The sequence below is a fragment of the Shewanella sp. 10B genome, assembly GCF_023475885.1.
GTDB classification, from domain to species: domain Bacteria; phylum Pseudomonadota; class Gammaproteobacteria; order Enterobacterales; family Shewanellaceae; genus Shewanella; species Shewanella mangrovisoli.
In genome coordinates, this window is the sequence record NZ_JAMDJO010000002.1 from 865,071 (window position 1) to 922,741 (window position 57,671).

General features: G+C 49.1%; 56 protein-coding genes (2 of these 56 cut by a window edge). 22 read left to right on the plus strand and 34 right to left on the minus strand.

What is annotated here, in order from left to right:
- Positions 1-53, minus strand: the start of a protein-coding gene (locus M0415_RS11365; protein ID WP_088211808.1) for a hypothetical protein. It extends 277 nt beyond the left edge of the window; only the first 53 of its 330 coding nucleotides appear in the window; the start codon lies at positions 51-53; the stop codon falls past the left edge of the window.
- A gap of 221 nt (positions 54-274) precedes the next feature.
- On the opposite strand from M0415_RS11365, the gene M0415_RS11370 reads away from it, so the two are divergent.
- Entirely contained in the window at positions 275-1,927 is a 1,653-nt protein-coding gene (locus tag M0415_RS11370) for a mechanosensitive ion channel family protein (protein ID WP_249553564.1), read from the plus strand.
- 79 nt (positions 1,928-2,006) lie between these two features.
- Here M0415_RS11370 and M0415_RS11375 read toward each other — a convergent pair whose 3' ends face one another.
- Positions 2,007-3,719 (minus strand): formate--tetrahydrofolate ligase, encoded by a 1,713-nt coding sequence (locus M0415_RS11375; RefSeq protein WP_249553562.1) that lies wholly within the window; start codon positions 3,717-3,719, stop codon positions 2,007-2,009.
- A 241-nt stretch (positions 3,720-3,960) separates the two neighbouring features.
- On the opposite strand from M0415_RS11375, the gene M0415_RS11380 reads away from it, so the two are divergent.
- Positions 3,961-4,851, plus strand: coding sequence for an aldo/keto reductase (locus M0415_RS11380; protein ID WP_249553560.1), 891 nt, complete (start codon positions 3,961-3,963; stop codon positions 4,849-4,851).
- A 53-nt stretch (positions 4,852-4,904) separates the two neighbouring features.
- Here the strand turns inward: M0415_RS11380 and M0415_RS11385 are convergent, their stop codons facing one another.
- Positions 4,905-5,735, minus strand: a complete 831-nt coding sequence (locus M0415_RS11385; protein WP_249556572.1) for a MaoC/PaaZ C-terminal domain-containing protein — start codon at positions 5,733-5,735, stop codon at positions 4,905-4,907.
- A gap of 397 nt (positions 5,736-6,132) precedes the next feature.
- Between M0415_RS11385 and M0415_RS11390 the strand changes: the two genes are divergently transcribed.
- Positions 6,133-6,921, plus strand: a complete 789-nt coding sequence (locus tag M0415_RS11390; RefSeq protein ID WP_249553558.1) for a methyltransferase domain-containing protein — start codon at positions 6,133-6,135, stop codon at positions 6,919-6,921.
- Positions 6,922-7,051: 130 nt separating this feature from the next.
- Here the strand turns inward: M0415_RS11390 and M0415_RS11395 are convergent, their stop codons facing one another.
- Positions 7,052-7,948, minus strand: coding sequence for a TraB/GumN family protein (locus tag M0415_RS11395; protein WP_249553556.1), 897 nt, complete (start codon positions 7,946-7,948; stop codon positions 7,052-7,054).
- A 48-nt stretch (positions 7,949-7,996) separates the two neighbouring features.
- On the opposite strand from M0415_RS11395, the gene M0415_RS11400 reads away from it, so the two are divergent.
- Together M0415_RS11400 and M0415_RS11405 are read left to right on the plus strand one after the other, a co-directional pair.
- Positions 7,997-8,305 carry a prephenate dehydrogenase gene (locus M0415_RS11400; RefSeq protein ID WP_249553554.1) on the plus strand — a complete coding sequence of 103 codons (309 nt, stop codon included), beginning with the start codon at positions 7,997-7,999 and terminating at the stop codon, positions 8,303-8,305.
- A 138-nt stretch (positions 8,306-8,443) separates the two neighbouring features.
- Positions 8,444-10,198, plus strand: a complete 1,755-nt coding sequence (locus M0415_RS11405; RefSeq protein WP_249553552.1) for a GGDEF domain-containing protein — start codon at positions 8,444-8,446, stop codon at positions 10,196-10,198.
- 15 nt (positions 10,199-10,213) lie between these two features.
- Here M0415_RS11405 and M0415_RS11410 read toward each other — a convergent pair whose 3' ends face one another.
- Positions 10,214-10,738, minus strand: coding sequence for a DUF3016 domain-containing protein (locus M0415_RS11410; RefSeq protein ID WP_088211816.1), 525 nt, complete (start codon positions 10,736-10,738; stop codon positions 10,214-10,216).
- A gap of 272 nt (positions 10,739-11,010) precedes the next feature.
- Between M0415_RS11410 and M0415_RS11415 the strand changes: the two genes are divergently transcribed.
- Together M0415_RS11415 and M0415_RS11420 are read left to right on the plus strand one after the other, a co-directional pair.
- On the plus strand, positions 11,011-11,319 hold the full coding sequence (locus M0415_RS11415; protein WP_011715752.1) for a hypothetical protein: 309 nt from the start codon (positions 11,011-11,013) through the stop codon (positions 11,317-11,319).
- A 149-nt stretch (positions 11,320-11,468) separates the two neighbouring features.
- Positions 11,469-11,783 carry a hypothetical protein gene (locus M0415_RS11420; RefSeq protein WP_249553550.1) on the plus strand — a complete coding sequence of 105 codons (315 nt, stop codon included), beginning with the start codon at positions 11,469-11,471 and terminating at the stop codon, positions 11,781-11,783.
- 6 nt (positions 11,784-11,789) lie between these two features.
- Here the strand turns inward: M0415_RS11420 and M0415_RS11425 are convergent, their stop codons facing one another.
- A complete protein-coding gene (locus tag M0415_RS11425; RefSeq protein ID WP_249553548.1) occupies positions 11,790-12,299 on the minus strand; it encodes a DUF4240 domain-containing protein in 510 nt (169 codons plus the stop codon).
- A 124-nt stretch (positions 12,300-12,423) separates the two neighbouring features.
- Here M0415_RS11425 and M0415_RS11430 point away from each other — a divergent pair, with 124 nt between their 5' ends.
- The 4 genes from M0415_RS11430 (at position 12,424) to M0415_RS11445 (ending at position 15,080) form a co-directional block, all read left to right on the plus strand.
- Positions 12,424-12,807 (plus strand): hypothetical protein, encoded by a 384-nt coding sequence (locus tag M0415_RS11430; RefSeq protein ID WP_249553546.1) that lies wholly within the window; start codon positions 12,424-12,426, stop codon positions 12,805-12,807.
- A gap of 74 nt (positions 12,808-12,881) precedes the next feature.
- Positions 12,882-13,679, plus strand: coding sequence for a response regulator (locus M0415_RS11435; protein WP_220057237.1), 798 nt, complete (start codon positions 12,882-12,884; stop codon positions 13,677-13,679).
- Positions 13,680-13,825: 146 nt separating this feature from the next.
- A complete protein-coding gene (locus M0415_RS11440; RefSeq protein ID WP_011715748.1) occupies positions 13,826-14,098 on the plus strand; it encodes an HU family DNA-binding protein in 273 nt (90 codons plus the stop codon).
- Positions 14,099-14,387: 289 nt separating this feature from the next.
- Complete coding sequence (locus tag M0415_RS11445; protein WP_249553544.1) at positions 14,388-15,080, plus strand: TorF family putative porin; 693 nt, start codon at positions 14,388-14,390, stop codon at positions 15,078-15,080.
- 62 nt (positions 15,081-15,142) lie between these two features.
- Here the strand turns inward: M0415_RS11445 and rimK are convergent, their stop codons facing one another.
- From rimK to M0415_RS11465, 4 genes are all read right to left on the minus strand, one after another.
- Entirely contained in the window at positions 15,143-16,048 is a 906-nt protein-coding gene (gene rimK, locus M0415_RS11450) for a 30S ribosomal protein S6--L-glutamate ligase (RefSeq protein WP_011715746.1), read from the minus strand.
- A gap of 166 nt (positions 16,049-16,214) precedes the next feature.
- On the minus strand, positions 16,215-17,933 hold the full coding sequence (locus M0415_RS11455; protein WP_249553542.1) for a putative bifunctional diguanylate cyclase/phosphodiesterase: 1,719 nt from the start codon (positions 17,931-17,933) through the stop codon (positions 16,215-16,217).
- Positions 17,934-17,942: 9 nt separating this feature from the next.
- Positions 17,943-18,377, minus strand: a complete 435-nt coding sequence (locus tag M0415_RS11460) for a response regulator (protein WP_249553540.1) — start codon at positions 18,375-18,377, stop codon at positions 17,943-17,945.
- Entirely contained in the window at positions 18,374-20,533 is a 2,160-nt protein-coding gene (locus tag M0415_RS11465) for a CHASE domain-containing sensor histidine kinase (protein WP_249556571.1), read from the minus strand. The genes M0415_RS11460 and M0415_RS11465 overlap by 4 nt, the downstream gene beginning before the upstream one ends.
- A 315-nt stretch (positions 20,534-20,848) precedes the next feature.
- Between M0415_RS11465 and M0415_RS11470 the strand changes: the two genes are divergently transcribed.
- On the plus strand, positions 20,849-21,025 hold the full coding sequence (locus M0415_RS11470) for a PA3496 family putative envelope integrity protein (RefSeq protein ID WP_011070882.1): 177 nt from the start codon (positions 20,849-20,851) through the stop codon (positions 21,023-21,025).
- Between the two features lie 103 nt (positions 21,026-21,128).
- Here M0415_RS11470 and M0415_RS11475 read toward each other — a convergent pair whose 3' ends face one another.
- Positions 21,129-22,091 (minus strand): PDC sensor domain-containing protein, encoded by a 963-nt coding sequence (locus M0415_RS11475; RefSeq protein WP_011715742.1) that lies wholly within the window; start codon positions 22,089-22,091, stop codon positions 21,129-21,131.
- Positions 22,092-22,371: 280 nt separating this feature from the next.
- Here M0415_RS11475 and M0415_RS11480 point away from each other — a divergent pair, with 280 nt between their 5' ends.
- A complete protein-coding gene (locus M0415_RS11480; protein WP_011715741.1) occupies positions 22,372-23,727 on the plus strand; it encodes a flavohemoglobin expression-modulating QEGLA motif protein in 1,356 nt (451 codons plus the stop codon).
- Positions 23,728-23,794: 67 nt separating this feature from the next.
- Here the strand turns inward: M0415_RS11480 and M0415_RS11485 are convergent, their stop codons facing one another.
- The 7 genes from M0415_RS11485 to M0415_RS11515 all read right to left on the minus strand — a co-directional run bounded on the left by M0415_RS11485 (position 23,795) and on the right by M0415_RS11515 (position 30,476).
- Positions 23,795-24,166 carry a hypothetical protein gene (locus M0415_RS11485; RefSeq protein ID WP_249553538.1) on the minus strand — a complete coding sequence of 124 codons (372 nt, stop codon included), beginning with the start codon at positions 24,164-24,166 and terminating at the stop codon, positions 23,795-23,797.
- Positions 24,167-24,285: 119 nt separating this feature from the next.
- Entirely contained in the window at positions 24,286-25,728 is a 1,443-nt protein-coding gene (locus tag M0415_RS11490) for an MBL fold metallo-hydrolase RNA specificity domain-containing protein (protein WP_249553537.1), read from the minus strand.
- A gap of 118 nt (positions 25,729-25,846) precedes the next feature.
- Positions 25,847-26,710: a DUF2927 domain-containing protein gene (locus M0415_RS11495; protein WP_249553535.1), complete on the minus strand. Its 864-nt coding sequence runs from the start codon at positions 26,708-26,710 to the stop codon at positions 25,847-25,849.
- A 4-nt stretch (positions 26,711-26,714) separates the two neighbouring features.
- A complete protein-coding gene (gene arsJ / locus M0415_RS11500; protein WP_249553524.1) occupies positions 26,715-27,983 on the minus strand; it encodes an organoarsenical effux MFS transporter ArsJ in 1,269 nt (422 codons plus the stop codon).
- Positions 27,984-27,992: 9 nt separating this feature from the next.
- Positions 27,993-29,006, minus strand: a complete 1,014-nt coding sequence (locus tag M0415_RS11505; RefSeq protein ID WP_249553522.1) for an ArsJ-associated glyceraldehyde-3-phosphate dehydrogenase — start codon at positions 29,004-29,006, stop codon at positions 27,993-27,995.
- Between the two features lie 65 nt (positions 29,007-29,071).
- Positions 29,072-30,091, minus strand: coding sequence for an ACR3 family arsenite efflux transporter (arsB, locus tag M0415_RS11510; protein WP_249553520.1), 1,020 nt, complete (start codon positions 30,089-30,091; stop codon positions 29,072-29,074).
- Between the two features lie 40 nt (positions 30,092-30,131).
- Positions 30,132-30,476, minus strand: coding sequence for a metalloregulator ArsR/SmtB family transcription factor (locus tag M0415_RS11515; RefSeq protein WP_011715734.1), 345 nt, complete (start codon positions 30,474-30,476; stop codon positions 30,132-30,134).
- Between the two features lie 974 nt (positions 30,477-31,450).
- Here M0415_RS11515 and M0415_RS11520 point away from each other — a divergent pair.
- Entirely contained in the window at positions 31,451-33,412 is a 1,962-nt protein-coding gene (locus M0415_RS11520; protein WP_249553517.1) for an Ig-like domain-containing protein, read from the plus strand.
- Positions 33,413-33,472: 60 nt separating this feature from the next.
- On the opposite strand, the gene M0415_RS11525 is transcribed toward M0415_RS11520, so the two are convergent.
- The 6 genes from M0415_RS11525 to M0415_RS11550 all read right to left on the minus strand — a co-directional run bounded on the left by M0415_RS11525 (position 33,473) and on the right by M0415_RS11550 (position 40,780).
- Positions 33,473-35,188 (minus strand): hypothetical protein, encoded by a 1,716-nt coding sequence (locus tag M0415_RS11525; protein ID WP_249553515.1) that lies wholly within the window; start codon positions 35,186-35,188, stop codon positions 33,473-33,475.
- 199 nt (positions 35,189-35,387) lie between these two features.
- A complete protein-coding gene (locus M0415_RS11530; protein ID WP_249553513.1) occupies positions 35,388-36,701 on the minus strand; it encodes a sigma-54-dependent transcriptional regulator in 1,314 nt (437 codons plus the stop codon).
- Between the two features lie 431 nt (positions 36,702-37,132).
- On the minus strand, positions 37,133-37,459 hold the full coding sequence (locus M0415_RS11535) for a putative quinol monooxygenase (RefSeq protein WP_088211834.1): 327 nt from the start codon (positions 37,457-37,459) through the stop codon (positions 37,133-37,135).
- A 43-nt stretch (positions 37,460-37,502) separates the two neighbouring features.
- Positions 37,503-37,976 carry a GNAT family N-acetyltransferase gene (locus M0415_RS11540; RefSeq protein WP_249553510.1) on the minus strand — a complete coding sequence of 158 codons (474 nt, stop codon included), beginning with the start codon at positions 37,974-37,976 and terminating at the stop codon, positions 37,503-37,505.
- Positions 37,977-38,103: 127 nt separating this feature from the next.
- Positions 38,104-39,711 (minus strand): DHA2 family efflux MFS transporter permease subunit, encoded by a 1,608-nt coding sequence (locus M0415_RS11545; protein WP_249553508.1) that lies wholly within the window; start codon positions 39,709-39,711, stop codon positions 38,104-38,106.
- A 13-nt stretch (positions 39,712-39,724) separates the two neighbouring features.
- Positions 39,725-40,780, minus strand: a complete 1,056-nt coding sequence (locus M0415_RS11550; RefSeq protein ID WP_249553506.1) for an HlyD family secretion protein — start codon at positions 40,778-40,780, stop codon at positions 39,725-39,727.
- A gap of 97 nt (positions 40,781-40,877) precedes the next feature.
- Between M0415_RS11550 and M0415_RS11555 the strand changes: the two genes are divergently transcribed.
- Positions 40,878-41,831 (plus strand): LysR family transcriptional regulator, encoded by a 954-nt coding sequence (locus M0415_RS11555; protein ID WP_011715723.1) that lies wholly within the window; start codon positions 40,878-40,880, stop codon positions 41,829-41,831.
- A gap of 184 nt (positions 41,832-42,015) precedes the next feature.
- On the plus strand, positions 42,016-42,426 hold the full coding sequence (mscL, locus tag M0415_RS11560; RefSeq protein WP_011621323.1) for a large-conductance mechanosensitive channel protein MscL: 411 nt from the start codon (positions 42,016-42,018) through the stop codon (positions 42,424-42,426).
- An 83-nt stretch (positions 42,427-42,509) separates the two neighbouring features.
- Here mscL and M0415_RS11565 read toward each other — a convergent pair whose 3' ends face one another.
- The 7 genes from M0415_RS11565 to M0415_RS11595 form a co-directional block, all read right to left on the minus strand.
- Positions 42,510-42,833 (minus strand): antibiotic biosynthesis monooxygenase family protein, encoded by a 324-nt coding sequence (locus M0415_RS11565; RefSeq protein ID WP_011627310.1) that lies wholly within the window; start codon positions 42,831-42,833, stop codon positions 42,510-42,512.
- Positions 42,834-42,962: 129 nt separating this feature from the next.
- The gene (locus M0415_RS11570) at positions 42,963-46,175 is read right to left on the minus strand and encodes an efflux RND transporter permease subunit (RefSeq protein WP_249553504.1); all 3,213 of its coding nucleotides are present in this window, start codon (positions 46,173-46,175) and stop codon (positions 42,963-42,965) included.
- A gap of 77 nt (positions 46,176-46,252) precedes the next feature.
- Positions 46,253-47,536, minus strand: a complete 1,284-nt coding sequence (locus M0415_RS11575; protein ID WP_249553502.1) for an efflux RND transporter periplasmic adaptor subunit — start codon at positions 47,534-47,536, stop codon at positions 46,253-46,255.
- Between the two features lie 15 nt (positions 47,537-47,551).
- Positions 47,552-48,922: a TolC family protein gene (locus M0415_RS11580; RefSeq protein ID WP_249553499.1), complete on the minus strand. Its 1,371-nt coding sequence runs from the start codon at positions 48,920-48,922 to the stop codon at positions 47,552-47,554.
- A 208-nt stretch (positions 48,923-49,130) separates the two neighbouring features.
- Positions 49,131-49,580, minus strand: a complete 450-nt coding sequence (locus M0415_RS11585; RefSeq protein WP_249556570.1) for a hypothetical protein — start codon at positions 49,578-49,580, stop codon at positions 49,131-49,133.
- 164 nt (positions 49,581-49,744) lie between these two features.
- A complete protein-coding gene (locus tag M0415_RS11590) occupies positions 49,745-49,948 on the minus strand; it encodes a DUF3012 domain-containing protein (RefSeq protein ID WP_011715717.1) in 204 nt (67 codons plus the stop codon).
- Between the two features lie 36 nt (positions 49,949-49,984).
- On the minus strand, positions 49,985-50,350 hold the full coding sequence (locus tag M0415_RS11595) for a SpoIIAA family protein (protein WP_011621315.1): 366 nt from the start codon (positions 50,348-50,350) through the stop codon (positions 49,985-49,987).
- 148 nt (positions 50,351-50,498) lie between these two features.
- Here M0415_RS11595 and arfB point away from each other — a divergent pair, with 148 nt between their 5' ends.
- The 4 genes from arfB (at position 50,499) to M0415_RS11615 (ending at position 52,643) form a co-directional block, all read left to right on the plus strand.
- The gene (gene arfB, locus M0415_RS11600) at positions 50,499-50,912 is read left to right on the plus strand and encodes an alternative ribosome rescue aminoacyl-tRNA hydrolase ArfB (RefSeq protein ID WP_011621314.1); all 414 of its coding nucleotides are present in this window, start codon (positions 50,499-50,501) and stop codon (positions 50,910-50,912) included.
- 101 nt (positions 50,913-51,013) lie between these two features.
- Positions 51,014-51,448: a type II 3-dehydroquinate dehydratase gene (gene aroQ, locus M0415_RS11605; protein WP_037428701.1), complete on the plus strand. Its 435-nt coding sequence runs from the start codon at positions 51,014-51,016 to the stop codon at positions 51,446-51,448.
- A gap of 34 nt (positions 51,449-51,482) precedes the next feature.
- On the plus strand, positions 51,483-51,938 hold the full coding sequence (gene accB, locus M0415_RS11610) for an acetyl-CoA carboxylase biotin carboxyl carrier protein (RefSeq protein ID WP_249553497.1): 456 nt from the start codon (positions 51,483-51,485) through the stop codon (positions 51,936-51,938).
- A 27-nt stretch (positions 51,939-51,965) separates the two neighbouring features.
- Complete coding sequence (locus M0415_RS11615) at positions 51,966-52,643, plus strand: SDR family NAD(P)-dependent oxidoreductase (RefSeq protein ID WP_249553495.1); 678 nt, start codon at positions 51,966-51,968, stop codon at positions 52,641-52,643.
- Positions 52,644-52,729: 86 nt separating this feature from the next.
- Here the strand turns inward: M0415_RS11615 and M0415_RS11620 are convergent, their stop codons facing one another.
- Positions 52,730-53,941, minus strand: a complete 1,212-nt coding sequence (locus M0415_RS11620; protein WP_249553494.1) for an MFS transporter — start codon at positions 53,939-53,941, stop codon at positions 52,730-52,732.
- A 91-nt stretch (positions 53,942-54,032) separates the two neighbouring features.
- The gene (locus M0415_RS11625) at positions 54,033-54,803 is read right to left on the minus strand and encodes a hypothetical protein (RefSeq protein WP_249553492.1); all 771 of its coding nucleotides are present in this window, start codon (positions 54,801-54,803) and stop codon (positions 54,033-54,035) included.
- A 158-nt stretch (positions 54,804-54,961) separates the two neighbouring features.
- Here M0415_RS11625 and ubiD point away from each other — a divergent pair, with 158 nt between their 5' ends.
- Both ubiD and fre read left to right on the plus strand, forming a co-directional pair.
- Positions 54,962-56,443 (plus strand): 4-hydroxy-3-polyprenylbenzoate decarboxylase, encoded by a 1,482-nt coding sequence (gene ubiD, locus M0415_RS11630; protein WP_011627318.1) that lies wholly within the window; start codon positions 54,962-54,964, stop codon positions 56,441-56,443.
- 110 nt (positions 56,444-56,553) lie between these two features.
- Complete coding sequence (fre, locus tag M0415_RS11635; protein WP_249553490.1) at positions 56,554-57,252, plus strand: NAD(P)H-flavin reductase; 699 nt, start codon at positions 56,554-56,556, stop codon at positions 57,250-57,252.
- Positions 57,253-57,553: 301 nt separating this feature from the next.
- On the opposite strand, the gene M0415_RS11640 is transcribed toward fre, so the two are convergent.
- Positions 57,554-57,671 carry the end of an SMI1/KNR4 family protein gene (locus M0415_RS11640; RefSeq protein ID WP_249553488.1) on the minus strand. It continues 275 nt past the right edge of the window, so only the last 118 of its 393 coding nucleotides appear in the window; the start codon falls outside the window, past its right edge — the gene reads right to left on this strand; its stop codon occupies positions 57,554-57,556.

Sequence of the window (57,671 nt, forward strand, 5' to 3'; positions counted from 1 at the left end):
TGTTGGGTAATTTGAGCAATTTTAATTGACTGATGGCAATGGGAGCACAGCATTTACGGTACATTCCTAACTATGGGGCGCTAAGTTTATCAGATCCTCATCCCATTCAGTCGAACTAATTAGCCCTCAAGTTTCAAAACCTCCCTCAAGAGCTTAAAGCTGCCAAGCAGCGCACAATTTTTGTACTCAAGCAGCATTTTATGCTGTTGCGATTTTACAGTGTTTCGCGCACCTCCTATTATGTACCTACCTATTTTTATTGAAGATAACGCCTATGCGCCGCTCACTCATATTAATACTTGCCCTAAGCTTTCCCCTGCTATTGAGTACCGAAGTTTTCGCGACGGATGCAGAACCAGTCGCCGCCACGCAAACTGCGCCAATCCCGAATGAAGCTCAAGTTGAGCTCACAACATTACAGGCAGCCATTAAAGAAGATATTGCGCGCTTAGCTCAGTCCCAGGGTGAATTGCGTACGATTGTTGAATATCGCATTCAAAATAAGACCTTACAGTTACGCAATAAAATTAAATTACTGCTCGAAGATGGTAACTACGACAAAGCCTTTATGTTGGCATTGGTGCAAGAGCAGCTTAAGTTTAATGAAAAAATCAACGACTACTTCAATGATAATGTGACCAAGTTGTCCCACAAACTCGGCACGGCGGATGATGAGTCGACCCTGCTCGAGATCTCAAAGCGCGAGCTCGATAAGGACAATAACTACAAGCAACGACTGGAGACCTTAAACTGGCTCAGCCAAATGGGCGAAGATGTCGCAGCGCAAAAAAACGAGCTGACCCAAATCCTCTTAGGCCGCGCCGATAACTTCGATAGTTTTGTTACCTTCACTCAGCAACAGTTACAAAATGCAGTCAACGCTGCCACCAATGCGGGTAAAGACGTGACTGCAGCGCAAACCAGTCGCGTTATGCAACTGAAGGACAGATTGGCGCTCAACAGCCAGAGCCTTAGCATAGATATCGACTTACTCGATGCGCTAGAGCAAAACACCGCCTCACTGAAAAAGACCCTGTTCAGTATCTCAGGTGATATCACCCAGGATGTCTTAAGCATCGATGTGGCCTCAAGCTTAGTCGAGCAATGGCTACATACCGCTAAAGAGCAGGCCATTAACCATGGCCCCACCTTAGTCTTTAAGTTATTTATCTTCTGTCTGATCCTGTTTGTCGCAAGCCTTGCGGGCAAGCTGGCGAAGAAGATTGTCCGTAATACCGTCAGTAACTCTAAGTTAAATTTCAGTAAGTTACTGCAAGATTTCTTTACCTCGCTCTCGGGCAAAGCGGTCTTTACTATCGGCGTGCTGATTGCCCTGTCCCAGCTTGGCATAGAGTTAGGCCCGTTATTGGCAGGCTTTGGTATCGCCGGTGTGATTATCGGTTTCGCCCTGCAGGATTCACTCTCGAACTTTGCTTCGGGCATGATGATTTTGATCTATCGCCCCTACGATGTGGGCGATCTGATTAACGCCGCAGGTGTTACGGGGCGCGTAAGCCATATGAGCCTAGTTTCCACCACAATTAAAACGCTAGATAATCAAAGGCTTATCATTCCAAACAATAAGATTTGGGGCGATACCATTAACAATATTACAGCCGAGCACCAACGCCGCGTCGACATGACCTTCGGCATTGGCTATGGCGACAATATTGAGCAGGCCGAAGCCGTGCTCAAGTCGATTGTTGAGGCGCATCCTAAGGTGCAAAAAATCCCTGCACCAACCATTAGACTGCATGTGTTAGGGGAATCCTCGGTCGACTTTATCGTCCGTCCTTGGGCCAAACCCGAAGATTATTGGGATGTATATTGGGATATTACCCGCGAAGTGAAAATGCGCTTCGATGCCGAGGGCATTAGCATTCCTTTCCCGCAGCGCGATGTGCATATTTACCAAACCAATAAATAACGCATAGCCAACGCGAAAACGAAACAAAAGGCGCAATCCTAGATTGCGCCTTTTTCATTATATTCAAACTATTAACAGGTTAACCTAGGCCAATAATCTCGCCATCGGCGGCGATATCAATCTTTAAATAGCCGGGAACTAATCCAAGCCCAGGCATAGTCATCACATTCCCAACCAGCGCGGTAATAAATCCTGCCCCCGCATTTAACACTAACTCGCGCACAGGCACGGTAAAACCTTGCGGCACGCCTTTAAGTTGCGGGTCATGGCTAATGGATAAGGGTGTTTTCGCCATACAAACGGGTAAATGGGCGTAACCGAGGACACTGAGTTCCTGTAATTGCAGCTTAGCCGCCTCGGATAAACTCACCCCAGCAGCGCCATAGCCGACTTCGGCCAAGGTCGATAATTTCGCCTCAAGCGCCATGTCATCGGGATATAGCAGAGTAAATTCGTTTGGCTGCTCACAGGCGCGCATGACGGTTTGCGCCAAGACCAACGCCCCCGCTTCACCTTGGCTGAACGCCTCGCTAAGTTCGCAGCCAAAGGCAGCAGTGCCCGCAACGGCTTCCATTAACCAATTAAGCTCGGCATCCGTATCGGTTGCAAAGCGATTGATGGCCACCACAACGGGAATGCCGTAACGCGCCACATTGTTGATATGCCAGTTTAAATTGGCAAATCCCGCCTCGAGACGGGCTTGGTCGGGCGCATTGATATCTGCATCTGAAGTTAAGCCGCTATTGGCCTTCAGCGCCTTTAAGGTGGTGACTAATACCGCGGCGCTTGGAGTTAACCCCGACTGGCGCGCCTTGATATTACAAAACTTCTCAAACCCCATATCGGAGCCAAAACCGCCTTCCGTCACTACAAAATCGGCCAATTTTAAGGCGATATCATCGGCAATCACCGACGAGTTACCGTGGGCGATATTGGCAAAGGGCCCTGCGTGGATAAGACAAGGCGCACCGTTTAAAGTCTGCATCAAGGTAGGTTTTACCGCATCCGCCATGATCGCCGTCATCGCGCCGGCAACTCCAAGGTCTTCCGCGCTAATAGCCGCACCTTGGCGATTTACTGCCAGCACGAGCTTGCCAATACGCGCGCGCATATCTGCCAGATTACGGCTGAGCGCCAGAATAGCCATTAACTCAGAGGCGGCCGTAATATCAAAGCCAGAGGTGTAAGCGGGACCATTATTTTCACCCAGCCCGACTTCAATCTCACGTAAACAGCGATCGTTATGATCGAGCACTCGGTGCCAGCGGATGCCGTTAGGCGCTATATCTAGGTAATTCTGCCCGGACTGCTGCTCAAATTCGGCCTTGCCTAACCGCGTTTCATGGTACAGCCGAGAGGCTATCGCCGCCGCGCCCAGATTATGGGCACTGCTGACAGCATGAATGTCACCCGTTAAATGCAGATTCAGCTCCTGCATGGGCACCACTTGGGCGTAACCACCACCAGCGGCGCCGCCTTTCACTCCAAATACCGGGCCCATACTGGGCTGGCGAATACAGGCGCACACCTTGTTACCTAGCGCTTTGAGGGATTGGGTTAAACCAATGGTGGTGACGGTTTTGCCTTCGCCGTGGGGCGTTGGCGTCACGGCGGTGACAATGATCAGTTTACCCTGTTGCTGCTCAACTAAACGCTGCTGCACACGCAAATCGACCTTGGCTTTGGTCGTGCCAAATAGCTGCATCTCATCGGGTAATAACCCAAATTCGACGCCAAGCGCGGCAATATCTTTTAGGTGCGCGCGGCGCGAAATATCCATATCGGTTAGCATGGGGTCATCTCTCCCTTGGGTATTTTGGTATCCACGCTAGGCATGCAAGCTGGGAATACAAAATAGGTATGCAAAATCGGTAAGTATCAGCAACGGCTGATTGAATATGGCGGATATTAGGTGATTAGCTTTAAGATATATAGCCATCGAAAGGGTTAATGAGCGATTCCTTAATCTGCATCAAATAAATCGACTCGGGTCCTTTCCCCTACAAAATACAGATTCCCAAAAGAGAAACAACATGAGCGGATCCCCTTTTAGTTTTTCAGAGTTTGTTGCCGGCTTTTGGCGAATGCACAGTTGGCAAATATCACCTACCGAGCGGCTTAACCTGATAGAACAATATCTCGACCTAGGTGTGACCACTATGGATCACGCCGATATTTACGGCCAATACCAGTGCGAAACCTTGTTCGGCGAGGCGTTAGCGCTAAAACCCAGCTTAAGGCAGCAGATGCAATTGGTGAGCAAATGCGGCATTAAGCCCGCCTTCGATTGTCGTCCCGAGCGCTATGTAAACCATTACGACACCTCCAAGGCGCATATTATTGCCAGTGTTGAGCAATCACTAAAGCAGCTGAAAACCGATTATTTAGATCTGCTGCTGCTCCACAGACCCGATCCTTTAATGGACGCCGAGCAAGTGGCCGACGCCTTTGCTGACTTAAAACAAGCCGGCAAGGTACGATACTTTGGCGTATCTAACTTCACCAACGCGCAGTTTTCATTATTGCAGTCGAGATTAACTGACCCCTTAGTAACCAATCAAATCGAAATCTCACCGCTAACAATGGCGAGTTTGCACGATGGTACTCTCGATTTATGTCAGGAGCTGCGCATTCGGCCTATGGCTTGGTCGTGTTTGGGCGCCGGTAAGATCTTTGACAATAACCATCCGCAGGCCATTCGCCTGCAACAAACCTTAGCAATCATCGCCGATGAGATTGGCGCCCAAGATATCAGCCAAGTGATTTATGCCTGGGTGCGGATGTTACCGAGTCGGCCCGTACCGATTATCGGCAGTGGCAATATCGCGAGGATAAAAACGGCGGTGGCCGCGCAGTCACAGACCCTAGACAGACAGCAATGGTTTAGTATCTGGCAAGCATCAACCGGACACAGCGTGCCTTAGCACTGTAAACAACACCAACAAAAACGGCGCCTAAGGCGCCGTTTTCATCATGCTTAAAGTTGTACTTCACCACTGAGGTGCGGTCTGCGACCTTTACTGTCGCGTAGCTCAAATACCCACTTGTCTTGTGATTTTTCGTAACCAAATCCCACTTCGGCGGGCATCAGCAGCGGTAACTTAAATGCCACATCGACTACGAAGGGGCGCTCACCAATCTCAGGCATTAATTCCGCTAGGCAGCGCGCTTTAGACCACATACCGTGGGCTAACACACGGTCAAAACCAAAACGTTTCGACAGCACGGGATGCAGGTGGATCAGGTTATAGTCGCCTGATGCTTTGGCATAACGGCGGCCTAAATCTTCACTTAACTCCCAAGATTGGGGCGAGTCCCAAGCCATCTCGAGCGCCTTAGGTGGACGAACGCGGCGGCCAGCGGTCTCGATACGATAGAGGTAAGTCGACAGCGATTCCCACACCAGCTCTTCGCCCACAAAGGCCTTAGAGACAAATTCAAACTCTAAGCCTGAATCGGTTTCACGGCAGGTAGTTAACGCGCATTCGAGGGAGAACACTTCATCGACTGTCGTCGGACGATAGACTTGAATACGGTTCTTTAAATGGATCATCCCCAGCAGCGGGAAGGTAATACCATCGTGGGTAAAAATCACCGCGTGCAGGCGAAATGCCATCACATACAAATAGGTTGGCGGTAATATTTTACCGTTGAAATCAAAGCCACACACTTGGGCATATTGGCTAACTTTGGCCTCGGACACTTGCACATTGGGCGCCGACACCTTGATATAAGGTAAGGGCTGTTGATCCCAACCGGGTTTACGACCAAAGAAAATCTTGCGATAAAGAGAAAACAGCGAGGGCATCGCGTTCAATTCAACACAATATGCATTATTCAAGTCTGAGTACCTTTTAATTAACTATCCCTACGCACGAATAACCAGAAATACCCCGTACAGATGCATAACATCTGAAAAATCAAAAAGCTCACGAGTGTAAAACAGGCAAAACTGTGTCTAAAAAGGGCTGATGCTGACTCACCGAATGGACAGCTAAAGAGTCAGGTTTATCGAAAACGGCGAGATTATACCCCAGCGGATAGAGTTCTGGATATCCCCCACTTTACTGTGATTTTTTATCCCATTAAAAATCAATACATTATAAAAACATGGCTCTGCATGACTTTGCCTTATCCACACTGCGAGTGCGAAAATATTACGCCTGTGCCACACTATCGCCCCCAGTCTTTAACTTAGTTAACCCGTGCAAGATAAGAATTTCGATAAACTCGCGCAAAAGTTCGCGAAGAACATTTATGGCACCCCTAAAGGTGAAATCCGTGCCGCCGTGTTATGGCGCGATCTCGCTCCCGCCTTGGCGCAATTTGGCGATAAAAAACTGCGGATTTTAGATGCGGGCGGCGGCTTTGGTTATTTCAGCCAAAAGCTGGCACGTCTGGGCCATGAAGTGGTGCTGTGCGATATTTCCGCTGAAATGCTTGCCCAAGCGAAAACACAAATCGATGCTAGCGACACGCCATTGGCTATCCGTTTAGTGCACGCGCCGATTCAGGCCCTCTCGGTCGAGGTACATGGCAAGTTCGATCTTATCCTCTGCCATGCCGTAGTCGAATGGCTCGCCGATGCGAAAACCACCATGGAAGGCTTGCTGACCATACTTAAGCCTAATGGGCTGTTTTCGCTGATGTTTTACAATAAAGAGGCGATGCGTTTCCATGCATTAGTGTCAGGTAATTTCGACTATGTTGCCGCCGATCTTAAGGTGAAGAAGAAGGTGCGCCTCACGCCGACGCACCCGCTTTATATTCATGATGTTAAACAATGGTTTGCCGAATGGAACATGGATCTGCTGCGCGAGTCGGGCGTGCGAGTCATTCACGACTATTTGAAGAAACATCAGCCTGCGGATTTTGACTATCAAAAGCTGCTGACGATGGAGCTCGAATATTCCCAACGCGAGCCCTATATTTCGCTCGGCCGATATGTGCATTTTCTGGGGCAAAGCGCCGCAACTCTAGATGCATCCAACTAATGTCGCGAAACAATAAAGGACGCCAAGGCGTCCTTTATTGTTTCATCACCAGATGATTCGACCCTAGTTCTGTGCACTAAGTGCGTTCAAATCCAGAGTGCCAACCCCAATCATCCGTTACACAACGATATCAGTCACATTGCTCACGCCAACAGGCGGTTACGGTTACGCCCTTCTGTTTAAGCAGTTGCACCACGCTTTTATCACCTACCACATGGCCGGCGCCCACCACCACAAATAGCGGTTCACTGGCGGCTTTTGCGGTCATTAATCTCATCATGCCATCGGCCATGACTTTATTGCGCTGCCAGAGAATTTTATCCAGCATCAGGGTGTCGCCCTCCCCGCCAAGCTGCTCCTGCATCAAAGTATCCAACGCTGTTTCATCACCGGAGCGCCACGCCTCAACCAGTGAGAGTAGTTCGGCATCTGAGGCATTAATGGCTTCGCGCACCATAGACCACTGGGCCTGGCTATCGAAGGAGGACAGTAATTGGAACTGCGACTCAGCCGTCTCTAGCTGATACACAGGCTTACCCGCACGGCCAAGCAGCTGCATATCGACACCATAGTCGGTGCTAAAACCTAAGCCATTGTAACGTAATAGATTAAGTTGAGATGCCTGCAACCAAGGCGCAAAGGCTTGAATCGACTGGCATAGGCTGGCTTTGTCTTCACAATAGTGACGCATCACCTCTATCGTTTGTTTGTCCCGGCTCTGCCAATCGAGCCCCTGTGCATTAGTCGCCATACCATACTTTTGCAATAGGGCACGACTGTCGATTTTATTGGTATCGATTTCAACCACCAATCCCTTGGACTTGGTAAATGCCGCTTCCACTTGCGCCGGCATCGGATAAAAATCGGCACGGCCAATATGAATCGAGCCCAACAGGTAAGCGGATTTCCCCTGCCATTGCACCTGATAAAACGGCGGTTTATCCGTCTGTGCCGCCCAACTCGACCCACTGGTAAACATTGCGACGCCGCACAGCGCCAGTAATAGTCGCCACCGACTTGTTGCCATATCCTTTGCCCCTTATAATTCCTGCAAATTTTGCAATGAGACGCTGTTATGCCACACACTAAGGTTATAGAGCAACTGAAAGAAAATCTTCAAATCGCCTATCGCCAAGCCATAGACGCTGACGCTAAGTTAGATGAATTGAAAAAAGCGGGCCATGGGAAATTCACTAGCATCTTCACCGCCGAACAGGGCTTTATGGTGTCGAGCAACCGCTTTTTGCCCTATGTGCAAGAATTGGTGGACGACCTCACTAAGCTGCAACAACAGAGCAGCCTAGATCCCGCCGCACTGGAAACCTTAGTGCGCCAACTGGCCACCCTTCTCAAAACCCTGCACGCCTTCAAAAAGCAGAGCTAATTCAATAAACGCTGAAATATCATCAATTTCAGCGTTTGCTCTCATTTCCAGTACACGGATTTTCAGCAAACAAAATTGTCATCATTTTGTCATTTCTAAGTCATAGACTCCGCAAACATTGTCGTGGGGACTGAAGTAATGACGAGTTTAGATCTGGCAAAAGAGCTTGATAAGATTATCGCAAAGGGGGCTATCAGCCCACTTTTTCAGCCCATTTTCAATATCTTGGAACACAAGATCCACGGATTTGAAGCCCTGAGTCGTGGGCCGGAGCATAGCCCGCTATACTCACCCATTCCGCTGTTTAAAACCGCGGAACATCAGGGCAAACTGAGCGAACTCGAGACACTCTGCCGCCGCATTTCACTGGAGCAATTCAAACTGCGCCAGTTCCAAGGCCGTTTGTTTATCAATATTTCCCCTAAGGCCCTACTCGATCCCACTCATCCAAAGGGCATGACGCTGCAACTGCTACAGCAGTTAGGAATTTCACCGTCACAGGTGGTAATTGAGTTATCGGAGCAATATCCCGCCGACGATATCGACTTACTGAAATCTTGCCTGAATCACTATCGCAGCCAAGGCTTTATGACGGCTATTGATGACTTGGGTGCAGGTTATTCGGGTTTACGGCTCTGGTCTGAGTTATCGCCCGACTATGTGAAAATCGATCGCCACTTTATCCACCAAATTGATTCAACCCCGGTGAAACAAGAATTTGTGCGCTCGATTGTCGAACTGTGTCAAAGCCTCACCTGCAAAGTGATTGCCGAAGGGATTGAAACCCAAGAGGAACTCGCCGTACTCAAACAGCTAGGCATAGTTTATTGCCAAGGCTATTTACTCGGACGCCCGGAGGCGCTGCCGAGCCGCGTGATGAAAGCGATCTTAGTGCCGAATAATACCCAAGTTCAGCCCAGATACAGTGAATCCGCCGAAAGTCTCTGCACCAGCGCCATTACAGTGGTGCCGACACTCAAGCTTAAGCACCTAAGCGATACCTTTAGCTCTCAACCCGCCTTACAGGCCGTGGTTGTGGTGCAAGATCAACTGCCGCTGGGGATTATTAGCAGAGCGACTTTGCTGGAGCTCTTTAGCACGCCCTATGGCCGAGCCCTGCATGAAAACCACGCCGTCAGTGAAGTGATGGACCCGCAAGTGTTGCAGATTGAAGCCAACGAGCCCCTGTCGATTGTGAGTCAATTACTGACCTCGGAGAGCGCCAATACTGTAGCCCAGCAATTTATCATTCTGCGTCGGGGCAAATTGCTTGGCATTGGTCACACCAAAGATTTGCTACAGCGGATCACCGAGCACAGGATCAAGATGGCAAGGCATGCCAATCCGTTAACGGATTTACCCGGTAATGTGCCCATTCAGGAAGAACTCAAACGCCTCAGAAACCAACAAAAGCCCTTCTACTTGGCCTATTTTGATCTCTGTCAGTTCAAGCCTTACAACGATATTTACGGTTTCTGCCGCGGCGATGAGGTGATCTGTGAGGTAGCCAATCTGTTAGTGAAATACAAGACGGACAACTGTTTTATCGGCCATGTCGGTGGCGATGACTTTGTGGTGATCAGCACCTGCGAGCAACTCATCGAGCGCTGCCAACGGATATTGACCGAGTTTGAGGCCAACAAGTCGCTCTTTTATAGTGCAGAGCATTGGCAAGCCCAAGAAATGCTCGCCGATGACAGGCAAGGACAAGCCTGTTATCACAAGTTAATCAGCCTGTGTGTCGGCGTCCTTACTCCCGCCCATACCTATAACTGCAATGAACATAGCTTATCGACCTTAAGTGCCAAGGCAAAAAAACAGGCAAAATCCGCGAGTAACGGATTTTGCCTGTTAGAAGAAAGAGACATGAGCCCCCAAGCATTGAGTGCTTAAGCTGGTTTAATCAGCCTAGAGTTTCGGTGCAACGGTCTTTTTTAACCAATCACTTAGCATTTTGGTTTCATAGTTAAATGGTTTGTCATTTAACGGCTGAATACCCGTCATAAAACCCATATCGGAGAGCTTTTCATCCCCGGCGATGATCACTTTGTCATTTTCAAGTACTTGATAACTAAAAGTCATACGCGGCGGATAGATCTCTTTGATCACCCGTAAATCATCGGCGGTTGCCCCAAAGGTTGGGCGCATATCCCCGGCGAGGTCGACATCGGTCACCGTCAGCTCTAACTTTTGATTCGGTTTTAAGACTTTTGCCGCTTCTTTATTGATATTCGTAGTTAAAGTATCGAATAAACGCTGTTCATAACGGGACTGAATTTCGCCCGATGACTTAATATCACGGAAATCTTTTGGGTTTTGCCAAACAATCTTAACCACCCCATCTTCTGTCACAGGATCGGTTTTCGCCTCGTCTGCGGCCCATACAGCACTGCAACTCAACACACTGGCGAGTAATAGGAACTGAACTTTCATCTTTGCCTCCTAGGCCTCATTGTTTCTGCCATATACCGTACAAAATCTAACCTGAACTTCAGCTTAATGCAAAATCGTATTTATGACAGCATAGACTAAGTAAGCTTTTGTATAGATTAGTAAATAATTTAAGCTAATCGCTATCAATCCGTATCTTTTTGTATCTTAACGCACCAAACGAGTGCAAAGTTATTAATTTGTGATCATTTAACGCGCATCTTACTTAAAAAAGTATTATCCTTCGCTCAATCTTTTATGACCACGACTCAAAAATGAAATTCCCCGTTGTACCCGTGTTTGTGTTAATCCTCTTTACATGCTTTGCCAGCGCCATTTGGTTTATCTCTTCGGGAGAGAAAGACACGCGCCCCGAAACCTGGTCATCCTTTATTTATACCCATGGTTATGATTCTGGGAAGTATAAGAAAATGGATAATTTCGACAGTTATGAAGCCTGTCGTGACTATGCCAAGGAGCAATCTTCCTTTTACGATAATGTGCCTTGGGAGTGTGGTCTAAAGTGCGGCTTCGATTCCCGTAAACAGGGTTTTCAATGCCAAGAGATGCGAAACGAGCAGTAAGATAGCGGTTCAGCCAAGGTTCAAGATCCCTCCAGTATGCTTAATTTCTCAGCAATACCTTTGGTTTTGTTTGTCATGGATGCACGATGAAAGCCAAACGACGATTTAAAGACTAACCGATTATCGGTAATTTAAATTTGGAGTGTTCTATGAAACTAACAACCGCAAAGCTACAACAACCTATGATGGCAAAGCTTGCCTTACTGACACTGCTCACCCTAGGCACACTCATCAGTTTACCTAGCCATGCCACCACCCTCAGCGCTGCGCAGCAGCAAGTGGTGAAATCGCACTTTGATAAACTGGCTCAGTCACAACAGCAGGCAGAAGAGCGCATGACTGAGCAGCTCGACCAAGACTTTAGCCGCGAATTAGCGGAGCAAGAGCATCAACTGATGCGCCAAACTTGCCCTCGCTACGGCATGACCTTCGATATCAGCCGCAATGCCTGCTTACGCTCGTAAGCCAAATTAAAACGGAAAACGCGCACTAAGCTCAGGATATTGCTGCTTTAAATCTTTGGGCTTAGTGCTAAATTTTTTACCCGCAGGTGTCGCCTTACCCGAAGGCATAAAAGGCAACTCCTTACCCGTTCTGTCTTCAAATAGTTGACCCGCGATCAAGTCGTAATCTTCGATAAAAGGATAGGCGTAGCCGTCTTTCTCAGGCCATGCTGATAACTGCGCCAAAGTGTCAGGATTGGCAATCACCGCCTCATAACGGACCTGCCCAAGTGAGATCAGAAACGCGCGAAACTCAGCAAAGGCATAATCGGAATCACAGCCCGTGATGATATAAGCCGCTCCCCATACCGACCATAAGTAGCTTCGGCGCATCTGTTGGCCAAACAGCTTATCGAAGGCTTTTAGCTCGTCGTCACTCAGCTCTGCCAACTTTTGCTTTAATGCCTGCGCTAAAGACTCCTGGGATTGCGCTGGCTCACTGCGGGTCACTAAGTCCCAAAATTCTACTTCTGTCATCACTTAACCTAATATTGAATGCCCAAGCAAAGGCGTATTCTACATGATAATACGGTTATGCTGGACTCAGTTCGGGGCTTTTCCTACACTTGCTCCACTTAAAATAACCAATAAACCCAAGTCAATGCCTAAACGCCTTATTCTACTGATTGCCCTTTACACCCTCTTTGCCGTAGTCGCGCTACTGCGTGCCGTTGCTACTGGTTCGTTCGATCTCTTTAGCTTAGGTGTTTTGCCTGTTTTGTTTGGCATACTCACTCAGGCGCCTTGGTCTAGCTTAGTGCTGAAAATTTATATTGGATTACAAACCTTAGGCCTGTCTGCACTGGGGATTACAGCGATTATCGCCTATCAAATTACCCCGCAGGACGTCAAAGTGGTGGTTGAAGGCCACAACATCCCTATGTTGCCCTTAGTCTTAAGCATCATCGCCCTGTTATCTCTGCAGTATTGGATAGCCTTTTCCCGCGTCAGCCATAATTATTTAACTGCAAAGGTAAAAGCATAAGCGTGTTTATTGCTAAGCCCTTGTTTATAGCCTAAGTTAACGGCTCCCTAAAAGACCTGATAAAGCCAGCCACTATGACTCATTTATCGCCCAGCGAACTCTCGATTCTCATTGTTGAGCCATCGGAAACCCAGCGCCGGATTATCATCAAGCGCTTACAGCAAGAAGGCATTATCAGCATTCAAAATGCGGCTGATTTGGCTCAAGCGAAAGAACTGATAGCCCGTCACAAACCGGATCTCATCGCCAGCGCCATGTATTTTGAAGATGGCACCGCGACCGAGTTTTTAAGCTACCTGCGCACCAACAGTGAATACAAAGACATTCAATTTATGTTGGTTTCGAGCGAATGCCGCCGCGAGCAATTGGAGATTTTCCGTCAGTCTGGCGTGGTCGCGATTCTGCCAAAGCCCTTTAATGCCGAACACTTAGGCAAGGCGTTGAATGCAACTATCGATTTACTCAGCCATGATGAGCTCGACCTCAGCCACTTCGATGTGCATGACGTGCGTGTGCTCGTGGTTGATGACAGCCGCATGGCCCGCAATGTGATTAAACGTACCATTGGCAACCTTGGGATCAAGCAGATCACCGAAGCGGAAGACGGCGCTCAAGCCATTGAGTTAATGCGTAATAATATGTTTGACCTGATCATTACCGATTACAATATGCCCAGTGTCGATGGTCTGGCACTCACCCAATTTATCCGTAATGAAAGCCAGCAATCCCATGTGCCTATCCTCATGGTGTCTTCCGAGGCAAATGATGCTCACTTGAGCAACGTCTCGCAGGCGGGCGTCAATGCACTGTGTGATAAACCCTTCGAACCCAAATTGGTGAAGCAGCTCCTATATCAGCTGCTCGAAGAATAAAACCTAAGTCACGAACGGGGCAAATATTCTGCATTTTTGTTACTTATAGGACACAAGCCCGCAGCAAAGGGCTTTCCAACGGCTAAACCTTGTGGCATGTTAGGCACGCTGACTTAATAAATCTACGGAAAGAAGAGACAATAAAGATGAACAAAACTGAACTTATTGCCAAGATTGCAGAAAATGCCGATATCACTAAAGCTGAAGCAGCACGTGCATTGAAATCTTTCGAAGCAGCTATTACTGAATCAATGAAAAACGGTGACAAGATCTCTATCGTTGGATTTGGCTCTTTTGAAACCACGACTCGCGCAGCTCGTACTGGCCGTAACCCACAGACAGGTAAAGAAATCCAGATCGCTGAAGCCACTGTGCCTAAGTTTAAAGCGGGTAAAACCTTGCGTGATAGTGTGAACTAATTCGCTCGACATCATTCTATAAAACGCCTCCTTTGTGGGGCGTTTTTTTTGCCCTGCGAAAAGCATGAAAGATGATTTTTTGCACAAATACAGTGCGCACACCGCTCCATTTTTGATCATTTTAAAACATTTTATTAACAACGCTTTTGTAACCATTTGTTTTTAATGATGTTCAAATAATGGCATGTGATTAGCAATTCCCTTATCAGAAAAAACCATGATGCACCAATGTCACCCGCTCGGTGGTGACATGAGTGAATCGATAAATAAGTCAATCGAGGGGATGAGAATGAGAAAATCACTGTACAGCGTTTTGGCATTATCGACGGGATTGTTACTAACCACCAACGCCTTGGCGGCGGTGTCCGGCAATATTGGCGGCACGTCTAACTATCTATGGCGCGGGGTCACTCAAACCAATGATGCGGTCGCTATCCAAGGAGGCATAGACTACAGCCATGACTCCGGATTCTATGCCGGCACTTGGGCATCCAATGTCGACTTTGGCGACGATACCAGCTATGAGTTGGATCTCTACGCAGGCTACGGCGGCAACATCACCGAAGACCTCAGCTACGATATTGGTTACCTCTACTACGCTTATCCCGATGCCGAAGGCAGCATCGATTTTGGTGAACTGCACGGCGCTATCACCTGGAAATGGTTTGAACTCAGTTACTCACAGGTGATCAATGCGGGTGATGATGTCGCAGCCGAGCCATTAGATAACAAGGATATGAGTTACCTTGCGGCCACAGCATCTTTCCCGCTGACGGATAAACTCAGCCTGTCTTTGCACTACGGCTACTCCAGTGGCGATGTGGTTGAATCTTGGTTTGGCGAAGATAACTACGCAGATTACAACGTTACTCTGAGTGCCGATACCAGCATGGGAACCGTGTCATTTATGGTGTCAGATACAGATCTGCAGGGTGATGATGCCAAGGTAGTTTTAGGCTATTCCTACGGCTTTGATTTATAAGATTAAGCACTAAATTAAGCGCTAGTAAAACAAAAACGCCGCAATAATCGCGGCGTTTTTTATTAGGCAATCACGGCACGATTCGATTTACGTGCCGATACCATCTTCTCAATGTACTCTACGATGGGTTCAGTGACCGAGATCCCCGTGGTCTGTTCAATCCCTTCAATACCGGGCGCCGAGTTCACCTCAAGGATCAAGGGACCGCGATTCGAACGTAAAATATCGACCCCTGCCACCACTAAGCCCATGGCTTTCACTGCAGCGACCGCCATCTTGCGCTCCGCAGGGGTGATTTTCACTTTCTCACCACAGCCACCTAAGTGCAGGTTAGAGCGAAAATCTCCCTCAGGCCCTTGGCGCTTCATCGAAGCCACCACTTTATCGCCGACCACAAAACAGCGAATATCGCTGCCGTTGGACTCCTTAATATATTCCTGCACCATAATATTGGCTTTCAGCCCTAAAAAGGCTTCGATCACGCTCTCGGCGGCGGTTTTGGTCTCGGCCAACACCACGCCAATCCCTTGTGTGCCTTCCAGCAACTTAATCACTAAGGGCGCGCCGCCCACCATGTTAATCAAATCGGGAATATCATTGGGTTTATTGGCAAATCCAGTAATAGGCATGCCAATACCTTTGCGAGAAAGCAATTGCAGCGCGCGTAACTTGTCCCGTGAACGCGCGATTGAAATAGAGTCATTGGCGGCAAATACCCCCATCATTTCGAACTGGCGCACTACCGCGCAGCCATAAAAGGTCACGCTGGCGTGAATGCGCGGGATAATGGCATCGAACCCCGTTAATTCTTGGCCTTGGTAATGAATGCTCGGCTTGATGGAGTTGATATTCATGTAGCAATTCAAGGTATTAATAACCACAGCCTCATGACCACGGCTCTCGCAGGCCGCCACTAGGCGTCGGGTGGAATACAACTCAGGGAACTGGGATAAGATACCTATTTTCATTGCCAAATGACCAAATTAAACACTGTGATTGAAGCTCTGTGCACACTGCATCAGAAAGGGGCGCTGATATTTGTCTATTGCTGAGTGTAAAGCAAGAAAATATTCCTCACCAGACGAAAACCTCAGCCTTAGCCAAACGTAAGATAATCTTCACAATTTAGGGTCATTATTTTGTAAGTAGTGGAGTAATGTACTTGGCCTCAAATTCGCTCGCTTCTAAGGGCCGCGAAAATAAATACCCTTGGAGCACATTGCAATTTCGTGCGGTGCAAAACTCGGCTTGTTCAGCCGTTTCAATGCCTTCGGCAACCGATGTCACGTTAAAACCATAGGCGAAATTGAGTAATGCCGCGAGTAACCGCGTATCTTTGTCATCCTTATCGTAGGAGGCAATAAAGCTCTTATCAATTTTTAATACACTGATTGGAAAGAGTTTTATATGTTCTAGGGATGAAAAGCCTGTACCGAAGTCATCGAGTGCGAATCGCACTCCAAGTTGCGCAATTCTATCGAGCACCTTGGCATGTTCATGGGGTTCTTCAATTAAGCTGTTTTCGGTAATCTCAAGCTCTAGCGCTTTCGCATCTAATCCGGTCACCTCGAGGGCATGGACAATTTTTTCATATAGATCAATGTGTCCAATTTGCGACGCCGACAGATTCACCGCAGTGGTAAAGCTATGTCCAACGGGGGTTAGCTGCGTGAGCCATTCCTGCGCTTGACGACAGGCTTCGATAAGCACCCAGTCACCGATTTCTTCCATCAGACCAATTTCCTCTGCAATAGATAGGAATTGATCCGGTGCAATCAAACCATCTTGCGGATGCAGCCAACGGATTAACGCCTCCATCCCTATCATTTGATGGGTTTGAGAATCTACTTGTGCCTGATAATAAACCTTGAATTCATTCTGCTTTAGCGCCATGCGCAAGCTGGACTCGATATGATTACGGTAACGGACTTCTTTATCTAAGGCCTCAGAATAAAACTGAATTTGGTTGCGCCCCATTTTTTTGGCGCGATACATGGCAATATCGGCGCATTTCATCAACTCAGAGCTATCGGAGGCGGCCTCATTATAAAAAGCCACGCCGATACTGGCGCCAATCATCACATCGTTTTCACCCAGGCAGAAAACCTCCTCAAAGGCCTTAAGCAGGCGATTGGCGACTATCATAGGGAAATATTTGTAGTCATTGTCGGTCACGAGTACCACAAACTCATCGCCACCTAAGCGGGCGATCACATCACCATCTCGCAGTACTGAACTTAATCGCGAGGCGACTTTGACGAGTAAGATATCGCCAGTTTGATGACCTAAAGTATCGTTAATTGCTTTAAAATCATCTAGATCGAGCAAGATAACGGCGAGAAAGTCATTGCTGCGTTTTGCCCTTGCTATAGCGCGGTTCAAACACAGTTCAAACCCGTAGCGATTCACTAATTTGGTTAGAGAATCATGCTCAGCCAACTCTTTGAGTTTTTGATGGCTATTTCTTAGGGCTAAGACCATGGAGGAACGTTGTTTGGCGTAACGAATCGCACGGCTTAAGATCCGTGAATTGACTTCATCTTTTAACAGAAAATCCTGCGCGCCCAGCTCGATACAGCGCTGCGCCAGTTTCTCATCCTCATAACGACTCAGCATCACCACCACAGTTTGGTCTTGAGTCATCGAATTGAGTTTGATCAGCACCTCTAAACCATTGGCATCAGGTAATAGATAATCCAACAAAATACCGTCGAAATGCCTTTCAAGAGCCAAGTTAAGGCCATCGAAAGCACAATTAGCCTCAACCACATTGAAAGCTAATTTGGACTGTCGCAGTGCCCGAATAATCGCAGTTCTATCGACTTCATCATCATCGATCAGTAGTAAATCCATATACACACCCTATACGGTTGGAAGCTCCACTATGCGCCAGTAGCCTTCCAACATATTGAAAATGTTGTTGAAACCATCCTTAATATCCGTTTTCACCATATAGCCTGCGACATGGTGACTATAAGCCTTCATCCGATCCTCATCGGTACTCGAAGTCGTGAGCATAAATACCACGGAGGAAGACAGGGTTGGGTCGGAGCGAATATGTTCTAGGAATTCAAACCCATTCATTCTGGGCATATTAAGATCGAGCAAAATAAGGTAGGAACCTTTTATCGCTTTGCTGTGGGTCAAAATACTTAATGCTTCTAGGCCATCTCGTGCTCGTACTAAGGGGTTGAGCAATCTCAGTTGCTTCATCGCCCGCTGCACCGCCATATAATCCACATCATCGTCATCGACCAATAAAATAGTCACTTGTTTATAGTTATTGGTGCTGCTCATATCCCCTCCTTGTTGACTATGCGCATCGGCCAGCTAAATCGAAAACAACAACCGCGTCCCTCTGATTCTAGTTGAATTTTTCCACCAAGACTTTCTACTGTCTTTTTGACTAGCGACAAACCTAAACCGCTCCCCTCCACTTCATCCCTCGGCCTAAGCGTTTGGAACATCTCAAATACCTTGCCATGGTATTTAGTGGATATGCCCGGACCATCATCGATGACACTAAACCAGTAATGGGTGTTGGAGGCACCACACACCACTTTAATCACACCTTCAGCCTGATCATGGTGTTTAATCGCATTACTGAATAAATTCCTTATCACTAATTCGAGCAGAGTTTTTACGGTTTTAAATTGTGGGAAATTTCCTTCGAGCTCTAGGGAAAAGCCCTGCGGCGGTGCGACTAAGGCGAACATATCCTCAATCAGTTGCCGTGAATCAACATCAACAATCTCCGCATCGACTCGCCCAATACGCGAAAACATCAGCAAACCATCGAGTAGCAACACCATACGTTGGATACGACTTTGGATTAACCCTAAGTATTTTTGGACGTTTTCGTCCATGTTCTCCGACAAATCTTCACTTAACCAACTCGTTAGCTGTTCAATGCCCCGCAGTGGCGACTTAAGATCGTGGGAAGCGATATAAGCAAACTGGTCGAGTTCCTTGTTGATGCGCTCAAGTTCAGCTGTATGCTCAATCCTTTGCGCTTCGATCCGTTTACGCTCCGACACATTGTTTATCGTTGCCAATATCGACACGCCATTACTGAAGTGAATGGGGGTCAGCCCCACTTCAATCGCCAAGCGAGTCCCATCTTTGCAACAACCGAACAAGTCGTCTCGTAGTGACATGTTTTTCGCAATCGGCTGAGCCAGATAACTGCCCATATGCCGCTGATGTATTTCCCTTAACCCCTCGGGTAATAACATATTGATTGAACGCCCGAGTAACTCATCCCGTGCGTAACCAAAGAGGCGTTCGGCATGGGTATTGACTAAGGTGATAATTCCTTTTCTATCCACCATAAAGAGCGCGCTAGGTGAAGCTTCAATCACGAGGCGGAAGCGTTTTTCATTGGCAATTAACTCTGCGGTTAACCTCGACTCTTGATAACGATTTCGCGCCATCGTCAGCACCGAGTAAAACAAGGCTAAGATAAACGCACTCCCAATCACCTGAAGCCACACACTTTGGGTTTGTTCCGCGCTTGAGATAAAGCGTGATTCAGAGGACACCTCTAAACGCCAGACTTGACCTTCCATGGTTTCTAGCTGGGATTGATAAAACACATCATTTGTAGAGGGCAAGGCTTTATGGCTGCTAAACATCAGGCTCTCGTTGTTGGCCTCCATACCATCGTAAATCGCCAGTTTTAATCCCGAAAAACGTTTCCCCATAATGCCTTGCATCAGATCATTCATACGGAATGGGGCGTACACCACGCCGATGGCCTGGTGCTTACGTTCTTCCTCCGTCATCGGCTGACCGTGGTATAACGGGACATACATTAAAATACCGGCCTGAGCATCGTCTGGGGTTTCTTGTACTAAGGTGACCTTACCCGATGCGGTGGGGAGCCCTGTGGCAATGGCGTGTAAGATGGCAGCCCTGCGGGTTGATTCGGAGCACATATCGAAGCCAAATGCCCGTTGATTGCGCCAGTCAAATGGCTCTAAGTACTTAATCGCACAATAGAGATCTCTGTCCCCAACAGGGGTCACTCTATAATCATCGAATCCTTCCTCTTGCACTTCTTGAGTAAAGGTTTCCACTGTTGCAGGCGTTAAGAGTTGCGCAAAGCCTAAGCCTTGAATTCCAGGGTAATATTCGGATAAACGAGCATTAGAAACATAGAGTTGCCATTCACGGCGAGTCACCCCATCCGAGGCGAGAAATAGTCCTACGCCACCGCGCAATACCTGCTCATAGGCAGTCATACGACTGCTGACGGCACCAATAAGATCTTGAACATTATTGTTAAAACGCTCTTCACCCCGATCTCGTAAATATTCTTCAAGCACATACCAAGAGAGTCCCATAAAAAAGACGGCGGCGAGTAACATCAACCAACTGGAGCTGATCACACTGGCATAAAAGCTTTTAGAGCTGTTGAAGTTGAAAGAATCAGGGAAACTATCCTTGTCCATACCCGCTAAATCCCTAGCATTGAAGAAGATCAAACACTGATCCAAGTGTTGTTGGTGTTTTAGGCAAATTCAAGTCTATCCTACTATTTAAGTAGGAATTAACTTAGAAAATAAAAATAATGAGTTATGCGCTAAATCACAAAATTAAGCGGTTGCTGAATGAGCACCAAAATAGCGTGACAATATGACAAGCTTACAGGGTCAATACCCCGCTTTACGGGAAGAAAATTTTACGTTCAGTCGTAAAATTTTTTGCTTTTCTGCCACACTCTTTTTAGATAGAAAGGCGTTAGGAACAACAATGAGGAATTCGTTATGGCTCATATTACTGAAGTCGTGCCCAACGATACTGAAATTGAGGCAATGACCACCCCAAGAAACAGCAAAGCAGCCGAGGCAATGCAACATAAGCGTGAGATCAAGAAACGCTTAGAAGATTACCTCGAACGCGCCGAGTTAAGACGTGCATTAGGAGATGACGACTTATTCTAAGCTTCCCGTTCCCTTAAGGCGTTAGGTTACTCAAAACCTGCGCTTTTCTAAAAGCCTCACCCAGCTCCTAGGGCTGGGTGTACAATTTACTATTATTTTGATATTACTTTTTGCCACTCTTATAGGCTTGAGTTTTGATCAGTAGCCATTCCGCTTTTGCCCCAAGATACACATAAGCCCCTAATCCAACTAATAAACCCACTACAGCAAGCATCATCCAAATCGCCGGCTCGATATATTGTTTCTCCCCCAGTGACGCCTTAAACATGGTCAATAAGGCCTCAATTGAAATGGCGATCAAAATCGTTGATACAAAGCGAGTGATGGTTCGGCGGGTGGAGCTATGACGAAAAATATCCTTATGCATTAATACTTCTTCCTCAAGAATTGTTTTCCCGAGGTCGAAGATCGCTAATGCTAAGGTCATAAAGATAATGATCCCAAAGGGTTGCAATGGGTCTTGCCCGACTTGCTCCACCACAAATAACCCATAAATATCCCTGAGCGCTGTCCATAGTAGCACCATCACCAGCACAAAAAGTCCCGCGACTATCACGCCATACACGGCTTTAAAGGCTGGCGTGACCCGCCGACGAGCACTGTCGCCCATCATAAATTCAATCATTCGCGTCAAATCCACATCGACGACTAGATAGCCCAGCTTTTGCTCCTGCTGCACAATCGCTAAGGAGGCCGATAAACATAAGTTCCCGCTGGCATTGGATAAATAAGGGCGAGTGATATTAACCCCATCAGACTCATCCCTATTGGTAAAATAGGGCCGCTGACTACGATCGCGATTACCTCCAAGGGGCACTAACTTGATCTGCTGATCGACCACTGCGATATTTTGGCTAATTTGCACCCCTTGGGTATCGAGCAAATACATTAGCTCGACAAAGGGATAACTGCCCGCAATGCCTTTCATGGCCTTGATATCGACTTTTGGTTGGTGAAATAAGTCCGCATCGGCAATGCCCGTTAAAATAGACTCCATCAGCTCATGCACTGTGGCCTCATACTCGTGATAACGCTCAATCACACTCAAATAGCTCATTGCAGCCATAATTCTCTCCCATCGACGTTATCCGATTGCTCACACACGCAAAGCAGCTTTGATGCCAGCAAAATAAGTTAATGTTTAACAGTGAGTTATGAGATTAAGCCCGCGCAGTCTCGCGCCAAAATAAGCCGCATTGCACCAAAATGATTCATTAAACCGATAACTTGTCAGTAATTTAATCGACAATATTCAATTGCTTGAAGGGAGAAACCTATAAATGCAGCGGCTTTACCGCTATGATTAAGCTAATTTTTATCATCCAAGTCGCAACAGGATTACGGGAATGTCAGAGTCGTTAGCCCAGTATCAAGAAGATTTACGCCGCCTTTCCGATGAGCTTATCCGCATCCAAACGCCGATTAAAATTTTAGATGCCATCAAATGGCCACGGGAAATGGAAGAGCGTTTTCTCTCCAGTAAAGGCACGGTTCTGCCAGCGATTAGCCAAGATTTTTATCAAAAAATTGCCTTGCCCTTCGATCCCGTTAAAACTCAAGCCGAGCTGCTTGACCTAAAACAAGAAATCCATCGCCGTTTAGGTAAAAAAGACAAGCTGGGTAAGATCTTAGTTGCTAACGTCGATCAATATCGCCTGGTTGTCGATATGCTGGGCCATCGAGGAACACCCGTCTTTGGTCAGCTGAGCCAAGAACTCTACGGCAGCGCCAGCCACAGACTACATGGCGATCGCCACACCCTACGCCAATTGGGCGATAAACTCAGCTATATCTTCTCCCTGCCCGCCGCAAGGCATATGAATAAGCATCATCCCAAAATCATTAGCGCCCCCGAAGCCGTGAATGTGCTGAGCCAGCGATTGGAAAAGTACTTCCACAGTGATGATATGCGGGTGCGCTTGAGTGACGGGATTGTGTCCGATGCCGCAGTGGGTGGCGATACGGTCAAACTCAACAGCAAGGCCATGTTCAGCGAGTCAGATCTCAATGTGTACGAAGTCCATGAAGGCTGGGTGCATGTGGGCACTACCCTCAATGGCCGTGCTCAGCCCCATGCTACTTGGCTTAGCGTCGGGTCTCCCCGTGTCGCAGCCACCCAAGAAGGGCTTGCCGTGTTACTCGAAATGCTCACCCTGAGTTCAAACCCAGGTCGTGCCCGCCGGATTAGCGACCGTGTCGCTGCGGTAGATATGGCGGAAAAGGGGGCGAACTTTATTGAAGTATTCAACTATTTTAGGGAATTAAATCTTAGCGCTAAGGACAGTTATCGGGTCACGCAAAGGGTGTTTCGTGGCGGCATGGTCGAAGGTGGCAGCTTTTTTACCAAAGACATTTCCTATGTGCGTGGTTATGTCGAAAACATCAACTTTATTCGCAGCGCCATCACATCGGGTTTACCCGAACTGATCCCTATGCTGTTTTTAGGCAAGCTCGCCATCGAAGATATCCCTGTACTCTATCAAGCTTGCCAAGAAGGGATTCTTACACCACCTAAGTATTTACCGCCGATGTTCGACAACTTCAGCGGCTTGTATGCCTGGTTTGGTTTCGCCTCAGGATTAGCAGGAATCGATCTGAAAGGAGTGCAACGTCACTTCACCCGCTTATTTAAAGACGTGCCCAGTATCGACCCAAGCCTCGAGTTACTCGACGACACTGAATTTGATAATAACTCAGATTAAAATCCCATTAACATTGAAGGCTCACAAACAATGTGAGCCTTCAATGTTAAGACTGAGTTTTTAACGCTTAGTTTTTGATTTCGAACCCTTCGCCATTACACTCTAAATACTGCTGGCAAGCAGGATAAATCCCCTTGCCACACTCGTAGAAAATAATCGCATTGCCACCTAACTTCTGCACCTGAAGCTTTAAATCCTTTTTCAAATCATCAATATCAACTTTTACCGTTGGGTCGATATCGCTTTTACAATAGGTTGCTGACACCTCGCCCAATCCTACGTATTTATGTCGCGATAATTCCGCCATTGTGTACACTTCCACCGTACCTGCAATCGCATTATTTAACGCCACAGATCCGACATTGGTTCTAAACGTAGCCCCACTACATCCACCAAGCAAAAGAATACATACGAGCAAATAGCTTTTTCGATTTATCATTATTTCATTCCATTGAGCCTGTCTGATACGATAGCCATGAGTAAGAGTGTTTAAAGGTGTAATCCAAGCATATTTCAATGTCAATAATGCAGTAAAATTAGCTAATTAAGTTATCTTAGCTAGTTAGTCACCCAGACTAATTTGGGTAAGGCATTTAAATCCAACATATCGCCACGGGTGGCAATAGCCAGCGCTTTAGGTTTGGTTTTCGAGTCTTGATTCATCACCGCGACCAATCCCTGCTGCGCTTCGGGCTCACCGTGAACAAGCACCAAGGGCGGCTGCGCTTCAAAATGTCGATACCAACGTAATAACTCCGCCTGATCCGCGTGGGCTGATAAGCCACCGACAGTGTGCAATTTAGCGGCAACTTTAATGCTATTACCATGGATAGTCAGCTCCTCGGCGCCATCGACTAAGGCGCGTCCCGGCGTACCAAGTGCTTGATAACCGCAGATAATCACATCACATTCTGGGCGCCATAGATTGTGCTCTAAATGACTGCGGATGCGGCCACCGTTACACATGCCGCTGCCCGCAATAATGATCAATCCTTTGTGTACATCGTTAAGGGCGATAGACTCCTCAGTCGTTTGGATAAATTCTACATTAGACAATAACGGATGTTGCCCCGGATGCTGGCGCGTAAAGCGCTTAAAATCATCATCCATTAAGGGGTAGTTATTGACATACACCCGCGTCGCCTCAATCGCCATAGGACTATCGAGGCAGACTTTCCAGCGGGAGAGATCCCACTCTTTGGCATATAAATGAAATAGATATAAGAGCTCCTGCGCACGCCCAACGGAGAACGCTGGCAACAGAATATTGCCGTGGCTCTCGGTCACCGCCTTGGCGAAAATCGCCTTTAACTCGGCAAGCGTATCGGTCCAGCTGCGGTGAAAGCGATTACCGTAGGTGCTTTCCATTAACACTAAATCGGCGGTGTCGACTAAGGTGGGATTACGTAATATCGGCATGCCATCACGGCCAAGATCGCCACTAAATACCAGTTTTTTCTGCGCTTTCCCCTCACCTAACCAAAGCTCCACCAGTGCCGAGCCTAAAATATGCCCCGCATCCGATAAGCAAATATCCACATGGGGAATAACCCGGGTGACTTGGCCATATTCCAGCGACACAAACTGAGTAATGGCCTGCTCCGCATCTTCCACGGTAAATAGCGGTTCTAGGGGGTCCAACTCATGCTTCGCACGCTTCTTATTGGTTCTTTCGGTATCGCGCACCTGCAACATGGCGGCATCTTTCAGCATGATGGCACACAGTTCAGCCGTCGCTTTATGGGTAAAAATCGGCCCGGTATAACCCGCCTTAACCAACAGAGGTAAACGGCCCGAATGATCAATATGGGCGTGACTCAAGACAACGGCTGAAATAGCAAGGGGATCGAAGCTAAAAGGTTCGTGATTACGTAACTCATCGGCCTTGCCGCCTTGAATGAGGCCGCAATCAAGCAGCATTTGCTTACCTGCCACTGTGAGTAAGTGGCACGAGCCAGTCACTTCCTCGGTCGCGCCCAAAAACTGCAATGTCATCTGCATAGCTTGCCTCCAGCATGTTTATCTCTTTTAAAGATAGACTATGCCCTTATTCCTAAAAGAAAAAGGAATAATTGGTAAAGCATGATCAAAGCCAACTTTCGATGTAAAACCTTGGGGATCAATAACCTAACAGAGGGTACAACTGGCCCTGACGAACCGCTTTATCGGCTTGCGTCAGTGCGCCATCCCGCTGCCATTGTTCGAGTTGTTTTTGCAATATGGGTTGCACTTCGGCGGCCGTCATGCCGGCATGAATATCCGCACTGTAGAGCAGTTTCAGCAAAATATAATCCAGCCCAGTGAGTAAATCCTGCGGTGTTTTATCGTTAAAAATGGAAGGAAATACTTTCACCGAATCATTGGGTAGGCCCAACACTTGGGTGATTTCTTCCACCACGCAGGCCACCAATTTGCCATGCATTTGCGCTTGGTCGACGGGGATAACCACCCAAGCGCGCTCAATCTCACTCTGGGAATTAAGCGCAAATTTGCCCATACAAACAGAGCCATGAATATTACTGGCCGCACTTGCCCCCATTAGACGCATCACCACATCGGCCCATTGGGATTGACGGGTAAAGACTAAATGTAAGTTGGCCTCTTCGAGCGAATCCACCTTGGCAATACTGTGGCCGGTGATTTGTGCCAGATGACTTAAATGCATCTGCACCAATTGTGCATGCACCCCATTATCGCCCACTTGATGCTCGACAAAGACGCGCACGGGCTGACGCCATTTCCGTACCCGATGTTTATCTTTATCGTATTCATTTTTAAGGGCTATCTCATCAAAGGCTTGGATAATGTAGGCAGGATCTTTCCAATCTCGAATGGGCTTTGGGGCGAGATTGGGTGTCTCAGCTAATGCGGAATTTGATGCAGGTGTAACTGATGCTAAGAGCGGCGAAACAGCGAATAGCGAAGCCATGCAGACAAGGCAAATGGTTCTAACACTCGGTAAAGACTTTCGCCAGCTCAACATCTTGCTATCCTTTGAGTTGTCGAGGCAGCTTGATAGAGATCAGTGCCGTTATTGCAATAAAGGCCGTCGAAATCCATAAGCAGGCCACCAGTCCATAACTCTGATACACCCAGCCCGAAAGCACGGTTCCCACTAAACGCCCCATGGCATTAGCCATATAGTAGAACCCAACATCGAGGGATACCGCCTCTTCACTGGCGTAACTCACAATTAAATAACTGTGCAGTGACGAGTTAATCGCAAACAGTCCGCCAAATAACATCAGCCCCAAGATCAGACTGAGCTGTGGTGAGAAATCCAGATACAAACTGAGTGCAATTAACGCGGGAATAAAAGCTAATAAGGTCGACCAAACTAAGGCGGTATAACCATCGGGGATACGCTGCGAAGTGTTAGCTTCCAATCGACTCGCACCGGTGATCTTCGGAGCTAAAGTTTGCACTATGCCGTACCCTATCACCCAGAGCGCCAAAAAGCCGCCCACGGCCCAATGATCCCAGCCCCATTGACTCGCCAGATACACGGGCAAAGCCACCACAAACCACACATCCCTTGCGGCAAACAAAAACAGGCGCGCCGCCGAGAGAATATTTACGCTGTGGCTCTTAGAAAAAATCTCAGTAAACTTAGGTTTGTTCTTCGCTTTCCCCAGATCCTTTTTCAGCAAGACCAGACTCATTAACCACACCAGCGCAAGCACGGCCATCATGGCGGCAATCGCCATATTGAAACCCAATCCCGCCAGCAAGGCGCCACCGAGGAAAAATCCCGCCCCTTTAAGGGCATTTTTAGACCCGGTTAACAGGGCAACCCAATGGTAAAGCCTGCCCTGCTCGCCCTTTGGTACCAACAATTTAATCGCGCTTTTTGCGCTCATCTTGTTGAGATCTTTAGCAATGCCCGAAAGAGCCTGCGCCGCCATCACCCAGGGCACGCCCGCAAGCCACAGCGGTAAACTGGCCGCTGGCACCAATAACATCCCTAATGCCAACACCTGCATGCCAAGGCCTAGATTCATAGTGCGATTAAGCCCTAGGCGAGCGCCGAGATAACCGCCCACCAGATTGGTCACGACACCAAAAATCTCATAGAACAAGAACAACATCGCAATCGCGAATGGCGTATAACCGAGATCGTGAAAATGCAGTACCACCAACATCCGCAGCGCACCATCGGTTAAGGTAAAACTCCAATAATTGAAGGTGATCAGCAAATATTGCCGCACAGCAGCGGGCAATTGCATCAGTTGCTCAAATAGCTTGGCAGCAGGCACAGTGCTCTCCTAACGCGGCAGATCAAGCTGGCCGACTAAACGGGCAAGCTCTGCCGTACGGTTGGCATATCCCCACTCATTGTCGTACCACACGTAAAGTTTTAGCTGAGTCCCATTCACCACCATGGTCGAAAGCGCATCGACAATGCTCGAACGGGGATCGGTTTTATAATCAACCGACACTAACGGCCGCTCCTCATAACCTAAAATGCCCTTGAGTTCGCCTTCGGCGGCGCTTTGTAGCAGCGCATTCACTTCCGCTTCGGTCACGCTGCGCTCAAGCTCAAAAACACAGTCTGTAAGAGATGCGTTGGCGAGCGGCACCCGTACGGCATGGCCATTCAGCTTACCCTTAAGCTCAGGGAATATATGGGTAATTGCCGTCGCACTGCCCGTGGTGGTGGGGATTAAACTTAACCCACAAGCGCGGGCGCGGCGCAGATCCTTGTGCGGTGCATCCAGAATCGTCTGAGTGTTGGTAATATCATGGATAGTGGTCATAGAGCCGTGCTTGATGCCAATCTGCTCATGGATCACTTTCACCACAGGCGCAAGACAGTTGGTCGTGCATGAAGCCGCGGTCACAATCGGATGAATAGCCGGGTCGTATAACTGATGATTCACTCCCATCACCACATTTAACACACCTTCCTCTTTGACTGGCGCCGTCACCACCACCCGCTTCACGCCTTGATCTAAATAGGCTTGTAGTAAGGCTTTGGTTTTCATCACCCCAGAGGCTTCAATCACCACATCGCATCCCGACCACTCGGTCTCGGCAATCGTCTTATTACGTGTGGTGCGAATGGTTTTGTCTTGGATTTGAATACCATCCTGATTCGCCGTGACCGGATAACGCCAGCGACCGTGAACTGAATCGAACTCAAGCAAATGGGCCAAGGTAGCCGCATCCCCAGCGGGATCGTTGATCTGCACAAACTCAACATCATCCCATTCCCACGCCGCGCGCAGAGCTAAACGCCCCATGCGCCCAAATCCATTAATCCCGATTTTAATTGCCATGATTTATAACTACCTAGTTAACTTACAATTAATTGATTTTTAATATTATTTATTTTAAAAACAGATTAAGTCGTAAACCAATGGCGGGTGCGATTGGCAAAGTACACTAAAGACAACATCACTGGCACTTCAACCAACACGCCCACCACAGTCGCCAGCGCGGCCCCCGAATGTAAACCAAAGAGCGAAATCGCCACGGCCACGGCTAATTCAAAGAAGTTAGAAGAACCTATCATGCTCGCGGGCGCGGCAATGGCATGGGTCAATTTGAGTTTTAACGCCAGCCAGTAGGTCAAGATAAAGATGCCATAGCTCTGAATAATCAATGGGATGGCGATTAATAGAATGTTCTGCGGTTGGTTAAGGATGGTCTTGGCCTGAAAGCCGAACAGCAGCACAACCGTCGCGAGTAGTCCTATCACAGACCAAGGTTTGAGTTTAGCCAATAACTGCGGCACAGCTGTGGCGTCATGGCGAGCCTCTAAACGTTTACGGGTCAATACGCCTACGACTAAGGGCAATAGGACATACAACACCACTGAAAGCAGCAGGGTTTCCCATGGCACTTGAATATCACTCACCCCCAGCAACAACGCAGAGAGCGGCGCAAATAAAAACACCATGATGATATCGTTTACAGAGACCTGCACTAAAGTGTAGTTAGGATCGCCCTTCGTCAGTTGGCTCCAGACAAACACCATGGCGGTGCAAGGGGCGACACCAAGAAGAATCATCCCCGCGATATATTCACCCGCCGTTTGCGGATCGACCCAATCGGCAAACACCAGTTTAAAGAATAACCAGCCGAGTAAGGCCATAGTAAAAGGTTTAATCAGCCAGTTAATGGTCAGCGTTAGCAGTAATCCCTTCGGGGTCTTACTGACATTCTTGACTGCCGAAAAGTCAATTTGCACCATCATGGGGTAGATCATCACCCAGATAAATAACGCAATAATCAAATTCACATGGGCAAATTCAATCGCCGCAACGGCAGCAAATACATTTGGAGCGAGATTACCAAGCACAACCCCAGCGAGAATACTCAAGCCAACCCAGACACTTAAATAACGTTCAAAGATCCCCATAACGACCTCTACTTATCTCATATCGAATCCATTTCTTAATTTAACAGCAAGCTTTCGCGCGTTCGGGACGAGCTCCCATACTGCACAGGTTCTGCATACTCTCAGCTAAAAACGCGCTGTTGGCCTCACAACTTTGCGCCAACACTTGCTGACACCAAGCATTAAGCTCAGGATTAATTTGATAAAACACCCATTGACCTTGGCGCCTATCGACTAAGATCCCTGCTTTTTTTAACTGCGCTAAATGCCTCGAGATCTTAGGTTGGATCTCCGACAGCGCGGCCATTAATTCACAGACGCACAGCTCCCCTTCCCGCTGGATCAGCAGTAAACATTTCAGCCGAGTCTCATCGGCAAGAGCCTTAAAAAATGCCACGGGTTGCATCGAGTGCTCCCAAAATGATCAGATTACATATGGAATAAAGTATATATGAAAAAACATATATGTTAAGTAATTTTTTTGCAGTATTTAGATGGAGAGGACTGATTGAGCTGATCTTGAAGTGAAACTTTGTAGCCTGATAAAAATTGGAGATATCACTTATAGGCATGGAGCGACAGCACTCTTATCTCAATCCCTTTTGGGCCCTTGTTTCGCTAGCCATTATTGCGCTGTCCATTGGGTGGCTAGGTTTTTTCCTAAGTTTTCGCTTAACTTTTCTCTTAACCTTCCATTAACTTTGGCATAGCCTGCAAGTGGCATGGATTGCCTCAATATTCAGAGCAATCCATCCACAGTAGACATGTGACGATGGCGTAAGAGAATCCTAGCGAATATATCTTCTTCCCCTTAGGCGATCTCAAATTAACTGTGAATTTAAGTCAACTTTAGACCGAGTTAAAAACAGGACAAAAACCTATCGCCGCAGAGGGAAGAAATCAGCTTCAAGCGTTAGTTGATAATATTGCCCCAAAGGTAATCAGACCCACACCACAGGCCTGATTAATCCTATGCCATGAAGACAAAAGCCAAACATCGCTAGCGAGTGACAAAAAATAGGTGTCAAAATTTAGACATTGCCATTTTTATTTGACTCACACCAATAACTGGCTGTTTCTGTATCCAAAAACATTTTCAACAATAAACTAACTGCTAAATGAATGAAAAACAGTCAAAATTCAGTCTGGTTTAACCTGTATATTTTTTGAACAATTTTATTTCTTTCATTTCAACGATATCAGCTGAAACCCGCATTATTACTGGGTTTTAGCCTATATACATTCATTTTTCTCTATCCTAGAATGCCCCCGCGAAACAGCTCAAAAACTGTTTGCCTTGTTAAATGGAACTTATGTCCCCTAATTGAACGTTAGTGCCCATAAGTTTCACGTTTTGCCCTAAACCTGAAGAGATAAACAATGAAATACTCTGCCATGATGCTAAGCAGTTTACTGCTCACCAACACTGTCCTCGCTGCAGATATGCGTCCTTTTGAAGGCACGCTGTCCCTCGAGGTGGAAGATTTCCCAGAGCATGCCATTGAAACGTTTCGTCTCCACGGTAAACAAGGCGAAGTACATGATTTAGCCTTAGCATCGACACCTCGTTGGTTAAAACCCGGTCAAAGCGTCCGTGTGTTTGGCCATGCTAATGGCAAACAATTGCAGGTGAGTGATAGCAGCGTCAGCTTACTGCAAAGCAATGAAACGACTTCTTCGGCTCAAACCGTCAACTCGGCCATCACACCGATCAGTGGCAACAGAAGCGTATTAGTGGCGGAAGTCAACTTTGCGATCAATCCGATCGTAAAACTGACTGAAGCCGAGATCCAAGATCTGTTGTTTAATCAATCTTCGGCCTTCTACGAAGAAAACTCCTATGGCGCAGTTTCCCTCTTGGGCGACACTACCAGCCCAGTTACAGTCGATGTGGATGTCTCTGTATGTAACACAGACGCCGTTGCCTTAGCCGCAGACCAAGAACTCAGTGCCCGTGGCTTTAACCTCAATAATTACGACCATGTCATGTACTTGATCCCGACTCACCCTAAGTGTACTTGGTCAGGTAAGGCCAATGTGGCAGGCAAGCGTAGTTGGATCAAACGAGTACAGTTATCCACGATTAACCATGAATTAGGGCACAACCTTGGCTTATTCCATGCAAATAAAAAGGATTGTGGTGCCGTTACCACAGCTGACAGCAGCCAATGCACTATCACTGAATATGGCGACTATCTCAGTGCAATGAGTGGTACTAATACACCTAAGCATTTCAATGCATTCCACAAGGAGCAATTAGGTTGGCTGAGTGGCGATCGTATCAAAACCGTCACTGCCGATTCTCGGGTGACCCTATCTCCCGTAGAGGCTGAGGGTAACTTCCCCCTGCTGTTAAAAATTCCCAATGGCCAAGATTCTTCAGGTAACGAGCTGTTTTACTATGTTGAATATCGCCAGCCAACCGGCTTTGATAGCTCACTGGCCAACGAAGCTGCCGCTATGCTCAATGGCGTAAGATTACGCGAAGGCGCTAGCAACAATGCCGCTAGCAGCTATTTGCTGGACCCAACACCAAACAGCAGCAGCTATGATTGGGATGACATCAGCTTGGCTCCAGGACAATCCTTCGAACAGCAAGGTGTCCGTATCGATGTCGTCGCATCAGACGCTTCCTCTGTCACGTTAGATGTAGTCATGCAAAACAGCACTGCTCAGTGTATCCGTGGCACTAGCAGCTTGACGGTACAAGCGGCTGTCTCACAATTGCAACAGGGGCAACAAGGTTCAGTCGATTTGCTGCTCACCAACAATGACAGTAGCGCCTGCCCAGAAACCACTTACAACCTGACAACCCAAGCCGATGCGGGTTTATACGCAAACTTAGCAAGCAACAGTGTGACACTTGCGCCACAAAGCAATCTGCATCTGACACTGTCGTTAGAAGCGCTGCAAGCAAGCGGTAGCAATACTTGGAAAGTGATTAGCAGCAACCAAACTAGCTCACAGCAAGCGGTGAGTTCAGGTAGCGTACTGTTAACTGCGGCAACCAGTAATACTGCGCCACTCGCTGTGAATGATGATTTCAACGATATCAGCGCGAGCACTGTACTGAATGTGCTGGCCAATGACAGCGATTTAGATGGTGACAGCCTGTTTATCAGTGGCACCACTCAAGGAATGAATGGAAAAGTGACTGTCAACGCTAACAATACCTTGACCTATGTGCCCTCTAAGCGCTTTAAAGGCAGTGATAGCTTTAGCTACACAGTGAGCGATGGCAAACTGACCGCAGTTGCAACTGTCACTATCAGCCCTAGCACAACAAGCGGCGGCACGACGGATACCAGCACAAGTACTGGTGGTAAAGGTAAAAATAGATAATATGAGCAAATAAAAAGGGCCGTAATGACGGCCCTTTTTGCTAATACACAACTCAGTTAACTATTCTTGCACAGGTAATGGACACAAGTCGCAGCTCGCGGTATCCGAGTTACCAATTGTCGCTAAATCGCCCGTATCGACCACAGGAGAAGTCGCCCTCGCCGTTGCGGTGTTAGACAAAGTACCGTCGGCACCTGTGGGTAATGTGCTTGGGAAGTAATGGCTTTGGGTTAACTCACAAACATTTCCCCCAAAGTTACCTTCCACTTCACCCGCCGTATTAGTACACATTAGGCTGTTACCATCGCAGCTATAACCCGAGCCGCAATCGTTGTTGGTCAAGCACTGTTTCGCAAAATCCAAACTGAATGTGGCATTTAAACTACTGTCCACAGAGTCTGTCAGAGAGACATCCAACGGTGCGTCCCCCGTGTTACAGACGGTAATGTCGTAGTCTTTTCGCAGAGCGACCAAACCGCTGTTTTCTGCCAATGAAACACTACAGTTTTTCACAATGGACAACATAGGACTCAACGCCAACGAATCGCAGGTTGCAGTGTAGGGATCGGCGCTAATGCTAGCAGAGCCAAAGCTCACACTGGCATCGACAGTGTTAGTACCACCATTCACATCAGAGATGTAATACCCTGTATAGGTCAGCATTTCGTTAGGAGCCCAACCATCAGCACCATTAGCAAACGCGCTCAAGGCTTGGCTAATGCTAAATGCAGTACCGTTGCTAGGTGTATCGTTGATGGTGACAGTTTCACCGGCACCAATGCTACCGACCCCAGTATTAGTGAGTTGCAAGGTGTAATCAATACGGAATTGATTACTGCCGGTCAGCTCAGTCGCACTACAGGTTTTCGCAATCGCAATACTACAGAGAGGGAAATCGCCGCCTAAAAAGTCCTTCAATTGCGCGGTTTCAGAACGAGACGACCGGGTTTCAATCAGGAAGCTGCTAAAACAAGGGATCTCATTCACACCCGCCGCCAAAAAGGCTTGGGTTACATTCAAACGACCTTCGAAGAAGGATTCATAGGGATAAGTGTTAGGTATGCCCGCTTTGTTTTCATAGGGCCACAAACCATTGGCCACGCCAGCAAGTTCGGAGTTTTCATTGGTAATAGCACAGGCAACGCCAGTATCACCTGCGGATAAACATTTGGCGCCGGCATTGCCAGAGGCATAGAGCAGTTCCAAATGTTCAGAGACATCTCCCCCCGAATTCACCCAGCGCATCACTTGCACAAAGGGCACAGAGTTCGAATCCTGAGGGTATTCCATGATGATAAATAAGTCGTTTTCTTGGTGTTGTCCGGTAAATTGGTTACCTGGGCCTGGGCCAACTTTATCCTGGAAGAACCAAAATCCCATAATAGCGTCACCATTGTTGGCATAACGCTCTGCACCAAAGTAAAACACTAAATCATCACTACCACTGCCGTTATTAATAAAATAGGCAGCTGCATATCCATTGCGCAGGTCATCCTTATCGGGTACGGCACCGTCTTTGTACCACCATTCGGTCACATCTAAGGTGTCTTTCGAGCCCCCTTTCCAAAAAATCGTTTGTGGTGGCAAGTCGGAAATCACTCCAGTGGTGACATTCGCTGTACTGCTACCTAAGTTAATCGTTTGCCAATCATCGAGTGTAGTCTGCTTGACAATATTACCATCCAGCTCGACCTTATCTACCGTAGCCTGTACACCGTATACCATCAATGTGCAGACCCAAAGTAGAAGGGTACGAAACAATAATTTGAGTTTCATAACATTCTCCTCATTTCCTGTGGACGGAATCCCGCTGCACCCACCAACCTCTGCATATGCGCATTCCGGATTGTGAACATCTGCACTAAGCAAGCCACAAGCCAAAATTTAATACATTGATATATAAGAAATTAAAAGAGATGACTGGATAAGATGTGTCACAGCGGTGAAGCAGACTGTCGCAGGATAAATAGACGAACTAAGGCACCTTGATCTGACACTTTTTCAGGAGTCGATAGAAGGTCGCTCTGGAGATATTTAATGAGCGGGCGGCGGCGGAAATATTATGTTTATGATCGCTAATGGCTTTCAGTAATACTTCAGCCTCATGCTCTGCGCGGCAGCGCGCGAGATCTTGGCTGGTACGGTTTGCAGTGAGTGAATCTAGCCCTAACAACTGCGCAGTAATAATGCAGTCATCAGTTAAGACCATGGCTCGGCGGATCCGGTTACGCAGCTCGCGCACATTGCCCGGCCAATTGTAGTGTTTCATCGCACAGCGGGCATCGTCACTAAAATGAAACTGAGTACAGTTGTCCGAATGCTCTAACAAGAATTGTTCGGCGAGCAGCATGACCTCGTCGCTATACTGTCTCAAACTTGGCACATGCAGGCGTAACACATTGATACGATGATATAAATCTTCACGAAAGCGGCCTTCGTCAATCGCGGCCTCTAAATCTTGATGGGAGGCAAATAACAAACGGCAATCCACTTTTATGGGCGCATTGCCGCCAATTCGCATAATGTGTTTATCATCCAAAAAGTGCAGTAAGTTGACCTGTAAGTCTAAGGGGAGATCGGCAATTTCATCTAAAAACAGTGTCCCACCATGGGCCTGCTCTAAATGACCGATATACCGTTTATCGGCGTCAGTAAAGGCACCTTTCTCATGGCCAAAGAGGGTGGAATGGATAAGCCCAGTGGGCAGCGCGCCACAATTTACTGTGATAAATGGCCCTTCGTGCCTTTTAGATAAACTATGTAAGGTTTTAGCACATAGTCCTTTGCCATAGCCCGTTTCACCGCTCAGTAATACGGTTTCATCCGACTGACTAAATTTATGCAGCCGCTGACGCAGCTGTTGCAATAAGGGATGCTCCCCCTTAATGGTCGTTAAAACCTTTGCAGGTCCCTTCCCTCCTTTCGATGGCGTCAGCTGCGCCATGCCCCAAGCGTGTCCAAGGGTATCGGCAAAGCGATTCCAATCAAATGGGCGATGGTAATAATCAACAAAATTAGCGGCGCTGAGCCAGCTGCAATGCTGCTCCAAGGCGCTATCGGTAACGGCAATCCAATGCAAGGAGGGATATTCGGCTTGAATAATGGCAATTTCTTTCGCCAGCGCAGTTTGGTTAGTGTCGCTGATAAAGGCAATGGCGACACGCAACTCATATTTTTGCAGCAATACTAAGGCTTCGGCCGCCGACACTGCTTTTACACAGTTCCAAGCCGCTTGTTTCAGTTCTTCACTACACTCCGGCAGACATTGCTCGGGGTCGAGTACTAACAACCACCGTTTCCAACGTGTTTCTGCGGGAGCAGGCTTACCGATTTCATCCATAGGAAGGGGTGGGAGATGAACCTATTACTAATCAAGTCTAGAAGGACAATGGCCTCCCGACAAACCTGACCAGCATGAGTTAACTGGCTTAAACTCAGTAATTGGCGGTGTTGAACCGTGGAGTTAGCGACTTGATAGACACAAAGCATGGTATGGGATTGAAAGGATTAATAAACCGCGGTGAAACAATCGATAATGCAAGTTGTAGCTCGCTAATAACACTTGGCAGTGAATAGTTTTGCTCGAATAGAGACTAAGCCATCACGCCCTCCCCAGAGCACTAATGATTAGCTTGCAGTATCAAATCCACCTCGAATAAATCAACAAATTAAGGTTTTTGCTACTGCAAGCCTCTGCCTCTACGCGACTTAACCTGCCGGTTAAGCAATCACTTGATGGTAAGTTTCCACATGGAAAGACTCGACTAGCTCTGGCATCACCTCATGGAAATAATGCTGAATGGCATCCTTAGCGCAGTGCTCATCGAACGCGGCGATATCGACAAACTTCTCCACAAAAGTCACGCGGCGCGGTTCATCACGGCTGACGTTGAGCTCATAACGGATGCAGCCCGCTTCGCGGCGCGTATCGGGGATCAGCGAAGCAAGCGCCGCAATCAAGGCCTCGGTTTTACCTTCTTTCGCTAAAAAGCTCGCGACGCAAACGAGTTGTTGTTGATTGATTTTATAGTCCGTAACTGTCGTCATTTGATTTCCTTAATAAGAGTAAATTCAGCTATTTAAAACCAGATCACTTAGGCTGATAGCGCATATCAATATGGGGAATGCCATCTTCCAAATACATGTCGGAACAGGCGCTAAACCCGAGTTTTTGGTAGAAGCTTTTCAGATAATCCTGAGCACCAATTTGGATCCCCGCAGCAGGCCAAGTGCTGAGCGCCGATTCAATCGCCCGTTGCATCAAAGGCATTGCCAATCCTTTGCCTCGTCCAGCAGGAGACACGACGACTCGGCCAATACTGGCCTCGGGATAACTCAGCCCCGGAGGTAAAATGCGGGCATAGGTGAGTAACTCACCAGCGGGCGATAGGCCGAATAAATGCAGGGTTTCAGGGTGTCTATCTTTATCGTCAAGCTCTGGATAAGCACAGGCCTGCTCGACCACAAACACATCGACTCTCAGTTTGAGAATCTCATACAAAGTGTTAGCAGTTAATTGAGTAAATTTAAGATTTTGCCACTCGACTGAATCTGGTATCGACATAAAAAGGCTCTGCGTACAACCGGAAAAGAGCTCGAGTCTATCACAGGTCTACACATAAAAAAGCGCCTTAATCCTGGGGGAATTAAGGCGCAGGGGTTACGCATTGCGAAAACGAAATAAGCCTGTCTTATTCGATTGCCGCATCGTGGGCGACTGGCCCTTGTGGTTTACGGATAAGCAGCACAGCCACCACGGCAATTAACAACAGAGCACCCATAATCAAAAACACATCGTTATAGGCTTGAATATAGGCCTGCTGACTCATGGTTTGCCCTAATAGCGCCTTGGCCTGCATTGAGGCGGTATAGGGATCCGAGCCGCCCTGTTGCAACATACTGGCGCTCTGATTCAAATAGTCCTGCGCCTGTGTGCTGACCGCAGGCAGAGACTCCTTCACATGGGCCAAATGACTGCGGGCCAAGTTATCGGTTAAGGTCGCCACCAGCGCGATACCAAAGGCGCCGCCTAAGTTACGCATCACGTTCAGCACGGTCGAAGCCGAAGGATTCTCATGGGGCTTTAAATGGGCCGTCGCCAACATGCCAATGGGCACTAAGATAAAGGGCTGGCCTAAGGCGCGCACCACTTGGGAGGCGATCATCTGCGGCCCGGCGTAATCGGCGGTCATTTGGCTATTCATGTAATAACTGAGGGCAAACATAAAAAAGCCGAAGGCGGCTAAGTAACGCCCGTCGAAACGTTGCATTAACCGCGGCACTAATGGCAATACCAATAGCTGCGGGAAGCCCATCCACATAATGACTTCACCGATTTCCAGCGGAGTGTAATCATGCTCCTGAGACAAATAAAGTGGGATCAAATAGATAGCGCCAAAGAGTGCCATCCCCAGCAAAAAGTAAGCTATGGTCGAAAGCACAAAGTCGCGTTTACCGAGCAGGCGTAAATTCACTAAAGGATCTTTACGTTTAAGCTGGATCCACACAAACAGCACTAAATTCACCGCGGCAATGATGGCGAGATTGCGGATCAAATCCGAGCCAAACCAATCCTTGCGGTTACCTTCCTCAAGTACCACTTCGAGGCAGCCCATGCCCAGCGCCATGGTGACAATGCCCGCTAAGTCGGCATTTTTCAGTTTGTCCCACACCACAGGGCGCTTTTCGAGACCATAGGCCAGCATCGCCATCACCAGCAATCCGGGCGGCACGTTGATATAAAACAGGTAATGCCAACTAAAATGCTCAGTTAACCAACCACCTAGGGTTGGGCCAATCGAGGGCGCAAACGTGGCCGTCACCCCGAATAACGCCATCCCCACGGCACGTTTATTCTCGGGTAAAAATTCTAAGATCAACCGAAAGGCTAGCGGGATCAGCGCGCCACCAAAGAAGCCCTGCAACGCTCGAAAGGCGATCATGGCCTCGAGGTTCCACGAAATCGAACACAGGATAGAGGCAAAGATAAAGGCAGCTGTGGTCCACAGCAGATAACGCCTGACCGACAGTCCAGTGCTTAACCAGCCCGAGAGCGGGATCGCAATCATCTCGGCAACCAGATAAGCCGTTGAAATCCAACTGCCTTCCTCCAGCGTCGCGCCGAGGCTGCCTTGGATTTCCTTCATCGAGGCATTGGTGATTTGAATATCGAGGATCGCCATAAAGGCGCCAATCAAACCACCGAAAACGGCAATCCACGAACGGCGACTACCGCGCTCATATTCGCTCGGTATAGCCCCCGCGGCGATCGCCTCAGGTGCCGCAGCAATTGTGCTCATGTTAACGACCTACTTAGCGACCGACGTTAGCAGCGATGGCTGTCGTCGGATGCGACGCAGTATCGACCTTGACCACGGCACTTAAACCGGGGACGACACGCGCCTCTTCTTCAGAGAGATCTAAACGGATCCGCACAGGAATACGTTGTACGATTTTCGTGAAGTTACCCGTGGCATTTTCGGCGGGCAGCAGACTAAATTTGGCTCCGGACGCCGGTGACAGACTATCGATAACACCTGTAAAGGTTTTGCCGGGAAACGCATCGAGACTGACCTGCACCGACTGTCCGGGTTGCATATGTTGGATTTGGGTTTCTTTAAAGTTCGCCGTGATCCACACAGCCCCATCCGGAACCAAACTGTAGAGTGCCTGGCCAGGCTGCACGTATTGCCCCACCATAGCGCCGCGTTTACCAATCACCCCAGAGAAAGGCGCGGTCACGCGGGTATCATTAAGCTGAATTTTAGCCAGCTCCAATGCCGCATTCGACTGTTCAACCACAGAGCCTGCTTGATTCAGCTGGGCATTGAATACAGCCAGCTCACGCTCTTTAGCCACTAGCAGTGCCTTGGCTTCATCTAGCCCTGCTGCGGCGGAATCAAAACCGGCTTGTAATTGGTCGACATCGTCCTGTGAGCTGTAGTTGCTGACTTTTAACTTTTTAGCTCGGCTTAACTGTTGCTCGGCACGCAGTTTGTCGGCCTGCGCCGCAACCACGCCCGCACTCGCTTGGCTGATCAACGCGTGCTGTAATTCCACCTTAGCGGCTAAAGTTTGCAGATCGGCCTTAGCACTGGCGAGTGACGCCTCGGCTTGACTGACTTTAGCGCTAAACTGGTTATCCTCAAGCTGCGCCAATAACTCGCCCTTACGCACATGTTGGTTATCGGTCACATCGGATAACACCACATAACCTGGTACTTTCACGCTCACATGGGAAATATCGGCCTCAACATAGGCGTTGTCAGTAGTTTCGATAAAACGAACCTGCGTCCACCAGTAATAACCGCCACCCGCAACGGCGGCGAGCAATAGTGGAACGGCGATGATGAGTTTACTTTTGGACATGAATGACTCCTTGATTAGTGAGTGCTAGTGTACTACTGTCTCATCACGTTTATTAGATAGCTAAAAATCAACCCACTGTTTCACAGGTGTAACAATCATGGATCTCAATCGTGTGCAGATATTTGCCCAAGTCGTCGAGCAAGGCAGCTTCACCGGCGCCGCTAAGGCCCTTGGTTTAACTAAGGCCACTGTCAGCCGCAAGATTGCCGAACTGGAGTCAGATACTGGTACCCAATTGTTATTCCGAACGACCCGCGCCCTCAAACTCACCGAGGCGGGATCGAGTTACTACAATCGGATCAATAAGATCTTGAGCGATCTGCAGAGCGCAGAAAACCAACTCAGCGCCCATCAGCAATTGATTAAAGGCAACCTAAAAATAGTGTGTCCCATCGAATTAGGCCAATTGTTCCTAGGACCTATCTTCGCCCAGTTTTTAACCCTTTATCCCGATATCACCATTGAGGCTGAGCTCACTAACCGTAAGGTGGATGTGATAGAAGAAGGCATCGATTTGTTATTCCAAATCGCCGACTCGAGCGATACTCGTTTGCAGAGTTATTCCTTAGTTAACGCCTACAAATCCTTGATGGCAAGCCCAAGTTATTTAGCCGAACACGGCACGCCAAAAGTGCCGCAGGACTTAGCCAAGCATAAAGCGATTCGCTTACAGTCGGCGCATATTGAAGGGGCGTGGAAGCTGTTTGATGGCCAGTCTTGGGTGGTGATTGAACCTGTCACCCAACTGACGGTAAACAATGTCACTATTGCCCGCGAAGCCGCCATTGCGGGGCTTGGCATTACGGCCGTGCCATCGATTATTGCACAGGAGGCGATAGAGAAAGGCTATTTAGTGCCACTCCTCGACGATTACCCTATGGTGCAAACCAAAGTGGTACTCAGCTATCCCAAACGGGCGTATTTGCCGCGCAAATACCGTGTCTTTATCGAGTTTATTTATACCGCCCTGTTCAAACGCTGGGGATCACAGGTATTAGAAGTGCCGGAATTTATCGGTCAGCAAGAACCCAATAACTCTCGTTCAACTTAACAATTGTAACCTTGCTGAGCTGAAATTAGCCGATGAAGGATAAATCCAGAATGTCAGAATTGCCTTAATCCTTAAGCCCCTATAAGCTTGGCAAGGTAACAGGCAGCAAAAGACCCTTAGGTTTTCCTGATACAGTTAACACAATAAAATTTAACATTTCATTTTTAATTTCGGAGGAAACCTAATGAGCTTAATTAAAGAGTTCAAGGCTTTTGCGTCCCGTGGCAATGTGATCGATATGGCGGTGGGTATTATCATCGGTGCCGCTTTTGGCAAGATAGTCTCATCCTTTGTGGCCGATATCATTATGCCGCCAATTGGGATCATCTTAGGTGGCGTGAATTTCAGCGATCTGAGCATAGTGTTGCAAGCCGCCCAGGGCGATGCGCCAGCGGTGGTGATTGCTTACGGTAAATTCATCCAAACCGTTATCGACTTTACCATTATCGCCTTCGCGATTTTTATGGGCTTAAAAGCCATTAACAGTCTAAAACGCAAACAGGAAGAAGCGCCTAAAGCCCCACCAGCGCCGACCAAAGATCAAGAGCTGTTATCAGAGATCCGCGATCTGCTTAAAGCGCAGCAAGAAAAATAAGCTCTCGCTATTTTCTTATCCGATTGATTGCAATAAAAAACCCATCGACTTCGATGGGTTTTGTTTTTATGCAAGCGCTTAGCTTACTCGGGCACGTCGTGCACTGTTTCGCTATAGTCTTGCACCACTTCGGCAACGCGGATGCGATAAGAGTTAAATAAGCAAGGCACAATGCCGGATTGCTCAGCGATGCTGTGTGCCATTTGATTACGCCATTGGGTAATAGAGGCCATATCATCCCAAAACGATAAGCTCAGCACCTTGCCATCGTCGGTTAAGCTCTGAAACCGTTCAATTGAAATCAGCCCCTGACGCCCTTCTAAATATTGGCGCATCTCGGCTGCCACATGCAGATATTCTTCCTTGCCTTCTTTCGTGGGCACGACTTCAAAAATGACTGCGATCATAATGCTCTCCAAAGATAGTAATCCTTAATACCAGAGCTAAGCCTAGCCTAGATCGCACGCGATAGCTCACTGATTTTTAACTTTAACATTGAGCCTTGCCACAAAATGAGGCCAAGGCTCTACATCTCACTAAGCTGACGACTTATCGTGGCGATATAACCAACGATACAGGGTCGGCAACACCAATAACGTCAGTGCCGTAGAGCTAAACAGCCCGCCGATAATCACCACCGCCAGTGGCTTTTGGATTTCACTGCCCACACCCGATGACACTAAGATGGGGATCAAGCCCAAGGCCGAGGTCAATGCCGTCATCAACACGGGGCGTAAGCGGCCAACCGTACCTTCATAAACCGAGTCATAGAGCGACTCGCCGCTCTGTCTGCGCTGGTTAATCGAGTCCACTAACACCACGCCATTGAGCACCGCCACCCCAAACAGAGTAATAAAACCGATGGAGCTCGGCACCGACAGATAAGTGCCGCTGACAAACAGCGCCACGATCCCGCCGATCAATGCCAGAGGAACGTTCGCCATGATCAATAAGACCTGTTTCAGCGCACCAAAGGAGAAGTACAACAGTAAGGCAATCAGAGCTATGGAGACTGGTACCACCAACATCAGCTTTTGTTGTGCCCTTTGCTGATTTTCATACTGACCACCCACAATCACTGTGTATCCTGCGGGCAAATCGGCCTGAGGCACCAGCGCATAGATATCTTTGACCACAGATCCCATGTCCCGCCCCGCCACGTTGGCTTGCACCACCACGCGGCGCTGCACATCATCACGGCGAATATTCGGCGGCGCCATTTCCACCTCAACACTGGCCACTTCGCCTAACCGCACAGTGGCACCATTGCTGCCGCTAAGGAGTAAATCCTTAATCACATCCGGGCTGCTGCGATACTCGGCAGCGAGGCGCAAATTGATGTCGTATCTGGCATTACCATCGATGACCTGGCCGGCGCTGGCACCGCCAATCCCTTGGCTAACTAGCGACATCACTTGGTCGACACTGATGCCATAGCGGGCAAGTTGTGCGCGGTCTGGCCGCACTACAAGCTGCGCCTCCCCACTCACCTGTTCGAGTGACACATCCACAGCGCCGGGGATTTTTGCCACCAGATCGGTGAGCACTTGGCCTTTTTCAGATAAGACGTCTAAATCGGGGCCAAAAAGCTTAATCGCTAACTGCGCCTTTACCCCAGAGAGCAACTCATCGACTCGCGTCGCAATCGGTTGTGAGAAGGTGAGTAGCAGTCCGGGGAAGACACTGAGCTTTTCCTCCATCAGCCGTTGCAGCTCCAAACGCGAGCTAGCCGATTGCCATTCTTCGATGGGTTTAAGGCCGATATAGACTTCAATATTGCTGACAGGCTCTGGATCGCCGCCTAATTCGGGCGCACCGATACGGCTCAAGGCATATTCCACCTCGGGGAATTCCAGCAACATGGCCTCAAGCTTTGGCGCCACATCTAAGGAAGTGCCAAGGCTCGCGGTCGGCGCCAGCGTCACCCTCAGGTTGATGGTGCCTTCCTCTAGTTCGGGCACAAACTCAGTGCCCAGCCTAGGTAGCAATACCATACTCATGGCAAACATCAGCAGCGCACTGATCATCACCAACTTTGGCCTAGCAAGGGTTGCACTCAGCAGCTTGCGATAGGCTGAGTCCAAAGGTGCTAAGACGACGCTCTCCTTCAGCACGACACCACGCTTAAACAGATAAACAGCTAATGCAGGCACGGCAATTAAGGCCACCAGTAAGGCGGAAATCATCGCCAAAATAATGCTAACAGCCATCGGCTGGAACAACTTGCCCTCAACCCCTTCCAGCGCAAATAGCGGCGCAAACACCACAATGATGATGGCGGTCGCGAAGAAGATCGGACTGCAAACCTCTTTCGCCGCCAGCATGATGCGCACGGCCATGTTGTTATCCGCCTCAACGGCGTGAACACTACCATCCTCATCGCCATGGTATGGGTCGGCTTCGCCATCCGCGCGGCTTCTCGCCTGGGCTAAATGACGGCGATCTGGCTGAGTTAAATGTTTGAAAATATTCTCAACCATCACCACAGAACCATCAACCAACATCCCAATGGCCACCGCTAACCCACCGAGGGACATCAAGTTGGCAGACAGGCCATAGTAAGACATCACCATCAGCGCCAAACCGATGGATACGGGAATAGACAGCAGCACCAACAGGGTGGCGCGGATATTCACAAGGAACAGCGCCAAGATCACCACGATAAACACAAAGGCCATCAGCAGCGCATCGCGCACTGTGGTAACGGCCTTATCCACTAAATCCGCTTGGTCGTAAAACACCTCGAAGGACACGCCCTTGGGCAGCGCCTGCTCAATCAGATTAATCCGCGCATCGATATCATCAATCGTTGCCTTAGTATTGGCGCCCATGCGCTTAAGCACCACGCCCGCCACCACTTCGCCCAAGTTTTGCGCCTGACCCGCCTCATCGCGGCGCGTCATAGTCACGGCCCCAACACGGATCTCACTGCCAAAATCGACCTTAGCAATGTCGCCCACTCGCACTGGCGTGCCACGCACTTCGGTCAGCGGAATTTGGGCGATTGCGGCAAGCCCTGCTTCACCCGCGGGTAACATGCCATAACCCCGCACCACCAATTGCTCCTGGCCTTGGTCCATAAACCAGCCACCGGCGTTACGGTTATTGCTCTCAAGCGCCTCACTCACCTGCGCCATCGACAAACCATAGGCTCGCAACTTGTTAGGGTCGACCTGCACTTGATACTGGCGCACCTCGCCGCCAAAGGATAAAACATCGGTCACGCCGCCCACCGGCATCATGATCAGTTTGACGAGGTAATCGTTAAGGCTTCGCAGCTCGGCGGCATTAATACCCGAGCTAGGGTCAGCCCGCAGAATGTACTGATAAATCTGCCCTAAACCTGAAGTGTTAGGGCCAATTTCTGGCACACCCACACCGCTTGGGATCATCTCCCGCGCCGCCTGTAACTGCTCAAACACTTGCTGGCGAGCAAAGTAAATATCCGTACCTTCGGCAAATACCACGGTCACGATGGACAAGCCAGTACGGGATAATGAGCGCACCTCGGTCACCGCCGGCAAGGCATACATGGCCGATTCGACCGGATAACTGATGAGCTTTTCCACCTCTTCGGCGGCCAACCCCTCGGCCGCGGTATTGATGGTCACCTGTACGTTGGTGACATCGGGGAAGGCATCCAGATTCAGTTTGGGCAACATGGCCACACTGGCGGCAACCACAACAAGCAGTGCCAGCACTACTAATAGCCGATTTTTAATCGCGGCTTCGATTGCTTTTTGCAACATAAAAATTCCTCGCGCATTCGCCCTAAGCCTTTAAAAAGGCGTAAAAAGAGGGCTTGAGAAGGTTCGACTCATCGGCATTAGTGGGCATGAATATCAAAGCCAGCTTTGGCCTGCTCCGACGCCAAGAAAAATGCGCCTCCTACCACCACTTTTAGCTGTGCCTGTCGTGCCTTATCCAACTTGTCGCCGCGCACTAGGCTTAAGCCACGCTGACGCTGCACTAGCTCCACCTCAATGGCTTCGAAACCATCTTCGTCTTGAATAAAGATCTGCCAATCACCATCCCCACTGCGGGTTAGCGCCGCATCGGGCAAGACAATTCCAGAAGAGAAGCCTGATGATAAGTCGCTACCCTTAGGCGCATCGGCAAAATACAGCTCGGCAAATTGCCCCGCGTGCAGCACATGCTCTGGGTTTGGCATGCTGACTAAAATCTGCTCGGTGCGGGTCACGCTATCCAGCTCATGGGAGCGGCCGATAATCTTGCCCGCCAGCGTTTTATCGCCCACTTGCACCAACGCCGGGCCGCCGACATTCACATTAGCCGCCTGCGCCGGAGTTAATTGCGCTTCGACCCAAAGATGCGATTCATCGGTCAACTGCATTAATGGCGTGCCAGCGGTGAACACTTGGCCTAGCATGGCGATATCCTGCTGCACACGGCCATCGATAGGTGCCAACAGTTGATAGCTGCCGATAGCTTCTGGGGTCGACTCTAAGGTACGAATTTGTTCAGGGGTCATTTTGATCGCCTCTAAAATCGCTCGCTTCAGTTCGGCATCGACCTGCGCCTGCATTCTGCGGCTGACACTCACCGCGCCTTCACTCATACGACGCACTCGACTCCACTCGGCGGCGGCATTGATATATTCCGCCTGCGCCTTGGCGACTTCTGCGCCGCCTAAGGTCAGTAAGGGCTCACCTTTTTTCACCTCTTGGCCGGGCACCACATGGCGCGCCTGCACCCGCACATCCAGCTGCGGCGCTAAGGTCGCGGTTCTATCACGGTCAACCACTAGAGTGGCGGTCGCCATAGTATCGAGGTTGAGATTGCTAAAACTTAAGCTATCGCTGCTCAAGGGCAACAGGCGCACGCCGGCCAGTTCCAACTGCGCAGGCGTAAAAGTAAGTGCCTGCTCACCATGGTCATCTTCAGTCGCTGAAGCGCTTTTTTCTGCCTTATTGGTAACCTTTTCAGCGCCGTGATCATGGCCTTCACCCGCGAAGGTCGGCGTCGTCAGGGTTAAGGAGGCAAGCATCAAGGCCAACGCTAAACGGGAAGGAATAAACAACGACCTTAAGCCCGCAGCAGACACTGTGCCCAAAGTTTGGAAAGACGATTTTTGAGTAAATGAATTCATAGTATTACCTCACGATTACTTTGCTGGCACGGCATGTATGGAAGAAATGGATGTTGATTTGCCGACGGATGTGTCGGCTAAGGTGTCAATCATGGGCAGCAGCTGACCGCTGTCCCCCATCCAAGTTAACCAACTCTGATAAATTGCCGTTTCGAGGTTTAAACCGACCAAATAACTGGCCGCAAGCTGACGCCGACTCTGCAAATACTCGCTAGTACTCACATCACCCGAACGCCACAGCTCACTTAAGGATTTAGCGGCTTTACTCCCCGAGGCTGCGACTCGCTCGCGCCAATCTTGGTAGCGCGCCAGTAAACGGGGTAAGGCATTGGTAAATTGTGCCTGTTTGGCCGTAAGTACTCGCTCACGGGCTAAGTAGTTCTGTTCCGCGATTGCGATACCCTTGTCGGCAACCGCCTGTAACTCGCTGTAGTTATTCCGCACCTGCAAAGGGATGGCCACGCCGACGCCAAACTTGTTGTCATCGCCTTCCTTTTCAACACCGAGGTTGATGGTGGGATCGGCCGCCGTGTCCGCCTTAACCTTCATGGCATTGGCCTTGGCCAGCAGCACCTGTTGATGGGCACTGGTCAATGCGGGTAAATCCACTTTCGGGGACATCTGCGACACCCATTGGCCAATTTCGGGGATAAACTCCCTAAATCCCAGCTTATCGACGCCGAGTAATTCGATGACTTTGCCATCGGCCACTAACGCCGCTTGCTCGGCCAGCGCATAGTCGGCGGTATTACTCGCCAGTTCGAGCTTCAGCAGTTGCAACTCAACATCGGATAAATCCCCCGCCGCAAAGCGCTGCTCGGCAATATTGAGCTGTGCCTGCGTAAACCTTAATTGTTGCTCGGCAAAGGTCAGCGCCTTATTGCTCTGCGCCTGTTCGGCCAGCGCCAATAGCCGCTCGGCTAACATCTGACTGCGCTCTAGCTGTATATCCGCTAACAGGATTTGCGCCTCGAGCTGAGCAAGGCGAGTCGCTACGCCACGCTTATCACCCCAATCTAGGGTTTGACTCAGCCCTAGACTGTAGGTATCTGTGTCGGCGTTTTGATAATTGAGTCCAAGCTCTGGGTTATAGATGGCGCGATCCGCCGCCGCAATGGCGAGCTCTGCCTGTTGCTGCCGAGCAATTTGCGCCTGCACTTCGGGTAACTGATTAATTTTCTTGAGTAACTCGGGCACCCACTGCTTGAGGGAAGCTTGAGTTTCTTCGGTTAATAGCTCGCCTTGCGCTAATAAAGTGCCTTCAGTATTTAACTCGTTCACTTCAAGGCCTGTGGTTGCTGCAACAGCAGAGTGAACCTGTCCGCCAACAAGCACGAGTGTGCTAAACAGGCCAAACAAGGTCTGGGCGATAATGGTTTTCTTCATCGCAATTCCTAACAATATCTAAATAGGACTGGCCCCACGCAAGAGACGTGTGAATACCAATCGAATGCTCCCCAAAAGCGTTAAATGTCGAATAAGCTCAAAGCGCTAGCGCGAGCCAAGGCCGTTTAGACCAGTTATCGATGCTGTGGGGATAAATTAAGGGCTTATGGCGGCGCACAATAACGAAGCGATAAGCAGATATTGAAGGTTAAGCGATGGGAGGACGGTACTTAGGTAATTGATCGGGTGGGAAATAGGCTAAATCCGTTGGCACATAAGCCGTTTCAAACGCGATAGACGTTTGGCTGTCGGAATGGGATAACAGGGCCACATGACCGCCGTGACATTGGCAATCGAGGCAAAGATCAAAATTTTGAATTTCAGTGGTTTGCACTAAATGTGAGTGGCCACTAGCACTGGCAGTCGATACGCCCGCCTTGAATGCGGCTTCGCCAAACTGCTCGGCACTGAATCCGGGAGTCTGCTCATTGGGACACACACAATCCACACATTGGGCTAAGGTGGTCACGGGAGCACTAAATTGGAGATGGGGATGATTCTCGGCTTCTTCGGCGCCATTACCCGCATGTAACTGATGCGCACCCAAATTCGCGCCCGCAAATTGCAGCACGATAATGGCTATCAGTAGGGTCACCATTCGGCTAAAGAATGGCTTGGCGGTCGAAATCAAATATCACCTTTGGACAATTCAGTAGGTTGTTAAGCAATAGCTTGTGCAAACTTCAGACAGGGATTTTAAGCATAAGTTCACAGCTTGCAACTAAAAATAAGCCAAGCTGTGACACTATTCGCTTGAAAAGCTTACTTAAACACGCAGTGTTTAGCGTAATCGGCAGCTTCGTTCGCTGTCCAATCGCCTGAAGGCTTATCCTTCATTTGCTTACACCAAGCATCACTACCGACCTCTGGCGCACAGGCACTTAAGCCTGCGGTAAAGGCCAACACTAAGGCGATAGCGCCTAATTTAGCGGTCGGTTTGGCAGTCATAGTTTTCAACAAAGACATAGTTAATTCCTTATAAGTAATACCCACCATGGGCCGTTAAAAAGTTGAACGTTTCGCAATCCAGTCGATGGCTTTGGCTTTTTGTTCTAAGGGGAACCAAGCCACTTCGCCCTGCATAAAGGGGCCGAGTAAACGCACGGCGTTCCCCACCCAATCTGGGCCACCAACAAATACTAGGGCTTCAAAATTAGGGAGTTGGACTTCGCCGCTGCCCGTTAGCGACTCAAATTCCCAGCCTTCGAGTAAGACGTCCGCCTCGATATACAGGCAAACTTGTCCCCAATCCTTGCGGTAACTCTTAATGGCCGGCTGTAAACGGGTACGATAATCGGTTGAAGAGAGTCGACCACTGGCGAAAAGACTGATAACACCCTTAGCAATATCGGGGATTTGGCATAACATAAAGGCACTCCGAAACGAGAACACTATTTTGCAAACGGGCAAACACGCCTGCCCAGCAAGAATGCGCCGATGATAACAAATCTATTGAAAAGCCATAAGCAGTTATTGCTGGCTTCTCAAAGCAATTGGACAAAACCCTAAGTCTGCCATGATAAAAATCTCAAACCGTGTGGAACTTCCGGAAAATGAAATCGAGTGGCAATTTATCCGCTCCAGTGGCGCAGGCGGGCAGAATGTCAATAAAGTCTCCACCGCCGCCCAATTGATTTTTGATATCAGAAACTCGTCATTACCCGAGTTTTATCAGCAGCGCCTGCTGCAAAAAGCCGATCATCGCATTACCGCCAGCGGCAAAATTATTATCAAATGTCAGGCGAGCCGCAGCCAAGAGGCGAATCGGCAAACCGCCTTGGAGCAATTTATCGCCCTAGTTGCCAGCGTGGCAGAAGTGCCCAAAAAACGCATTCCGACCCGCGCGACCAAAAGCAGCCAAACCAAACGCTTAGATGCGAAAAAACAACGCGGCGCCACTAAGGCCATGCGACAGATTAAGTTTGATTAACCCCGCCGACAACGCGGTGACATTCATAATGCAAAATCCGCCCGAACAGGTTAAGTTAATGGCATTCAACCCGTTAAGGCATGTCGTAAAAGGAAAGCGTAATGAATCATAAAGTTCTGCTCATCAATGGCCCTAATTTAAACCTCCTTGGCCGTCGTGAGCCCAGTGTTTACGGTCATCAAACCTTAGCCGATATTGTTGCCATTTTGAGTGAACAAGCACAGGCAGCAGGTGTTGAACTTGAACATATTCAATCGAATGCCGAATTTGAGCTGATCAACGCTATCCATGCCACCGATGCGCAGATGATCATTATCAACCCCGCCGCCTTTACCCACACCAGTGTGGCCCTGCGTGACGCGCTGCTTGGAGTTGATATCCCCTTCTTTGAAGTGCATTTATCCAATGTTCATGCCCGCGAGCCCTTCCGCCACCACTCCTATTTGTCCGATAAGGCCATTGGGGTGATTTGTGGTTTCGGCGCCCAAGGCTATGAGTTTGCCCTCGCGGCGGCGATTAAGAGATTGAAGGCATAAACGCGATTAGCGTGAGTACAGGGAGCCACAAGCCATGGCGGTTGACCTTCGAAAGATCAAAAAACTGATTGAATTAGTGCAGGAATCTGGGATTGCGGAGCTGGCGATTACCGAAGGGGAAGAGTCTATTCGCATCACCCGCTACAACCCGCACAGCGCAAGCGCACCTGATAGGGCGCACAATCCTGCGCCCTCTTCTGCACTCACGCCAAAGCCAGCCAAAACCCGTGACGCCCTGCCTGTGATTGAAGGTTTTGTGCAGCTATCGCCTATGGTCGGCACCTTCCATGCGTCGCAAGGCCAATCCGAGGCGCCCTTGGTGCGTGTGGGTCAAAGGGTGGCGCGCGGCGATACACTTTGCATTATCGAAGCCATGCGAATGCAAAATCCCATCGAGGCCGAGCGTGACGGCATAGTCGGCGCCATTTGGGTGAAGGACGGGGACGATGTCGCCTTCGACCAGCCGCTGTTCACTCTGATCGAAACTTAGACTTCGAAATAGAATTTAGAGGTAAAGATGATACTGATTACTGGCGCAAGCAGTGGCTTAGGCGCGGCATTAGCTGCCCTGTATGCCAAGGATAACCAAGCACTCACACTGACGGGGCGCGATGCCAATCGCCTGCATACCGTGGCCAATGCACTCAGCCCATTTTCAACCCAAAGCATTAGCGCCATTAGTGCTGATTTAGCGGACGAGGCGAGTGTCGAAGCCCTATTCGATGGCCTTACCGATTCCCCCAACACGGTTATTCACTGCGCTGGCAGTGGTTACTTTGGCGCGCTGGAAACCCAAGGCACGAGTGAGATCCAAGCGCTGCTGAATAACAATGTCACGTCAACCATTCTGCTGGTACGTGAATTGGTGAAACGCTATAAACAGCAAGCGGTTACGGTCGTGATCGTGATGTCCACCGCCGCCCTCGCCGCCAAAGCGGGAGAGTCGACCTACTGCGCCGCCAAATGGGCGGTGCGGGGCTTTATCGAATCGGTACGTTTGGAGCTCAAGCAGAGTCCGATGAAGGTGATTGCGGTTTATCCCGGCGGTATGGATACCGGCTTTTGGCCGAGCAGTGGTAAGAGTCTAGACACCTCAAGCTTTATGTCCGCCGATGAAGCCGCAGGCATGCTAAAACAAGCGTTGCTTGCCACCGAACATGGTTATATCGCCGATATCACCATTCAACGGGGTTAACGGATTAAGACGACGAGTTAACGATAAACACATGGGCGGCCAAGGCATCAAGTTGCCTTGGCCGCCCATTCTTTTGAATCAATCCCTTAGTCGATGCAATTAGCGGTGCACAGTGCACTGCTACGACGGCTCTCCCTATGGGTTAACCACCACATAACTAAACCGCCGAGGGACAACAGCGCTGCGGCATAGCCGGTCGCGGCGATGCCTTGGCCTGATAAGATCACTAAGCTGCCCACCCAGGGGCCAATCGCATTGGCTAGGTTAAAGGCGCATTGTACTAAAGCGCCGGTCATGGCCTGCCCATCGGGGGCCACGTCCATTAATCGCGCCTGCACTGTGGTAGCCAGACCAATCCCCGAACCCACAAAGAACACAATCGGCATCAGCGCCCAATAAGATCCCGTCAAACTCGGATACAGCGCCAACACTAAGGTGCTTAACACCAGCGACCAAAATGCCGCCGCCAGCGCCGACTTATCCGCCGCCCAGCCACAGACTAAGGTGCCTAAGGTGGCGCCAATCCCAAAGACTGCCATCATCACTGGGATTTTAAAGGGTTCGACCTGGGTGACTTGGATCAGCGTCTCGGCCAGATAGGTATACACACAGAAAATCCCGCCAAAACCGATAGCCGCAATGCCGAGCGTGAGCCAAACTTCGCGGTTCTTCAGGGTTTGCAGCTCTTTTTTCGGGCTGGCATTTTGCGGTACGGCCACATTCGGCGCGAGAAAATACAGCATCACGGCGGTAACGGCGGCAATAATCGCCACTATACCGATGCCAGAGCGCCAACCGACGGTTTGCCCCATCCAAGTTGCGAAGGGCACGCCAACGATAGTGGCTAAGGTTAAGCCGATAATCACCCGGGAAACTGCCCTAGCCTTCATCTCTGGAGGCACTAAGGACGCCGCCAGTAACATAGCTACCCCAAAGTAAGCTCCATGGGGCAAGCCACTTAAAAAGCGGAAAAACACTAACCAATTCAAGCTGGGTGCCAGAGCGCTTAAACCATTGGCAACCGCCATCATGGCGGCCAAGGCGATTAACAGCGTGCGCCGCTTAATCCTCACCCCCAGCACCATAATAATGGGCGAGCCCACCACCACCCCAAGGGCATAAGCGCTGATGGCATAACTCACATGGGCGACATCGACACTTAAATCGCTGGCGATATAAGGCACTAAGGTCATGGCGGCAAATTCTGTGGTGCCTAGGGCAAAGGTGCCTAATGCCAAGGCGAGTAACACCCAAAGCGCGCTGCTTTGAGCCTGAGTCTGGGGTTGAACTGCTTGCAAACGATTTCTCCGCGATTCTATAAAACGACAACTGGCTAAGAAAAAAATAGGAGCCCACTCGGGGCTCCCGTCGATAAGGCCTAAAACAACATTACTTCACTAACTGTTCTTGATAGGTTTGGCTATTCCAATCGAAGGCGTAAAGCGTACCTTGCCACTCATACAAGGTACGGCCATCCTGCTGCACTATTCTGGCATTGCTCGGCAGGCTCGACACACTGCGTGCAGCCCGTGCTCGGGGCACATTGGCAATTTGCTCCGTCGAGGCTGATGATGCCCTAGCCGTCGATGTGCCTGTTTGTGAGATCACAGTCGCGCTATTGGTTGGCATATTCGACACCATACGGCCTTCGCTCGGCGAATATTGCATACTGGTGGTGACTCGCACTGGGGGCGAAACCGCCACTGGCGTATCATCATAGGCCATAGGAATCGACAAGCCTATGCCTGAATAGGGTGAATTCCAATAGCGTGCGCTATTCCAGCCCCAATCGTTCCAGCCATTATCATTCCAACCATAGCCAAGATTCCAGCCCGTGCCCCAACCCGTCGCTAAGCCAATGCCTAGACCCAATCCCCAAGGATAATAAGGGCGGTAATAGGGGCGATAGTGGCGGTGGCTATCCCCATGTTTATGGTGATTATTGTAGTGATTGTCGTGACGACCATGACTCTCGCTATGGCGGTCATTGCCGCGATCGCGCGCCGCCGCCAGATTCGGCACGGCTAAGGTGCAAATCAATAAGGCGCCCAGTAAGGACAAGGCGAAGCCTGTTTTATGCCAAGGCTCAGCCGGCTTAGGTAAGCAAACTGATTGAGGTTGAAGATTTTTATCTTTAACAAGGCATGGAGAGAGTGTCATATAAACCTCGAAATACCGGGCACTGGTCAAATAAACATCGACCTAGGACAAGCATTTTACGCTTCCAAAGCTGGAAGATCACTGAATAGGTTAACCCTAAAACAGAAAAATGCTATAGTGCGCGCCACACGGATTTCCACTGCAGAGGCTATTTCCACATGAGTTTTAAGGATTTACGCAGCTTTATCGATCATCTGGAAGCCAATGGCGAACTCAAACGCATTAGCTACCCCGTTGATCCTCATTTAGAAATGACAGAGATCGCCGATCGCGTTCTACGCGCCAAAGGCCCTGCACTCCTATTCGAAAATCCAACCAATCATTCAATGCCAGTGCTGGCCAACCTCTTTGGTACCCCCAAACGCGTCGCCATGGCGCTGGGCAAAGAAGATCCGCTCGCGCTGCGCGATGTGGGTGAGCTGCTGGCGTTTTTAAAAGAACCCGAGCCACCACGCGGCTTTAAAGACGCGATTTCAAAAATCCCCATGTTCAAGCAAGCCTTGAATATGCCGCCTAAGACAGTGCGCAATCCCGCCTGTCAGCAAGTGGTAAAAACTGGCGATGAAGTCGATTTAACTCAGCTGCCAATTCAGCATTGCTGGCCAGGCGATGTCGCGCCGCTGGTCACTTGGGGCTTAACCATTACCAAAGGGCCGCGTAAGAGTCGCCAAAACCTTGGGATCTATCGTCAGCAGTTGCTCGGCAAAAATAAACTCATTATGCGCTGGCTGTCCCACCGTGGTGGCGCGCTTGATTTTGCCGATTTTAAAGAGCAATTCCCCGGCGAGCGTTACCCAGTGGTGGTTGCCTTAGGCTCTGATCCTGTGACCATTTTAGGCGCGGTAACGCCAGTGCCCGATGCCATGAGCGAATACGCCTTCGCGGGATTACTGCGCGGCGAGCGCACCGAAGTCTGCAAGGCATTAAGCTGTGATTTAGAAGTACCCGCCAGCAGCGAGATCATCCTCGAAGGCTATATCGACCCCGACGAAATGGCCGAAGAAGGTCCCTACGGCGACCACACGGGTTACTACAACGAGACGGATAAATTCCCCGTCTTTACCGTGACCCATATTACCCACCGTAAGGATCCGATTTACCACAGTACCTACACAGGCCGTCCACCGGATGAACCCGCCATGTTAGGTGTGGCACTCAACGAAGTGTTTGTGCCGATTTTGCGTAAGCAATATCCTGAAATTATTGATTTTTACCTGCCGCCCGAAGGTTGCTCCTATCGGATGGCGGTGATCTCGATTCGTAAACAATATCCTGGCCATGCTAAACGGGTGATGATGGGCGCTTGGTCCTTCCTGCGCCAATTTATGTATACCAAGTTTATTGTGGTGGTCGACGACGATGTGAATTGCCGCGACTGGAACGATGTGATTTGGGCCATTACCACCCGTATGGATCCTAAGCGCGACACCGTGATGATCGATAATACGCCTATCGATTACCTCGACTTTGCCTCCCCCGTGGCGGGCCTCGGCTCCAAAATGGGTCTCGATGCCACCAATAAGTGGGAAGGCGAAACCAACCGCGAATGGGGCACGCCGATTGTGATGGATCCTAAGGTTAAGCAAAAGATCGACTCAATTTGGGATGAGTTAGGCATAGACGACAGCCCAACCCTATAATTCAGCTTAAGCACGACTCTCGTACCCACTTAAGCCAAGAGAATAGGCCGCCAACGGCCTTAATGTGACACCTAACGACAACAAATGATGAAAGGTGCAAAGGAAGTTTGATGAAAACCATACGTTGTAAGATAGAGAAAGTAACCCCCTTTAACGACGCCGTGTATCAGGTGTGGTTAAAGCCCGACACCCCCTTGGAGTTTCAAGCGGGACAATACCTGTGTGTTGTGATGGGTGAAAAAGATAAACGTCCCTTCTCTATCGCGTCCGCCCCTAATGCCGAAGTGATTGAGCTTCATATTGGCGCGGCCGTCAGCGAAAGCTATCCAATGCAAGTGGTTGAAAGATTGCGTAATAGCACGCATATCGACATCGAAGCTCCAGGCGGCGAAGCCCACTTACGCCACGACAGCCAGCGCCCACGTTTATTGATCGCTGGTGGCACAGGCTTCTCGTACATTAAGAGTATTGTCGAGCAACAAATCGCCCTAAACCAACAGGTTGAAACGACTTTGTATTGGGGTTGCCGCACCCAAGATGCGATGTACTATGAAAGCATCGCCCGCCAATGGCACGACGCTCACCCTTGGTTGCATTTTGTGCCCGTGGTGGAAGAAGCCCCAGCAAACTGGCAAGGTAAAACCGCCAATCTACTCGCGCAAATCAAGCAAGATTTTATTAGCCTAAACGGCTATGACATCTATATCGCAGGTCGTTTCGATATGGTCGGTGCCGCCCGCGAAATCTTCCGCGAAATGGGTGTCGATGAAGCCCATCTCTACGGCGATGCCTTCGCGTTTATCAAATAACGCGTTGATTTGTAGCTTGGCTGAGTAACCTTTGCCAACCTAGACTCAAACAATAAACCCCAGTTTTCACTGGGGTTTTGTTTTTAAGGACAATTTGATTAAGTGTAAGGATTAAGCACTGTCATTCCAGTGACACGCAGCGAGTACATCCATGTATGCTCGACGGCGGCATCCATGCCGCCAACGGTCACTTTCATGCCAATGCTTAATCTCTCAAGCCCAACGAAATCTTAAACTCTTCAGTTAAATCAGATATCTAAAGGGTTTCACTAAGGAAAAAAGATGATGCGACTGAGTTTGCTTACAACTTTTCAATTCCATTAAATGAAGCGGCTAATTGTTGGAGCTCACCAGTTTCATGAAACCACAAATACACAGTGTCCAGAATCCGGCCTGATTCTTTGATAAAAACCATTTGG

Coding starts and splice junctions, on each gene's coding strand:
- M0415_RS11370 (WP_249553564.1), top strand. CDS start 275: ATGCGCCGCTCACTCATATTAATACTTGCCCTAAGCTTTCCCCTGCTA.
- M0415_RS11375 (WP_249553562.1), bottom strand. CDS start 3,719: ATGCTAACCGATATGGATATTTCGCGCCGCGCGCACCTAAAAGATATT.
- M0415_RS11380 (WP_249553560.1), top strand. CDS start 3,961: ATGAGCGGATCCCCTTTTAGTTTTTCAGAGTTTGTTGCCGGCTTTTGG.
- M0415_RS11385 (WP_249556572.1), bottom strand. CDS start 5,735: ATGCCCTCGCTGTTTTCTCTTTATCGCAAGATTTTCTTTGGTCGTAAA.
- M0415_RS11395 (WP_249553556.1), bottom strand. CDS start 7,948: ATGGCAACAAGTCGGTGGCGACTATTACTGGCGCTGTGCGGCGTCGCA.
- M0415_RS11400 (WP_249553554.1), top strand. CDS start 7,997: ATGCCACACACTAAGGTTATAGAGCAACTGAAAGAAAATCTTCAAATC.
- M0415_RS11405 (WP_249553552.1), top strand. CDS start 8,444: ATGACGAGTTTAGATCTGGCAAAAGAGCTTGATAAGATTATCGCAAAG.
- M0415_RS11410 (WP_088211816.1), bottom strand. CDS start 10,738: ATGAAAGTTCAGTTCCTATTACTCGCCAGTGTGTTGAGTTGCAGTGCT.
- M0415_RS11415 (WP_011715752.1), top strand. CDS start 11,011: ATGAAATTCCCCGTTGTACCCGTGTTTGTGTTAATCCTCTTTACATGC.
- M0415_RS11420 (WP_249553550.1), top strand. CDS start 11,469: ATGAAACTAACAACCGCAAAGCTACAACAACCTATGATGGCAAAGCTT.
- M0415_RS11425 (WP_249553548.1), bottom strand. CDS start 12,299: ATGACAGAAGTAGAATTTTGGGACTTAGTGACCCGCAGTGAGCCAGCG.
- M0415_RS11430 (WP_249553546.1), top strand. CDS start 12,424: ATGCCTAAACGCCTTATTCTACTGATTGCCCTTTACACCCTCTTTGCC.
- M0415_RS11435 (WP_220057237.1), top strand. CDS start 12,882: ATGACTCATTTATCGCCCAGCGAACTCTCGATTCTCATTGTTGAGCCA.
- M0415_RS11440 (WP_011715748.1), top strand. CDS start 13,826: ATGAACAAAACTGAACTTATTGCCAAGATTGCAGAAAATGCCGATATC.
- M0415_RS11445 (WP_249553544.1), top strand. CDS start 14,388: ATGAGAAAATCACTGTACAGCGTTTTGGCATTATCGACGGGATTGTTA.
- rimK (WP_011715746.1), bottom strand. CDS start 16,048: ATGAAAATAGGTATCTTATCCCAGTTCCCTGAGTTGTATTCCACCCGA.
- M0415_RS11455 (WP_249553542.1), bottom strand. CDS start 17,933: ATGGATTTACTACTGATCGATGATGATGAAGTCGATAGAACTGCGATT.
- M0415_RS11460 (WP_249553540.1), bottom strand. CDS start 18,377: ATGAGCAGCACCAATAACTATAAACAAGTGACTATTTTATTGGTCGAT.
- M0415_RS11465 (WP_249556571.1), bottom strand. CDS start 20,533: ATGGACAAGGATAGTTTCCCTGATTCTTTCAACTTCAACAGCTCTAAA.
- M0415_RS11470 (WP_011070882.1), top strand. CDS start 20,849: ATGGCTCATATTACTGAAGTCGTGCCCAACGATACTGAAATTGAGGCA.
- M0415_RS11475 (WP_011715742.1), bottom strand. CDS start 22,091: ATGGCTGCAATGAGCTATTTGAGTGTGATTGAGCGTTATCACGAGTAT.
- M0415_RS11480 (WP_011715741.1), top strand. CDS start 22,372: ATGTCAGAGTCGTTAGCCCAGTATCAAGAAGATTTACGCCGCCTTTCC.
- M0415_RS11485 (WP_249553538.1), bottom strand. CDS start 24,166: ATGATAAATCGAAAAAGCTATTTGCTCGTATGTATTCTTTTGCTTGGT.
- M0415_RS11490 (WP_249553537.1), bottom strand. CDS start 25,728: ATGCAGATGACATTGCAGTTTTTGGGCGCGACCGAGGAAGTGACTGGC.
- M0415_RS11495 (WP_249553535.1), bottom strand. CDS start 26,710: ATGTTGAGCTGGCGAAAGTCTTTACCGAGTGTTAGAACCATTTGCCTT.
- M0415_RS11505 (WP_249553522.1), bottom strand. CDS start 29,006: ATGGCAATTAAAATCGGGATTAATGGATTTGGGCGCATGGGGCGTTTA.
- arsB (WP_249553520.1), bottom strand. CDS start 30,091: ATGGGGATCTTTGAACGTTATTTAAGTGTCTGGGTTGGCTTGAGTATT.
- M0415_RS11515 (WP_011715734.1), bottom strand. CDS start 30,476: ATGCAACCCGTGGCATTTTTTAAGGCTCTTGCCGATGAGACTCGGCTG.
- M0415_RS11520 (WP_249553517.1), top strand. CDS start 31,451: ATGAAATACTCTGCCATGATGCTAAGCAGTTTACTGCTCACCAACACT.
- M0415_RS11525 (WP_249553515.1), bottom strand. CDS start 35,188: ATGAAACTCAAATTATTGTTTCGTACCCTTCTACTTTGGGTCTGCACA.
- M0415_RS11535 (WP_088211834.1), bottom strand. CDS start 37,459: ATGACGACAGTTACGGACTATAAAATCAATCAACAACAACTCGTTTGC.
- M0415_RS11540 (WP_249553510.1), bottom strand. CDS start 37,976: ATGTCGATACCAGATTCAGTCGAGTGGCAAAATCTTAAATTTACTCAA.
- M0415_RS11545 (WP_249553508.1), bottom strand. CDS start 39,711: ATGAGCACAATTGCTGCGGCACCTGAGGCGATCGCCGCGGGGGCTATA.
- M0415_RS11550 (WP_249553506.1), bottom strand. CDS start 40,780: ATGTCCAAAAGTAAACTCATCATCGCCGTTCCACTATTGCTCGCCGCC.
- M0415_RS11555 (WP_011715723.1), top strand. CDS start 40,878: ATGGATCTCAATCGTGTGCAGATATTTGCCCAAGTCGTCGAGCAAGGC.
- mscL (WP_011621323.1), top strand. CDS start 42,016: ATGAGCTTAATTAAAGAGTTCAAGGCTTTTGCGTCCCGTGGCAATGTG.
- M0415_RS11565 (WP_011627310.1), bottom strand. CDS start 42,833: ATGATCGCAGTCATTTTTGAAGTCGTGCCCACGAAAGAAGGCAAGGAA.
- M0415_RS11570 (WP_249553504.1), bottom strand. CDS start 46,175: ATGTTGCAAAAAGCAATCGAAGCCGCGATTAAAAATCGGCTATTAGTA.
- M0415_RS11575 (WP_249553502.1), bottom strand. CDS start 47,536: ATGAATTCATTTACTCAAAAATCGTCTTTCCAAACTTTGGGCACAGTG.
- M0415_RS11580 (WP_249553499.1), bottom strand. CDS start 48,922: ATGAAGAAAACCATTATCGCCCAGACCTTGTTTGGCCTGTTTAGCACA.
- M0415_RS11585 (WP_249556570.1), bottom strand. CDS start 49,580: ATGGTGACCCTACTGATAGCCATTATCGTGCTGCAATTTGCGGGCGCG.
- M0415_RS11590 (WP_011715717.1), bottom strand. CDS start 49,948: ATGTCTTTGTTGAAAACTATGACTGCCAAACCGACCGCTAAATTAGGC.
- M0415_RS11595 (WP_011621315.1), bottom strand. CDS start 50,350: ATGTTATGCCAAATCCCCGATATTGCTAAGGGTGTTATCAGTCTTTTC.
- arfB (WP_011621314.1), top strand. CDS start 50,499: ATGATAAAAATCTCAAACCGTGTGGAACTTCCGGAAAATGAAATCGAG.
- aroQ (WP_037428701.1), top strand. CDS start 51,014: ATGAATCATAAAGTTCTGCTCATCAATGGCCCTAATTTAAACCTCCTT.
- accB (WP_249553497.1), top strand. CDS start 51,483: ATGGCGGTTGACCTTCGAAAGATCAAAAAACTGATTGAATTAGTGCAG.
- M0415_RS11615 (WP_249553495.1), top strand. CDS start 51,966: ATGATACTGATTACTGGCGCAAGCAGTGGCTTAGGCGCGGCATTAGCT.
- M0415_RS11625 (WP_249553492.1), bottom strand. CDS start 54,803: ATGACACTCTCTCCATGCCTTGTTAAAGATAAAAATCTTCAACCTCAA.
- ubiD (WP_011627318.1), top strand. CDS start 54,962: ATGAGTTTTAAGGATTTACGCAGCTTTATCGATCATCTGGAAGCCAAT.
- fre (WP_249553490.1), top strand. CDS start 56,554: ATGAAAACCATACGTTGTAAGATAGAGAAAGTAACCCCCTTTAACGAC.